This is a genomic window from Nocardia sp. NPDC004123, from assembly GCF_053603795.1.
This window is the reverse complement of record NZ_JBSGGG010000001.1, coordinates 111,810-167,088: the sequence shown is the minus strand read 5'-3', so window position 1 is coordinate 167,088 and position 55,279 is coordinate 111,810. Positions and strand designations below refer to the sequence as shown.

The 55,279-nt window shown below is 68.1% G+C and carries 52 protein-coding genes and 1 tRNA gene (2 of these 53 only partly in view); 27 read left to right on the top strand and 26 right to left on the bottom strand.

Going from position 1 to position 55,279, the window contains the following annotated elements; translation table 11 throughout:
- The 3 genes from ACWEQQ_RS00820 to ACWEQQ_RS00810 all read right to left on the bottom strand — a co-directional run.
- Positions 1-331: the 5' portion of an SRPBCC family protein gene (locus tag ACWEQQ_RS00820; protein ID WP_354838907.1), read on the bottom strand. Its footprint begins 260 nt before the window's first position; 331 of the gene's 591 nt are visible here — the first part of the coding sequence; the start codon lies at positions 329-331; the stop codon falls past the left edge of the window.
- 194 nt (positions 332-525) lie between these two features.
- Positions 526-708: a DUF1918 domain-containing protein gene (locus tag ACWEQQ_RS00815; protein ID WP_354838910.1), complete on the bottom strand. Its 183-nt coding sequence runs from the start codon at positions 706-708 to the stop codon at positions 526-528.
- Between the two features lie 31 nt (positions 709-739).
- Positions 740-1,318: a TetR/AcrR family transcriptional regulator gene (locus ACWEQQ_RS00810; protein WP_452346691.1), complete on the bottom strand. Its 579-nt coding sequence runs from the start codon at positions 1,316-1,318 to the stop codon at positions 740-742.
- Positions 1,319-1,390: 72 nt separating this feature from the next.
- Here ACWEQQ_RS00810 and ACWEQQ_RS00805 point away from each other — a divergent pair, with 72 nt between their 5' ends.
- A complete protein-coding gene (locus tag ACWEQQ_RS00805; RefSeq protein ID WP_379387647.1) occupies positions 1,391-1,966 on the top strand; it encodes a dihydrofolate reductase family protein in 576 nt (191 codons plus the stop codon).
- 13 nt (positions 1,967-1,979) lie between these two features.
- Here the strand turns inward: ACWEQQ_RS00805 and ACWEQQ_RS00800 are convergent, their stop codons facing one another.
- Positions 1,980-2,444 carry a MarR family winged helix-turn-helix transcriptional regulator gene (locus tag ACWEQQ_RS00800; RefSeq protein WP_452346690.1) on the bottom strand — a complete coding sequence of 155 codons (465 nt, stop codon included), beginning with the start codon at positions 2,442-2,444 and terminating at the stop codon, positions 1,980-1,982.
- 458 nt (positions 2,445-2,902) lie between these two features.
- On the opposite strand from ACWEQQ_RS00800, the gene ACWEQQ_RS00795 reads away from it, so the two are divergent.
- The 5 genes from ACWEQQ_RS00795 (at position 2,903) to ACWEQQ_RS00775 (ending at position 9,896) form a co-directional block, all read left to right on the top strand.
- The gene (locus ACWEQQ_RS00795) at positions 2,903-4,168 is read left to right on the top strand and encodes an aspartate kinase (RefSeq protein WP_452339753.1); all 1,266 of its coding nucleotides are present in this window, start codon (positions 2,903-2,905) and stop codon (positions 4,166-4,168) included.
- 4 nt (positions 4,169-4,172) lie between these two features.
- On the top strand, positions 4,173-5,204 hold the full coding sequence (locus ACWEQQ_RS00790; protein WP_354838928.1) for an aspartate-semialdehyde dehydrogenase: 1,032 nt from the start codon (positions 4,173-4,175) through the stop codon (positions 5,202-5,204).
- A gap of 750 nt (positions 5,205-5,954) precedes the next feature.
- Positions 5,955-7,205: a helix-turn-helix domain-containing protein gene (locus tag ACWEQQ_RS00785; protein WP_379393336.1), complete on the top strand. Its 1,251-nt coding sequence runs from the start codon at positions 5,955-5,957 to the stop codon at positions 7,203-7,205.
- Between the two features lie 419 nt (positions 7,206-7,624).
- Complete coding sequence (locus ACWEQQ_RS00780; RefSeq protein ID WP_452346689.1) at positions 7,625-9,079, top strand: catalase; 1,455 nt, start codon at positions 7,625-7,627, stop codon at positions 9,077-9,079.
- A 172-nt stretch (positions 9,080-9,251) separates the two neighbouring features.
- Complete coding sequence (locus tag ACWEQQ_RS00775) at positions 9,252-9,896, top strand: MerR family transcriptional regulator (RefSeq protein WP_452339750.1); 645 nt, start codon at positions 9,252-9,254, stop codon at positions 9,894-9,896.
- Here the strand turns inward: ACWEQQ_RS00775 and ACWEQQ_RS00770 are convergent.
- Positions 9,868-10,467 carry a TetR/AcrR family transcriptional regulator gene (locus ACWEQQ_RS00770; protein ID WP_452346688.1) on the bottom strand — a complete coding sequence of 200 codons (600 nt, stop codon included), beginning with the start codon at positions 10,465-10,467 and terminating at the stop codon, positions 9,868-9,870. The two genes, ACWEQQ_RS00775 and ACWEQQ_RS00770, sit on opposite strands and share 29 nt — an antisense overlap.
- A 119-nt stretch (positions 10,468-10,586) precedes the next feature.
- Between ACWEQQ_RS00770 and ACWEQQ_RS00765 the strand changes: the two genes are divergently transcribed.
- Positions 10,587-11,312 (top strand): SDR family oxidoreductase, encoded by a 726-nt coding sequence (locus tag ACWEQQ_RS00765; RefSeq protein WP_452346687.1) that lies wholly within the window; start codon positions 10,587-10,589, stop codon positions 11,310-11,312.
- A 21-nt stretch (positions 11,313-11,333) separates the two neighbouring features.
- A complete protein-coding gene (locus ACWEQQ_RS00760) occupies positions 11,334-12,494 on the top strand; it encodes a low temperature requirement protein A (RefSeq protein WP_452346686.1) in 1,161 nt (386 codons plus the stop codon).
- Between the two features lie 18 nt (positions 12,495-12,512).
- Here the strand turns inward: ACWEQQ_RS00760 and ACWEQQ_RS00755 are convergent, their stop codons facing one another.
- Positions 12,513-13,250: a TetR/AcrR family transcriptional regulator gene (locus ACWEQQ_RS00755; protein WP_452339746.1), complete on the bottom strand. Its 738-nt coding sequence runs from the start codon at positions 13,248-13,250 to the stop codon at positions 12,513-12,515.
- A 156-nt stretch (positions 13,251-13,406) separates the two neighbouring features.
- On the opposite strand from ACWEQQ_RS00755, the gene ACWEQQ_RS00750 reads away from it, so the two are divergent.
- Entirely contained in the window at positions 13,407-14,939 is a 1,533-nt protein-coding gene (locus ACWEQQ_RS00750; protein ID WP_452346685.1) for an MFS transporter, read from the top strand.
- Positions 14,940-15,040: 101 nt separating this feature from the next.
- Here ACWEQQ_RS00750 and ACWEQQ_RS00745 read toward each other — a convergent pair whose 3' ends face one another.
- Both ACWEQQ_RS00745 and ACWEQQ_RS00740 read right to left on the bottom strand, forming a co-directional pair.
- Positions 15,041-16,066: a phosphotransferase family protein gene (locus ACWEQQ_RS00745; RefSeq protein ID WP_452346684.1), complete on the bottom strand. Its 1,026-nt coding sequence runs from the start codon at positions 16,064-16,066 to the stop codon at positions 15,041-15,043.
- Between the two features lie 2 nt (positions 16,067-16,068).
- Positions 16,069-17,184 (bottom strand): hypothetical protein, encoded by a 1,116-nt coding sequence (locus ACWEQQ_RS00740; RefSeq protein WP_452346683.1) that lies wholly within the window; start codon positions 17,182-17,184, stop codon positions 16,069-16,071.
- A 103-nt stretch (positions 17,185-17,287) separates the two neighbouring features.
- On the opposite strand from ACWEQQ_RS00740, the gene ACWEQQ_RS00735 reads away from it, so the two are divergent.
- Positions 17,288-17,896: a TetR/AcrR family transcriptional regulator gene (locus tag ACWEQQ_RS00735; protein ID WP_354838960.1), complete on the top strand. Its 609-nt coding sequence runs from the start codon at positions 17,288-17,290 to the stop codon at positions 17,894-17,896.
- A 465-nt stretch (positions 17,897-18,361) separates the two neighbouring features.
- On the opposite strand, the gene ACWEQQ_RS00730 is transcribed toward ACWEQQ_RS00735, so the two are convergent.
- Both ACWEQQ_RS00730 and ACWEQQ_RS00725 read right to left on the bottom strand, forming a co-directional pair.
- On the bottom strand, positions 18,362-19,357 hold the full coding sequence (locus ACWEQQ_RS00730; RefSeq protein ID WP_452346864.1) for a TIGR03617 family F420-dependent LLM class oxidoreductase: 996 nt from the start codon (positions 19,355-19,357) through the stop codon (positions 18,362-18,364).
- A gap of 153 nt (positions 19,358-19,510) precedes the next feature.
- Complete coding sequence (locus ACWEQQ_RS00725; RefSeq protein ID WP_452339742.1) at positions 19,511-21,136, bottom strand: GMC family oxidoreductase; 1,626 nt, start codon at positions 21,134-21,136, stop codon at positions 19,511-19,513.
- Between the two features lie 307 nt (positions 21,137-21,443).
- On the opposite strand from ACWEQQ_RS00725, the gene ACWEQQ_RS00720 reads away from it, so the two are divergent.
- Positions 21,444-22,676 carry a cytochrome P450 gene (locus tag ACWEQQ_RS00720; protein ID WP_452339741.1) on the top strand — a complete coding sequence of 411 codons (1,233 nt, stop codon included), beginning with the start codon at positions 21,444-21,446 and terminating at the stop codon, positions 22,674-22,676.
- Positions 22,677-22,739: 63 nt separating this feature from the next.
- Positions 22,740-23,204 carry a glutathione peroxidase gene (locus ACWEQQ_RS00715; protein WP_452339811.1) on the top strand — a complete coding sequence of 155 codons (465 nt, stop codon included), beginning with the start codon at positions 22,740-22,742 and terminating at the stop codon, positions 23,202-23,204.
- Positions 23,205-23,317: 113 nt separating this feature from the next.
- On the opposite strand, the gene ACWEQQ_RS00710 is transcribed toward ACWEQQ_RS00715, so the two are convergent.
- Positions 23,318-23,881, bottom strand: coding sequence for a TetR/AcrR family transcriptional regulator (locus ACWEQQ_RS00710; RefSeq protein ID WP_452339810.1), 564 nt, complete (start codon positions 23,879-23,881; stop codon positions 23,318-23,320).
- A 119-nt stretch (positions 23,882-24,000) separates the two neighbouring features.
- Between ACWEQQ_RS00710 and ACWEQQ_RS00705 the strand changes: the two genes are divergently transcribed.
- Positions 24,001-24,444 (top strand): hypothetical protein, encoded by a 444-nt coding sequence (locus ACWEQQ_RS00705; protein WP_452346682.1) that lies wholly within the window; start codon positions 24,001-24,003, stop codon positions 24,442-24,444.
- Positions 24,347-26,002: a DUF222 domain-containing protein gene (locus tag ACWEQQ_RS00700; protein WP_452346681.1), complete on the top strand. Its 1,656-nt coding sequence runs from the start codon at positions 24,347-24,349 to the stop codon at positions 26,000-26,002. Before ACWEQQ_RS00705 ends, ACWEQQ_RS00700 begins: the two co-directional genes overlap by 98 nt.
- Before the next feature lie 354 nt (positions 26,003-26,356).
- On the opposite strand, the gene ACWEQQ_RS00695 is transcribed toward ACWEQQ_RS00700, so the two are convergent.
- From ACWEQQ_RS00695 to ACWEQQ_RS00670, 6 genes are read right to left on the bottom strand one after another with little or no spacing between them, the layout of a single operon-like run.
- Positions 26,357-27,223, bottom strand: coding sequence for an LLM class F420-dependent oxidoreductase (locus ACWEQQ_RS00695; protein WP_452346680.1), 867 nt, complete (start codon positions 27,221-27,223; stop codon positions 26,357-26,359).
- Between the two features lie 15 nt (positions 27,224-27,238).
- On the bottom strand, positions 27,239-28,711 hold the full coding sequence (locus ACWEQQ_RS00690) for an FAD-dependent oxidoreductase (protein WP_452339736.1): 1,473 nt from the start codon (positions 28,709-28,711) through the stop codon (positions 27,239-27,241).
- Positions 28,712-28,741: 30 nt separating this feature from the next.
- Complete coding sequence (locus tag ACWEQQ_RS00685; RefSeq protein WP_452339735.1) at positions 28,742-29,119, bottom strand: carboxymuconolactone decarboxylase family protein; 378 nt, start codon at positions 29,117-29,119, stop codon at positions 28,742-28,744.
- Positions 29,116-30,000, bottom strand: coding sequence for an NAD(P)-dependent oxidoreductase (locus tag ACWEQQ_RS00680; protein WP_452346679.1), 885 nt, complete (start codon positions 29,998-30,000; stop codon positions 29,116-29,118). The genes ACWEQQ_RS00685 and ACWEQQ_RS00680 overlap by 4 nt, the downstream gene beginning before the upstream one ends.
- Complete coding sequence (locus tag ACWEQQ_RS00675; protein WP_452339733.1) at positions 29,997-30,749, bottom strand: SDR family oxidoreductase; 753 nt, start codon at positions 30,747-30,749, stop codon at positions 29,997-29,999. Before ACWEQQ_RS00675 ends, ACWEQQ_RS00680 begins: the two co-directional genes overlap by 4 nt.
- Before the next feature lie 11 nt (positions 30,750-30,760).
- Entirely contained in the window at positions 30,761-32,233 is a 1,473-nt protein-coding gene (locus ACWEQQ_RS00670) for an aldehyde dehydrogenase (protein WP_452339732.1), read from the bottom strand.
- Between the two features lie 233 nt (positions 32,234-32,466).
- Here ACWEQQ_RS00670 and ACWEQQ_RS00665 point away from each other — a divergent pair, with 233 nt between their 5' ends.
- The 9 genes from ACWEQQ_RS00665 (at position 32,467) to ACWEQQ_RS00625 (ending at position 41,649) form a co-directional block, all read left to right on the top strand.
- Entirely contained in the window at positions 32,467-33,675 is a 1,209-nt protein-coding gene (locus ACWEQQ_RS00665; RefSeq protein ID WP_452346678.1) for a cytochrome P450, read from the top strand.
- Positions 33,672-34,463, top strand: coding sequence for an SDR family oxidoreductase (locus ACWEQQ_RS00660; protein WP_452346677.1), 792 nt, complete (start codon positions 33,672-33,674; stop codon positions 34,461-34,463). Before ACWEQQ_RS00665 ends, ACWEQQ_RS00660 begins: the two co-directional genes overlap by 4 nt.
- The gene (locus ACWEQQ_RS00655) at positions 34,463-34,666 is read left to right on the top strand and encodes a ferredoxin (RefSeq protein ID WP_379393382.1); all 204 of its coding nucleotides are present in this window, start codon (positions 34,463-34,465) and stop codon (positions 34,664-34,666) included. The genes ACWEQQ_RS00660 and ACWEQQ_RS00655 overlap by 1 nt, the downstream gene beginning before the upstream one ends.
- 56 nt (positions 34,667-34,722) lie before the next feature.
- Positions 34,723-35,241 (top strand): nuclear transport factor 2 family protein, encoded by a 519-nt coding sequence (locus tag ACWEQQ_RS00650; protein ID WP_452339809.1) that lies wholly within the window; start codon positions 34,723-34,725, stop codon positions 35,239-35,241.
- Entirely contained in the window at positions 35,238-36,491 is a 1,254-nt protein-coding gene (locus ACWEQQ_RS00645; protein WP_452346676.1) for a hypothetical protein, read from the top strand. Before ACWEQQ_RS00650 ends, ACWEQQ_RS00645 begins: the two co-directional genes overlap by 4 nt.
- A 25-nt stretch (positions 36,492-36,516) precedes the next feature.
- Positions 36,517-38,127 carry an acyl-CoA synthetase gene (locus tag ACWEQQ_RS00640; RefSeq protein ID WP_452346675.1) on the top strand — a complete coding sequence of 537 codons (1,611 nt, stop codon included), beginning with the start codon at positions 36,517-36,519 and terminating at the stop codon, positions 38,125-38,127.
- A 54-nt stretch (positions 38,128-38,181) separates the two neighbouring features.
- Positions 38,182-38,892, top strand: coding sequence for an acetoacetate decarboxylase family protein (locus ACWEQQ_RS00635; protein WP_452346674.1), 711 nt, complete (start codon positions 38,182-38,184; stop codon positions 38,890-38,892).
- Positions 38,889-39,659, top strand: a complete 771-nt coding sequence (locus tag ACWEQQ_RS00630) for an SDR family NAD(P)-dependent oxidoreductase (protein WP_452346673.1) — start codon at positions 38,889-38,891, stop codon at positions 39,657-39,659. The genes ACWEQQ_RS00635 and ACWEQQ_RS00630 overlap by 4 nt, the downstream gene beginning before the upstream one ends.
- A gap of 208 nt (positions 39,660-39,867) precedes the next feature.
- Positions 39,868-41,649 carry an ABC transporter ATP-binding protein gene (locus tag ACWEQQ_RS00625; protein ID WP_452346672.1) on the top strand — a complete coding sequence of 594 codons (1,782 nt, stop codon included), beginning with the start codon at positions 39,868-39,870 and terminating at the stop codon, positions 41,647-41,649.
- Positions 41,650-41,710: 61 nt separating this feature from the next.
- Here ACWEQQ_RS00625 and ACWEQQ_RS00620 read toward each other — a convergent pair whose 3' ends face one another.
- Positions 41,711-42,532, bottom strand: coding sequence for a crotonase/enoyl-CoA hydratase family protein (locus ACWEQQ_RS00620; protein WP_354839022.1), 822 nt, complete (start codon positions 42,530-42,532; stop codon positions 41,711-41,713).
- Between the two features lie 137 nt (positions 42,533-42,669).
- Between ACWEQQ_RS00620 and ACWEQQ_RS00615 the strand changes: the two genes are divergently transcribed.
- Entirely contained in the window at positions 42,670-44,259 is a 1,590-nt protein-coding gene (locus ACWEQQ_RS00615; protein ID WP_452346671.1) for a succinic semialdehyde dehydrogenase, read from the top strand.
- A gap of 59 nt (positions 44,260-44,318) precedes the next feature.
- On the opposite strand, the gene ACWEQQ_RS00610 is transcribed toward ACWEQQ_RS00615, so the two are convergent.
- Positions 44,319-44,939: a YbhB/YbcL family Raf kinase inhibitor-like protein gene (locus tag ACWEQQ_RS00610; RefSeq protein ID WP_452346670.1), complete on the bottom strand. Its 621-nt coding sequence runs from the start codon at positions 44,937-44,939 to the stop codon at positions 44,319-44,321.
- Between the two features lie 164 nt (positions 44,940-45,103).
- Here ACWEQQ_RS00610 and ACWEQQ_RS00605 point away from each other — a divergent pair, with 164 nt between their 5' ends.
- The gene (locus ACWEQQ_RS00605) at positions 45,104-45,964 is read left to right on the top strand and encodes a helix-turn-helix transcriptional regulator (protein ID WP_452339722.1); all 861 of its coding nucleotides are present in this window, start codon (positions 45,104-45,106) and stop codon (positions 45,962-45,964) included.
- Positions 45,965-46,103: 139 nt separating this feature from the next.
- Here the strand turns inward: ACWEQQ_RS00605 and ACWEQQ_RS00600 are convergent.
- From ACWEQQ_RS00600 to ACWEQQ_RS00585, 4 genes are all read right to left on the bottom strand, one after another.
- Positions 46,104-46,177 (bottom strand) — tRNA-Pro (locus tag ACWEQQ_RS00600).
- A 65-nt stretch (positions 46,178-46,242) separates the two neighbouring features.
- On the bottom strand, positions 46,243-47,319 hold the full coding sequence (locus ACWEQQ_RS00595; RefSeq protein ID WP_452346669.1) for a hypothetical protein: 1,077 nt from the start codon (positions 47,317-47,319) through the stop codon (positions 46,243-46,245).
- 30 nt (positions 47,320-47,349) lie between these two features.
- Positions 47,350-48,456, bottom strand: a complete 1,107-nt coding sequence (locus ACWEQQ_RS00590; RefSeq protein ID WP_452346668.1) for a hypothetical protein — start codon at positions 48,454-48,456, stop codon at positions 47,350-47,352.
- A gap of 52 nt (positions 48,457-48,508) precedes the next feature.
- A complete protein-coding gene (locus ACWEQQ_RS00585; protein WP_452339719.1) occupies positions 48,509-49,474 on the bottom strand; it encodes a metallophosphoesterase in 966 nt (321 codons plus the stop codon).
- 83 nt (positions 49,475-49,557) lie between these two features.
- Here ACWEQQ_RS00585 and ACWEQQ_RS00580 point away from each other — a divergent pair, with 83 nt between their 5' ends.
- Positions 49,558-50,022 (top strand): GatB/YqeY domain-containing protein, encoded by a 465-nt coding sequence (locus ACWEQQ_RS00580; protein WP_354839043.1) that lies wholly within the window; start codon positions 49,558-49,560, stop codon positions 50,020-50,022.
- Between the two features lie 75 nt (positions 50,023-50,097).
- On the opposite strand, the gene ACWEQQ_RS00575 is transcribed toward ACWEQQ_RS00580, so the two are convergent.
- Positions 50,098-52,461, bottom strand: coding sequence for a penicillin-binding protein (locus ACWEQQ_RS00575; RefSeq protein WP_452339718.1), 2,364 nt, complete (start codon positions 52,459-52,461; stop codon positions 50,098-50,100).
- A gap of 300 nt (positions 52,462-52,761) precedes the next feature.
- On the opposite strand from ACWEQQ_RS00575, the gene ACWEQQ_RS00570 reads away from it, so the two are divergent.
- Positions 52,762-53,085 (top strand): WhiB family transcriptional regulator, encoded by a 324-nt coding sequence (locus ACWEQQ_RS00570; RefSeq protein WP_033089817.1) that lies wholly within the window; start codon positions 52,762-52,764, stop codon positions 53,083-53,085.
- Between the two features lie 124 nt (positions 53,086-53,209).
- Here the strand turns inward: ACWEQQ_RS00570 and ACWEQQ_RS00565 are convergent, their stop codons facing one another.
- Both ACWEQQ_RS00565 and ACWEQQ_RS00560 read right to left on the bottom strand, forming a co-directional pair.
- A complete protein-coding gene (locus ACWEQQ_RS00565; RefSeq protein ID WP_452346667.1) occupies positions 53,210-54,388 on the bottom strand; it encodes an ArsA family ATPase in 1,179 nt (392 codons plus the stop codon).
- A 2-nt stretch (positions 54,389-54,390) separates the two neighbouring features.
- Positions 54,391-55,279: the 3' portion of an ArsA-related P-loop ATPase gene (locus ACWEQQ_RS00560; protein ID WP_364621551.1), read on the bottom strand. The gene runs 131 nt beyond the window's last position; only the last 889 of its 1,020 coding nucleotides appear in the window; its start codon lies off the right edge, out of view; its stop codon occupies positions 54,391-54,393.

The following is a 55,279-nucleotide window of genomic DNA, read 5'->3' as shown; positions in this document are numbered from 1 at the left end:
CCTCGGAGTGGTACCAGACCTCGGTGGCGCCGTCCTCGGTTTCGCCGAGGTCGAACCAGCCCTTGCCGCCGGCGCCGGCGCTGGATTCGGAAACCCGCCATTCGACGCGGTTCTCGGTGCAGGTGTACTCGACGACCTGCCGGTCGGGGCGGCCCATGAGATTGGCCGACACGTAGACGCGCTTGGGGCGGCCGCGCTTGTCGCGGGTGGCGACCCGGACGTCTTGATGGGAGGGGGACCAGTCGGGCATTTGCTCGACCATGAGCAACGCATCCATCACCTGTCCGGGATCGATGTCGATGACGAACCGGTGATCAGTCTTCGTTCTCATATCTACCCTTCCATTCGGGCACCGATTGTGACCAGGGTCGCTCGGAGAGTCAACTGTGCTGCCCCTCGCTTCTGACCGACTGGTCGGTCTGGTAAGTCCCGATTTCCCTGCTCGGCAGGGCTATCCGGTCACGCCGGGGCGTGATCGGAAAATCTTGGGCTAACACGGCCGAAACGGGTTGTGACCGGGTGTCGTCAGCCCGGCTCCACCACCGAATCCGGGCCCGGGAACACCAGGCTCGTACGGCCGTCGGCAAACCGCACCACGTAGGGCGGCTCACCTTCCGCGCCGCGCACTTCGACGATTTCCGCGGTGTGGTCGGGGAGTCCGACATTGCGCCCATGGATGACCAGATGATCACCGACACTTGCATGCATACTTGGGATTATTCGCCCCTGGTGATGCTCGTCACAAGGTCGGAATGGCACGTTCCACCGCCACGCGCACCAGCCGGGCCGCCTCCTCGTCGGTGAAGATGTCCGGCAGTGTGAGTCTTTCGACGATCAGCCAGTTCAGGGCCAGGTAGAGCAGCGTCACCGAATCGGCGTCGCCGGGCAGGCCGGAGTCCAGATGGTTGCGGACATTGAAATCGAGGTCCGCGCGCACGCGCTCGGCGAGGATCGCCTGCAGCTCCGGGCGGCGGGTGGCCTCGAGCCGCAGTTCCAGCAGCGCGAGGTAGCCGGTGCGGAACGCGGTGATGCGGTTGACGGTCTCCGTCATCAGTTCCGCGATGGTCTCGCGGGTGCGCGGGCCGGTGAAGAGATGGTCCATCGTCTCCTTGCTGGGTTGTAGCCGCTCGTAGAAACGGTGCCCGGCCTGGATCAGGAGTTCGTCGCGATTGGCGAAGTAGTTGGAGGCCGTGCCCGCGGGCACCCGGGCCTCCTTGTCGACCGCGCGGAAGGTGAGTCCGCGCGCGCCGTCGCGGGCCAGGACCTCGATCGCCGCGTCGATCAGGGCATTGCGTCGTTCCGGATTCGTCCGAACCATTGACACCACTCCATGTGTAGTACTACGTTCGTAATCACTACGGACATAGTACTACGAACAAGGCGGTAAACAATGCGAAAGCTCGTCTACTACGTGGCGGTCTCCCTCGACGGCTACATCGCCGGTCCGCAGGGGGAATACGACTTCTATCCGACCGGCGACGACATGATGGCCTGGTTCAACGAGGCCATGCCGGAGACGGTCCCGACTCACCTTCGCGAACTGGTCGGCCTGCCGGTCGATACGCCGAACCGGCAGATCGACACGGTCCTCATGGGGCGCGGCAGTTATGAACCCGGCCTGGCCGCCGGAACCGACAGCCCGTACAACCACCTGAAGCAGTACGTCTTCTCGACCACCCTTGCGCCGGTGGACAATCCGCAGGTGGAGATCGTCTCGGGCGATCCGGTAGAACTGGTCCGGCGCCTGAAAAAGGAAGAGGGCCTGGACATCTGGCTCTGCGGCGGCGCGAATCTGGCGGGACAGCTGATCGGCGAGATCGACCGGTTGATCCTCAAGAGCTACCCGGTCATCGCGGGTGCGGGCCTGCCCATGATCGTCGGCAACTTCAGCCCGTCCCGGTTCGAGGTCACTCAGCGCCGGGAATTCGGCAACGGCACGCAGGTCACCTGGCTCGACCGGGCCTGAGTCCCGTTCGTGCTCAATCGCTTCCGCGGATCCGGGCGGTGACGTCCATCGAGGTCTCGTGCAGCCGGTCGAAGATCTCGAGCAGTAGCGCCAACTGCTCGTCCGAATAGTCGCGGGCGATCTTGGCGAATTCCGTTGCCAGGAACTCGTAGTGCGGTGCGATCTCGTCGGTGCGGTCGTCCAGGGCGGTGACGATCACCCGGCGCCGATCCTTCGAATCGTGTTCGCGCCGTACGAATCCGCCCTTCAGCAGCCGGTCGATCATCCGGGTGATGGCCCCGGTGGTGAGGCCGGTGCGCTGGGCCAGTTCGCCCGCGGTGGCCGGGCCGCCGATGCGCAGCATATTGAGACAGCGCAGGTCGGTGACGTGCAGGCCGAGCTTGTCGGCCATGGCCCCGTGCAGCATCACGGCGTCGGTGGCGCTGCGCTGGGCGGCGAAGGTGAGGGCGGCGCCCAATTCGTCGTGTTTCTCGCTCATCCCTTGGCAGCTTAGTCTCACTCGGGCAATATCTGAATGAGTCAACTACTGCTCAATTCAGTTGAAGACTGGTTCAGATATCTTCGGGAGGGATGTCATAACTGTTCAGCAGATCACCGACGAAACCGCCGTTCGCGCCCTGTTCGAGCGCTCGAATCAGGCACGGGCGGACGGGGATGCAAGCGTCGCCGGAACCGCTTCGACACCAAGGTGAACGTGTACGTCGCGGTGCGGCGGGGACCGCGAGTGGGGCTTCGCCGCCTTCCACAAAACCAAGTACAGCCGGCTGTTCAACACCCTTGTCGCCAAGCATGATCCGGGCGTGCGGATGTCGGCGCCGGAATAGCTGCCGGGTGACTGGAATCCGCGGACGGGAGGTGGGACGAAAAGTCGTGGACCTGGGCCGGTAGTCTTGGGCGTCGGTAGCAGCAGTTTGTCGATCTTGGAGGATTTCCGCCGTGGCTCTAGTCGTCCAGAAGTACGGAGGATCCTCGGTCGCCACCGCCGAGCGCATCCGTCGGGTCGCTGAGCGGATCGTCGAGACCAAGAAGCAGGGCCACGATGTGGTCGTCGTGTGTTCCGCCATGGGCGACACCACCGACGAACTCCTCGATCTGGCCCAGCAGGTCGCGCCCGCCGCCCCGGCCCGCGAGATGGACATGCTCCTCACCTCCGGTGAGCGCATCTCCAATGCGTTGGTCGCCATGGCCATTCACTCGCTGGGCGCCGAGGCCCGTTCGTTCACCGGCTCGCAGGCCGGTGTCATCACGACCGGCACGCACGGCAATGCCAAGATCATCGACGTGGCCCCGGGCCGGGTGCAGCAGGCGCTCGGCGAGGGCACCATCGTGCTGGTCGCGGGCTTCCAGGGCGTGAGCCAGGACAGCAAGGACGTGACCACGCTGGGTCGCGGTGGTTCCGATACCACCGCCGTCGCGCTGGCCGCCGCGCTCAATGCCGATGTGTGCGAGATCTACACCGATGTGGACGGCGTGTTCAGCGCCGACCCGCGCATCGTCTCCGACGCCCAGAAGCTGGACACCGTCTCCTATGAGGAAATGCTGGAGATGGCCGCCTGCGGCTCGAAAGTTCTCATGCTGCGTTGCGTCGAGTACGCGCGCCGCTACAACGTGCCCGTTCACGTGCGGTCCTCGTACACCGACAAGACGGGCACCATGATTACCGGATCGATGGAGGACATCCCCTTGGAGCAAGCAATCCTCACGGGCGTCGCGCACGACCGCAGCGAGGCCAAGGTGACCGTGGTCGGCATTCCGGACAAGCCGGGCTACGCCGCCAAGGTGTTCCGCGCGGTCGCCGATGCCGAGATCAATATCGACATGGTGTTGCAGAACATCTCGAAGGTCGACACCGGTAAGACCGACATCACCTTCACCCTGCCCAAGCTGGAGGGCCCGCGGGCCGTCGAGCTGCTCACCAAGCAGCAGGGCGAGATCGGCTTCTCCCAGGTCGTGTACGACGACCACATCGGCAAGGTGTCGCTGGTCGGCGCGGGTATGAAGTCGCACCCGGGCGTGACCGCCACCTTCTGCGAGTCGCTGGCCGACGCGGGCATCAACATCGACCTGATCTCCACCTCGGAGATCCGGATCTCGGTGCTGGTCAAGGACAACGACCTGGACGAGGCCGTGAAGGTGCTGCACTCGGCGTTCGATCTGGGCGGCGACGAGGTCGCGGTCGTGCACGGCGGAACGGGACGGTAACGGCATGGGTGTGCGTGTAGGCGTCGTCGGCGCGACCGGTCAGGTCGGCGCGGTCATGCGAAAGCTGCTGGAGGAGCGCAACTTCCCGGCCGACGAGGTGCGGTTCTTCGCGTCCGCGCGCTCGGCGGGCAAGACGTTGCCGTTCCGCGGCCGCGACATCGTGGTCGAGGACACCGAGACCGCCGACCCGAGTGGACTGGACATCGCGCTGTTCTCGGCCGGCGCCACCATGTCCCGGGTGCAGGCCCCGCGCTTCGCGGCCGCCGGTGTCACCGTCATCGACAATTCCTCGGCCTGGCGCAAGGACCCCGAGGTGCCGCTGGTCGTCTCCGAGGTGAACCCGGAGGCCACCCGCAACCTGGTCAAGGGCATCATCGCCAACCCGAACTGCACCACCATGGCCGCCATGCCGGTGCTCAAGGTGCTGCACGACGAGGCCGGGCTGCAGCGGCTGATCGTGTCCAGCTACCAGGCGGTGTCGGGCTCCGGCCTGGCCGGTGTCGAGGAGCTGGCCTCGCAGGTGCGCGCCGTGATCGGCGATGCCGAGAAGCTGGTGCACGACGGTTCGGCCGTGGAGTTCCCGGCGCCGAACAAGTACGTGGCCCCGATCGCCTTCGACGTGATCCCGCTGGCGGGTTCGCTGGTGGACGACGGCAGCGGCGAGACCGACGAGGATCAGAAGCTGCGCAACGAGTCCCGCAAGATCCTGGGTCTGCCGGATCTGCTGGTGAGCGGCACCTGTGTGCGCGTCCCGGTCTTCACCGGCCACTCGCTGTCGATCAATGCCGAATTCGCGCAGCCGCTTTCGGTGGAGCGCGCCGAGGAGCTGCTGGCGAAGGCGCCGGGTGTGAAGCTCACCGACGTCCCCACCCCGCTGGCCGCCGCCGGTATCGACGAGTCGCTGGTGGGCCGCATCCGCCAGGATCCGGGTGTGCCGGACGGCCGCGGTCTGGCGCTGTTCATCTCCGGCGACAACCTGCGTAAGGGCGCTGCGCTCAACACGATTCAGATCGCGGAAGTTCTTTTGAACAACTGATCAGATCTATCCGTTACGGACCGTGCACAAGAAAGTGCACGGTCCGTTTTCGGATATTGTCCAGGCGTCAATGCGATAGGCTCTCCGGAGTCGGTCAATCCGCCCAAAGTTCGGCACAGGGGAGCGGCGGTAGTCGATCGGTCCGGAGCCCGTCGATCGTGACTTCTATGCGATGCGGGCGCAAATGCGCAGCGAGGCGTTCGGCAATTGCGCGTTCCGCGCGGTAATCCAAGATCATTCCTCCGGGAAACCGCAGGCGCACATGGACTTCGTCGGTTTTCGGCGCCGCGGTCATCTCGATGGTGCCCGATGCGAGGCTGGTTGACCTTTCATCGAGCGCGAGTTCCGGATACCCTCGCGTTCGAGGCGCGCGGTGATGCTTTGCACCGTCGCCCCGTCGGCAGTGGAGGAATACTTGGTGGCCGCAAGGGCGCACGCCGCGAACCACATTGCCGCGCCGCCGATTCCGGCTCCGAGTAGGAAGAAGAGAAGTTCGCCGGGCATGACCACCTCTTGTCGTCCGTTTGGTTCGACGGGTCCTCTTCAAACGTTAAACACAGAAAAATTGCGGTGCAATAAGAAAAATCCATGTTCCATACTGTGCGCCGTAAGCTCGGTCGGTCTGGAATCCTTGTCGGCAGATCCCCCTCTGGATGGAAAGGGCGGAAGGAGAAGGGCATGGTAGACATCGGCGAAACAAGCGGGCGGTGACGGCCGGGAAAGCCGATCAGGCAGAAGGAGTTTGACCCGGTGGCCGAAAGTACCCTTGGGGCACGGGTAGCGGAGTTGCGCCGGCGGCGGGGACTATCGCAGAAAGAGTTGGGAGCGGCGATTCGGCGCTCGGAAAGCTGGGTGTCGCAGGTCGAGCGAGACGTGCTGCCTGTTGAGCGACTGTCCGTTCTGCAAAGACTGGCGGACGTGCTCGGAGTGGCGGTACGCGATCTGCGTCCCGAAGCGGCCGAACCGATTGCCGCCGACCGCGGTGACGGGCATCGGCCCGGCTCGGCGGTGTTCGAGCAGCTGCGGCTGCTGCTCACCGGGCATCCCGCCCTGGAACAGCTCTTCGGAGACGAGGCCGATCGCAGTCTCGAGCTGAGCACTGCGGCCGCGAAACTGCCGGAGCTGCAACAGCGAGTGGACCTGGCCTGGCAGCTGGCGCACGAATCCCGGCTGGTCGAGGTGGGCAGCAGTCTGCTGGAACTGATTCCGGATCTCGAGCACGCCGCGCGGGCGGATGCCACGCGGCGGCCGGAGGTGCTGACCCTGCTCTCGCGCGCCTATCAGGTGGCCGCGACCGCGTTCACCCGCCAGGAAGAGGTCGACGCGGCGTGGGTCGCGGCCGATCGCGCACTGTCCGCGGCCGAGGAATCCGGTGACGCGCTGAGCGTGGTGGCCGGAACCTACCGCATGGCACAGGCTTTCCTGCGTCTGCAACGCCTGGAACAGGCCGAGCAGGCGGCGCGAGTGTCGGTGGCCGCGCTGGCCGCGCAGGTGGCGGCCGAGCAGCCACGGCCGGAAGTGCTGTCGCTCTACGGATCTCTGCAGCTCATGCTGGCGGTGATCGCGGCGACGGACGGGAATCGCACGGCCGCCCGCACCGGGCTGGCAGCGGCGCGCGCCGCCGCCGACCGGTTGGGCGAGGGCCGCAACGATTTCGACACCGAGTTCGGTCCGACCGGGGTCGCCGTGCACGCGGTGGCCGTGGCGGTCGAACTGGGCGACGCCGGCGAGGCGCTCGATACCGCGCGCACCGTCGACGCCTCGATCCTGTCTCCGGAGCGGCAGGCGCGCTTCCTGGTCGATGTGGCCCGCGCGCACGCGCAGCGGCGGCAGGCGAGCGAGGCATTGGAAGCGTTGCTCAATGCCGAGCGACTAACCCCCGAACTGGTGCACACCGATCATCGCGCCCGCGAAGTGGTGCGGGATCTGCTGCAGTTCGCCGGTCGCCGACCGGCCGACGAACTACGGGAGCTGGCGGGCCGCGCCGCGGTCACCCCCTGACCGAATCAGGGGTCGGCGGCCGGTCAGCGAATCCCGGTGTGCGCGAGCCGGGTCCGACGCATACCGCTCAGGCTGACCCGGAAAGTTGAAGCCGACGCCCAACAAGCGCCTCTCGGCGAGTGGTCGCTCGTAGCGACGAAGGGTGCGGCCCGGGGCTGTTCCGACGCCGGCAAGGGGGATCAACCCGGGGTCCGCCGGATCTATTCCGGGGCGGGCACTGTGATCTGGGCAACGGTCCGCGGAACGAGCAGGTGATGGCGCTGCTGCAGCGGTCTGCTGACTCCGCCCGCATTGTGGTCACATTCGCCGATGCTGGATATTTGCCATATCTGCGCGGCTGGACTGTATATACCTTTGTTTACTCACCGCCCGGCGGACTTTTCTTGACTAGTTCCAGAAAACTCGGCACGCTCGGAAACATGACCAAGGCGACCACCACCAATACCGGCGCCCCGGTGCCCAGCGACAACGAATCGCTCACCGCGGGCGCACAGGGCCCGATCCTGCTGCACGATCACTACCTGATCGAGAAGCTCGCCCACTTCAACCGGGAGCGGGTGCCCGAGCGCGTGGTGCACGCCAAGGGTTCGGGCGCGTTCGGCGAACTGGTGGTTACCGGTGATGTCAGCCGCTACACCAAGGCCGCACTGTTCCAGCCGGGCACCCGCACCGAGTCGCTGGTGCGTTTCTCCACCGTCGCCGGTGAGCAGGGCAGCCCCGACACCTGGCGCGACCCGCGCGGTTTCGCGGTGAAGTTCTACACCACCGAGGGCAACTACGACATCGTCGGCAACAACACCCCGGTGTTCTTCATCAAGGACCCGATCAAGTTCCCTGACTTCATCCACTCGCAGAAGCGCCTGCCCGGCTCCGGTCTGCGCGACGCGAACATGCAGTGGGACTTCTGGACCCTGCGTCCGGAGACCGCCCACCAGGTCACCTGGCTCATGGGCGACCGCGGCATCCCGGCCACCCTGCGCCACATGGACGGCTTCGGCTCGCACACCTACCAGTGGATCAACGAGGCCGGCGAGCGCTTCTGGGTGAAGTACCACTTCAAGACCGACCAGGGCATCAAGAACCTGACCCAGGCCGAGGCCGACGAGCTGGCCGGTAAGGACGCCGACTTCCACCGTCGCGACCTGTACCAGGCCATCGAGCGCGGCGACTTCCCGAGCTGGACCCTGAAGGTCCAGATCATGCCGGTCGCCGAGGCGGACAACTACCGCTTCAACCCGTTCGACCTGACCAAGGTCTGGTCGCAGCAGGACTACCCGCTCATCGAGGTCGGCCGCTGGACCCTGAACCGCAACCCCGCGAACTTCTTCGTGGACATCGAGCAGGCCGCCTTCGCGCCCTCGAATGTGGTTCCCGGCATTGCCTTCTCGCCCGACAAGATGCTGCTGGGCCGTGTCTTCGCCTACGCCGACGCGCACCGTTACCGCATCGGCGCGAACCACGAACAGCTGCCGCCGAACCGGGCCAAGGCAGCGCCGGTGAACTCCTACTCGCAGGACGGCGCCATGCGCTTCGCGCACAATGCCGCGAGCGTTCCGGTATACGCGCCCAACTCCTTCGGCGGCCCGCACGCCGATCCGGCGCGCGCCATCGACGACGGCGCCTGGGCGTTCGACCCGGCCATGGTCCGGGCCGGTTACCTCCAGCACCGCGAGGACAACGACTTCGCGCAGGCCGGCGCCCTGGTCCGCGAGGTCATGAACGACGCCGAGCGGGATCGCCTGGTGGGCAATGTCGTCGGCCATATCCTGGGCGGCGTGCGCGAGCCGATCCTGAGCCGGGTCTTCGACTACTGGAAGAGTGTCGACGCCGAGCTCGGCAAGCGCATCGAGATCGGGGTCCGCGAGCAGCTCTGACCCGACTCCAGGGACAGTCCGGGGCTTCCCCGGAACCCGCACGAGGCCCGCGCCGCGAATTGTGGCGCGGGCCTTCGTCATATCCGCGCAGCGGATAGCCGCGGTGTCCATAACGTGGCTATCTATGATGGTGGCTCGGTGGGCAAGCCCCGCGCGGCGACGAGGAGGTCCGATGCGAATCGGGGAGCTGAGCAAGGCCAGTGGCGTGTCCACCCCGACGATCAAGTACTACCTGCGGGAAGGTCTGCTGCCCAAGGGCGAGGCGACCGGCCACAATCAGGCGCAGTACGACGACGCGCATCTGCGCCGCCTGCGGCTGATCCGGGCGCTCATCGAGGTCGGCGGGCTCTCCATCGCCTCGGCGCGCGAGGTGATCGCGGCCCTGGACGATCCGGATCTCGGCACCCACAAGATCCTCGGCGTCGCCCAGCACACCGCCGCCCGCAGCATCGCCTTCTGCGACGAGGAATCGCGCACTGCCGCCCGCGCCGAGGTGACGGCCATGCTCGATCGCCTGGGCTGGCGCGTCGGCCGCGACAATCCGGCGGTGTCGGCCGCCGCCGAGGTGGTCGGCGCGCTGCGCCAGCTCGGCCACGGCGATATCGCGGACCGCCTCGACGACTACGCCCACGCCCTGGAGCCGATCGCCGAACTGGATATGGCCGTGCTGACCTCGCGCGGCGATATCGACAGCAGGGCCGAGACGGTCGTGGTCGGAAACGTGCTCGGTGACGAGCTCATCGCCGCGCTGCGGCATCTGGCGCAGACCGATCGCTCGGCCGAATTCTTCAGCGGCCGGCCAGCATCGAGTCGGTGAGCCGTTCGGCGAGCGCGTCGTCCAACGGCGCGTGGCCGAGGATGAAGCGGTACCAGAACACCCCGTAGAACTGGTCGACCAGCAGATCGAGATCGGCGCCGGCGGGCAGTTCGCCGCGTAGCCGCCCGCGTTCGAGCACGGCCCGCACCGCTGCCCGGCGCTGCGCGGTGAAGGTCCGCAACAGCTCCGCGAGATGCGGGTCGTGCGCCGCCTCGCGCACCAGCGTGCGCAGCGCGGGTGCGGTCGAACCGCGCTGTGCGCCACGGAAAGTCGCTTCCATGAGGGTGCGCAGGTCGGTGCGCAGCGAACCGCTGTCCGGCGGCGGCACCTCGAGCGCCGACCGTTCGGTGAGCGCGTCCAGCAGGACCGCGCCCTTGGACGGCCACCACCGGTACACGGTCTGCTTCCCGACGCCGGCCGCCCGCGCGATGGCGTCGATGGTGACCGGTGCGCCGTCGGATTCGCCGAGCAGCCGCAGCGAGGCATCGAGGATGGCCTGCCGGGTGGCCTCGTTGCGGCGTCGCCCGGTGTGCGGTCGCGCCGGATTGGGCTGTGCCGCCGTGCTTTCCATGATCGCCCTCCTGTGACGCACCTCACGGATTTGTCGAGACTAAAAGTCTCGCCAACAGTGTTGTCGAGACTGTCGGTTCCGTAAGAATAAGCGGACAGCGACAGAGAGGGTTTCCGACAATGACCACAACACCGCGCGTCGTCGTCATGGGTGGCAGCTCCGGCATCGGCGAGGCCACCGCCACCGCCTTCGCGGCCGACGGCGCCGAGGTCGTCATCACCGGCCGCGGCCGGGACAAACTCGACGCGGCCGTCGCGCGTATCGGCGGCAAGACCACCGGCTACGCCCTCGACGCCACCAGCCAGGCCGATATCGACGCCTTCTTCGCCCAGGCCGGGACCATCGACCACCTGGTCATCTCGGTGAGCGGCTCGGCCGGCAGCGGTCCCTTCGCCGACCTCGATCTGGACCAGTTGGCCGCCGGCTTCGACGGCAAGTTCTGGCCACAGGTGCGCATCCTGAAATCCGCACTCCCGCACCTGGATTCGCAGGGCTCGGTCACCCTGGTGACCGCGGGCTCGTCCCGCTCGGCCTTCGCCGGCACCGCGGGCCTGGCCGCCATCAACGGCGCGCTCGACGCCATGGTGCCGCCGCTCGCCGTCGAACTCGCCCCGCTGCGCATCAATGCCGTCTCCCCGGGCGTCATCGACACCCCGTGGTGGGACCGGGTTCCCGAGGCGCAGCGCACCGCTCTGTTCGACGGCCTGGTGGCGACCACCCCGGTCGGCCGCGTCGGCCGACCCGAGGACATCGCCCGCGCCATCCACATGCTGGCCACCAACGGATTCATCACCGGCGTCGTGCTCGACGCCAATGGCGGCACCAGTCTGGCGACGGGTCGCTGACCGGCCAGTAGTTTGGTCGGCATGCTCGAAAGCTCCGCCGCCGTACCGGAAACCACCACACCGCGCCGGGTCACCTGGTTCGAATGCTTCGGGGATCTGGTGTTCGCGGCGGCGGTCGGCCAGATCACGCATCGGGTGGGCGCGCACCCCGATGCCGGATCGGTGGCCGCGGCGGCCGGACTGTTCGTGCCGCTGTGGTGGGCCTGGGTCCTGTACGCGGTGCACGCCAATCGGGCCGATCGGGATACCGCGGCCCACCGCCTGCTCACCAGTTTCGGGCTGACCGGCATTGTGGGCATGGCGGTGTTCGCGGGCGCGGTCGGCCAGAGCCGGGGCGTGGACGCGGGATTCGTCCTCGCGTACCTGGTGGCCCGGGCCGGTGTCGCCCTGCTGTACGCCTGGGATTCCCGGCAGAATCCGGCACTGCGGGCCGTATTCCGTTCGTTCACACTGGGTTCGGCCGTGAGCGCGGTGGGCTGGCTCGGCGGCCTCGCGTGCGATGCCGGCCCGCTGCGCTACGGCGCCTGGACGCTGGCCATGCTCATGGAGCTGGCCCTGCCGCTGGTGGTGACCCGGTGGCTGGCCGGCGTCGAGCAGGAGACCGGCCATCTGCGAGAACGCTTCGGGCTCTTCACCATTGTGATCCTGGGCGAATCCGTGCTGGGCTTCACCAATGGCCTCGCGGCGGTACACACCGCCGGCTGGGCGGCGGTGACCGCGGCCGCCGCCTTCGCGCTCACCGTGGGCCTGTGGTGGTCCTACTTCAATGGCAGCGGGATGCGCCCGGGGTCGCACACCGAGCTGGCGCGCACCGGAAAACTGCTGCACCTCTACACCTTCGGGCACCTGCCGCTGCTGCTCGGTCTGGCCCTGGCCGGTGCGTCGATGGGCATCACGGTGACCGGCGGCAGCGCGCAGTCGAATGCCACCGCCGCGGACTGTGTCGTCGGCGGCGTGATCGTGTACCTGGTCTCGGTAGCGCTGACCCGGGCCGCCTTCACCGGAATTCGCGAGAGCGTCGTGGTGATCCGTGTGCTCACCGCCGTGCTGGTGGCGGGGCTGCTGCCGATCGCGACCCACATTCCGGTGGCGGGATTGCTCAGCGTGCTGGCCGGATTGGTGATCGGCTCGGTGGTGGTGGAGACTCCGGCCCAGCGCCGTCGGCTGGCGACGTTGGGCTGAATCACCGGCCGCCGCAGGTCACTTGGCGCGGTCGCGCCGAAACTCCAGTCCGTCCAGGATGAGTCCGAGCTCGGAGTCGAAGAAGTCGTTCCTGGCCTGCGTGGGGTCGAGTTCGCGGTAGACGCTGTACCGTTTGGCGACGTGGGGGTAACCGCGTACCGCCTGTTCGGACACGGCCATCATCTTGGCGAACCATTCCTGTTCACTGAGCCCGCTGCGGGAGACGCTGGTGAGCATGGCGGTTTCGGTGCCGGCGGAGCCGAGGACGAAGGCCCAGAAGGCATTCGAGGCCCGGTCCGCCTCCCCGTCGTCGAAGCCGGCCGCTTCGAGGGTCGCGAGCATGGCGTTCGACAGGCGCATGAGATTGGGGCCGAGGTAGGCGAGTCCGGCTCCGGTGATGGCGGTGCTCATCCAGGGGTGGCGCAGGACGGTGTCGCGCACATCGCGACCCAGCGCGAGTAGATCGGCGCGCCAGTTCTCCGATGCGATGGTGGCGGGCTCGTGGACCTCGCCGAACGCCTCGTCGATCACCAGTTCCAGGATCTCGTCCTTGTTCGTGACATGCGTGTAGAGCGAGGTGGCTCCGGCATTGAGGCGGGAACCGAGCTTGCGCATGCTGAGCGCGTCATAGCCCTCGGTATCGAGCAGCGCGAGGGCTTCGGACACGATCTGTTCCCGGCTCAGTGCGGGCTGATCTCGCCGCTGTCGCTGCGGGCGGGTCCACACCGACGAGAACTCCTGTGCCTTGGCCGCCATGGCTCTTCCTCCTTCGTCTGCGGAACAGCATAACCCCAGCTAGAACGCCGTTCGTTCGGCCGTACACCGTTCTGTATTGCGAACAGTGTACGTAGACCGTACAGTGTTCGACAACGCCGCACAGTGTGCGGAAGAGCTTCTCGAAGGGGAACCGAAATGACTGCGAACGAACTGACCGAGGCGCTGACATCGCCTGCGGCCCAGCGCAATCCGAAGCGCTGGCTGATCCTGGTCGTGCTCTGCCTGGCCACGCTCGTGCTGGTGATCGACAATATGGTCCTCACCGTGGCGCTGCCGGAGATCGCGATCGACCTGCATGCCGGGTCCCAGGCCCTGCAGTGGGTGATCGACTCCTACATCCTGGTCTTCGCGGGCCTGCTGCTCACCACCGGCAGCCTGTCGGACCGCTTCGGCCGCAGGCTGGTGATGGTGCTCGGGCTGGCACTCTTCGGCGCGGCCTCCCTCATCGCGGCCTACGCGACCAGCGCGGGGATGCTCATCTCCGGCCGCGTGATCATGGCGGTCGGCGGCGCGCTCATCATGCCGAGCACGTTGTCGATCCTGATCACCGTGTTCGACGAGGACGAGCGGCCCAGGGCGATCGCCGCCTGGACCGGTGTGTCCGTGCTCGGCATGGTCGGCGGCCCAGTGCTGGGCGGCGTGCTGCTGAACCACTTCTGGTGGGGTTCGGTCTTCCTGCTGAACGTGCCGATCGCGGCACTGGCCATCACGGCCGCCTTCGCCCTGATGCCGGAATCCAAGGGCCCCGCCCGTCCGATCGATCTGCCGGGCATGGTGCTCTCGATCGTCGGCATGGTGTCGCTGGTGTGGTCCATCATCGAGTTCCCGGCCAAGGGCCTGCACGGCACCTGGGCGACGCTCGTGCTGGCGGTTGCGGTGCTGGTGGCCTTCGTGATTCGTGAACTGACGGCTGAGCACCCGATGGTTCCGCTGCAGCTGTTCCGCAACCGGGTCTTCACCGGATCCAGCTTCTCGCTGGTGCTGGCCACCTTCGCCAATGCCGGCCTGACCCTGGTGCTGACCCAGTACCTGCAGTTCGTGCTCGGCTACTCGCCCATCAAGACGGCCCTCGCCTTCACGCCGTTCGCGCTGACCGCGCTGGTGTTCAACGGTCTGGGCGCCGCGCTGGTGCAGAAGCTGGGTGTGCGTCCCGTCGCCCTGGTCGGCATGCTGGTGCTGGCGGGCGGCTTCGGCGCCCTGGCCGCGCTGAGCTCCGACTCCGGCTTCTGGCTGCCGGCCCTGGCGATGTCGCTGGTCGGCGCCGGTGCGGGCCTGGCCATGCCGGCCGCCGTCGGTGCGCTGATGGGTGCGATTCCGCCGGAGCAGGCGGGTGTGGGTTCGGCGCTGAACGACACCATTCAGCAGACCGGTGGTGCGCTCGGTGTCGCGGTGCTCGGCGCGGTGCTGGCCGGTACCTACACCGACGCCATGCCCGCCGACGCGCCGGCGGCGGCCCGGGAGGGCATCGCCGGAGCCTTCGCCACCGGTGACGGCAGCCTGGTGTCCGCGGCCCGCGATGCCTTCACCGACGCCATGTCGAACACCTTCCTGGCCGGTGGGGCGGCGGTGCTGGCTGCCACCGTGATCGCATTCTTCCTCATGAAGGGCGCGAAGCCGGCTGCGCCGGAAGCGGTCCCGGCCGAGGCCGACCTGGTCGAAGCCCGCTAGTCCCGGCACCCGCGAACGACTCCGCCCCCGGCGGCACGCCGGGGGCGGAGTCGTTGCCGCGGCAGGGAGTCACTGCCGCGGCAGCGCGGCGCCGGCAGGTGTCAGTCGAGTAATTGCTCGATGCGGGCAGTGCAGAAGCCGGTGATGTTCATCTCCGGCGGGAGCTGTACGCGGTGGGTCATGCGCAGCAGGGGAATCGACAGCAGGGCGGCCGAGAAGACCTCGTGGAATTCGAGGTTGCGGACCTCATGACCGGTCCGCTTCTCGTAGTAGGCGATGGTCTCGGCGCGGGTCGGTGTGCCCGGCAGCGGGGGATGGCCCTCGTACTCGCTGCACGCCCAGTCCAGGAACAGCAGCCAGGCCAGATCCGACTCCGGCGCGCCGAGGTGGGCGATCTCCCAGTCGAGCACACCGCGGACCCGGAAGTCGTTGCCGTACAGGATGTTCGACATCCGGGCGTCACCCCAGCAGAGGCACGGCTGCTCGGGTTCGCAGAGGTTGTCGCGCAGATACGCCACCGCCCGCCGGTAGGTCTCCGGCGGCGTTCCCTCGCAAGCCCACTTCAGCGCGGCGTCCAGATAGTTCACCCCCTGCTCGACGACCCCGGCGCCATGCTCGGGAAACGCGAGGAAGTCCAATCGCAGTGCCCGCCAATCCAACTGGTTGACCTCGGCGATGGTGTCCACGCATCCCCACCACATGCGAGCCCGCTGCTCGGGCGTGGCCTCGAAGTAGTTCCCGGCCGCGTGGTACGACGGATAGTCGCTCGGCGCCCGGCCTTCCAGCCGGTTCATCACGAAATACGGGCTGCCGAGCGGATTGTCGCCCCGCTCCAGCCAGGCCACGGCCGGCACCGGCAGCCCGGTGTCCGCCAGCCGGCGCATCACCAGCACCTGCCGCAGCAGGTCGTAGTCCGGGAACAGCGACAGGTCCGGTGGTCGTCGCAGGACCAGGGGAGTGCGGCCGGAATCGTCCTCGACCTCGAAAAGATAGGTTTCGGTGGCGAATCCGCGTTCGGTGCGCGCGAGCTCGAGCACGCGCGCGTTCCCCGCGGGCGAAAGATGCTCGCGTACCGCCGGTTCCAGTGCCGTCGCCAGCTGCTCGGCCGGAATTCGGGTGGTGCTCACGGTCAGTACCCCTCGTACCCGTACCGCGCATTGCGGCCCATGAACACCATTTCGACCAGCCCGTATCCGACCTTGCCGGCGGTCTCGATGCGGCAGAAGGTCTCGCTGAGCATGCTGACCTGCCGCAGATCCGCGGTGTCGGTGAGGTCGGCGGTGAAGCCGTCGCTCCAGTCCGCACCCTTCCACAGTCCGGAGGCGTAGCCGTGGTAGTGGTCGTATCCCGCGAGGCCGGGCCAGAAGCCGGAGACCGGCGTGATGGTGAATTCACGGTCGCGGCCGTCGGCGCCGCGCGCGGTGAAGCTGCCGCCGCTGACGATGCGGAAGTCGTCGCGGAAGGTCAGCGCGTGGTCGGTGGTGACGATCGGGACCGGCTGCGCGGCGGAGCCGATCGGGGCCAGCACGGTGCCCTCGAAGTGCCAGCGCTGCCCGTCGGCGGTCTCGCGCTGCGCGAAATGCACCAGTTCGTCCTCGAATTGGAAGATGCCCATGTAGTAGAGGACGCCGTCGGGGATGTCGCCCGGCTGCAGGCCCTCGCCCTCGCCGAGGCTGCCGCCGCCCCCGCCGTGGCGGGTGCCCCAGGAGTGGTCGCGCCCGAACCACCAGGTCTCCGGATCGATCTCGAAGCGGCTGCCCGCCACCTCGATCCACCCGGAGATGCGCCCGTTCTGGTAGTAGCGCCGGGCGTCCTCGCGCACCCGGCCGCGGCTGCGGAAGAAGGCGGGTTCCTGTTCGTACGCCGGGAACTGCCCCTCGAAGTCGAGTTGCAGCCGCACCCCGTGCTCGTTGTCGCCGAGGGTGGCGCGCACCTTGCGCAGCGGTTCGACGATCTCGTACTTGTACGGGCCGACCTGCCAGTCGGCGAGGCCGTCGTAGCGGTCGCCGATCTCGCGCGAGAGCCGGACCACGTGGGCGGTCTTGTCGCCGATCGTGATCATGGCGTAGGCGTCGAGCACATTGCGGTTGGGGTAGCGCGCCATGCCGGTCATCACGCTGATCTCGCCGGTGGTGTCGAAGCCGTACAGGACGACACGTTCGGTCCAGCGCAGATCGCTCTGCTGGACGTGGTCGAAGGTGGTGGGGAGCTGGTGGGCGAGCAGTTCGTCCTGGGGCGTCAGCATGGGTGCCTCCTGAATTAGAATACGGGTCATACCGTATTTCAAATCGGACGACGATGTAACCTGTTTCAGAATTTGCCACCGACCCGAGCGAGAGGGGAGCCCCGTGACCGCAGCCACCGGGACCACCCGCCCCGGCCCCGGCCGACCCCGTGACCCGCAACTGGACGCCCTGGTGCTCACCGCGACCCAGGAACTCCTGGTCCGCGACGGCTACCAGGCCACCACCATCGCGGCCGTGGCCCGGCGTGCCGGAGTCGTCACGACCTCGATCTACCGCCGCTGGCCCGGCAAGCGTGCCCTGGTGGAGGATGCGATCTTCGCCCTGGACACCGAGAATCACCCGGTTCCCAGCGGCGACCTGCGTGCCGACCTACTGGCCTGGACGCGCCTGTTCCTCAATGCCGCCGCGCACCCGGCGGCCCGCTCGGCCATCCCCGGCCTGCTCTCGGAGTATCACGACGATCGGGAGAGCTACCGCCGCCTGCTCGACGGCGGCGAGCGGCCGACGATTCAGGCCCTGCGCGAGCTGCTCATGGCCGCTGCCGAATCGGGTCAGGCGGCCGGCGCCTGCGACGTCGAGGCGATCTTCGAATTCCTGCGGGGTGCGACCCTGATGCGCGCGCTCACGCACGGCACCGAGGATGCCGACCACTTCAGCCGCCGCATCGCGGACGCGCTGCATGCGGTCGCGCAAACTCCCACGTCAGAGTAGGCCCCACCAGTAGATCAGGCAGGCCAGTACGAAGACGACCACGGTTTCCATCGGCAATCCCAATCTTCTTGGCGCACTTACCTACATGATGCCGTGTGCCGGGTGGACTAGGCCACAAATCGGACGAACAAGATCGCTAACCGTTAGCCTGCCACACAAAGAACCCGCCCAGTCCGACACCCCTCGTGGTCGGACTCGGCGGGTTCTGCGCTGGCCTACCACCCCCTTCGCGGTAGGCCATGTCCCCAATTGAGTACCGGTTGGTTGGTTTGCTGTGGCCGACCCGCCACCCCTCGTAGACGGGTCGGCCCCAGCGTTCCCACCCCCGGATGGTGGCTCGTTGGGTCCGCCGGTGCGTTCCGGCGTTGACACAAACGATGCCCAGCCGCGCTTGGCACGGCCTTAACAAGATCTTGTAATTGCGAAAATGCCTGCTGATGGGCAGTTTTCGTGGAAAGTGGACCTTCAGGAGTGCAGCGCGGTCACCAGGTCGGCGATGGCGGCATCGGTGGCCCGATAGCCCGGGAAATAGCAGCAGACGCGAGCGGCGCTGTCGCCGAAGCGGGTACGGATCAGCTGCGCGCATTCGACCGGTGTGCCGCTGACGGTGAGCGCGTCCACCATCGGGTCCTCGATGAGCCCGGCCATCTCCCGCCACCGCCCCTGCTTCGAGAGCAGGTTCAGCTCGGGTTGCAGCTCCGCCCAGCCCTCCACCTCCAGGACCGGACGGTAGGCGGGCGTGGAACCGTAGAACGCCAGCAGGTTTCGCACCGCCCGGCGCGCCTCGAGCAGTTCTTGCTCCGAATCACCCATGGCCACAATGGCTTCCACGATGATCTCGAAGGGCCGGGTCGAGTCACCGCGCCCCTGCGCGACCGCGGCGAGGGTTCGCTCCCGGAAGTGCCGCTCGGTATTGAACGGCATCACCAGCAGTCCGTCGGCCACCTCGGCCGCCATGGTGGTCATGCGCGACCCCAGTGCGCCGACCAGAACCGGTGGCGCCCCATGGGGATTCGGCCCCGGATCGAACTGCGGGGTCATGAGCGTGTGCTGCCAGAACCGGCCGCGGTAGTCCAGCCGCTCCCCGTCCTGCCAGGCCCGCAGGATCGCCTGCACCGCCAGCACGGTGTCGCGCATTCGCTCCACCGGCTCCGACCAGGTGCTGCCGTAGCGCCGCTCGATATGGGTCCGGATCTGACTGCCGAGCCCGAGCCGGAACCGCCCGCCCGACAACGACTGCAGATCCCATGCGGTGTGCGCCAGATGCATCGGGCTGCGCGGGAACGCCATGGCCACATTGGTCATGATGTCGACCCCGGACGTGGCGGCCAGTGTCAAGGGTAGGAACACGTCGTGCGCGCCCTCGAAGGTGAACACCCCGTCCACGCCGAGCTCGCGCAATCGCGCTGCGCGGGAAGCCGATTCGGCCAGTGGCGCGTTCAGCCAGATATCGACGGGCAGGGACACCGTGACTCCTCCTGATACGAGAAAACAACAGCCCCGGGCCGAGAGGTAGTAGGCCCGGGGCTGTTTCGGGTCAGCGGTGGTCGTGATCCGCCGACCCGCGCGGGGGAGCCGCCAGGGAAGTAGCAGCACTCCTCCGCGGGCTCGTGGTCAGCCGATGAATTCGGCCGCCTTCTCGCCGATCATGTAGCTCGGCGCATTGGTGTTGCCGCCGGTGATGCTCGGCATGATCGAGGCGTCGGCCACGCGCAGGCCCTCGATGCCGTGCACCTTCAGCGTCGGGTCGACGACCGCGCGCTCGTCCACACCCATGCGGCAGGTGCCGACCGGGTGGTAGATGGAGTGCACGCGGTTGGGCAGCTCGCGGCGCAGCGCGGTCTCGTCCGCCCACTCCTGGCCCGGGAAGAAGTTCTCGGTGATGTCGCCCGCGATGCTCTTGTGCGACATGACCTCCCGGATCATCTTGATGCCCTCGATCAGGAACTCGGTGTCCCACGGGTCGGTCAGGTAGCCCGGGTCGATGAGCGGCGAGGCGAACGGGTCGGCGGAGGCCAGCTTCAGTTCGCCGCGGCTCTTCGGGTAGATGAGGCTGGGCATGACGGTGAGCGCCGGGCGGCGGTCCACCAGGTGCAGCTTGTCGGCGTCCTGGTTGGGCGTCGGGTAGCTCCACGGCAGGGTGTGGATCTGCATGTCCGGGTGGTCGCCCTCGGCGAACTTGGTCTTGACGAAGCCGGCGGCCTCGAAGACCGTGCGGCCCATGAAGGAGCTGCCCGGGTTGCGCATCTCCTTGAGGATGCCGCGCGCGAAGTAGGTGGGGATGCCGCGGTGGATGGCCTTCTTGGACACGAAGGTCATCGGCACGAACAGGTGGTCGTGCAGGTTCTGGCCGACGGGCAGATCGGCGACCACCTCGATGCCGAGGTCGCGCAGGTGCCCGGCCGGGCCGATGCCCGAGAGCATGAGCAGCTGCGGCGATCCGACGACACCGCCGGAGACGATGACCTCCTTGGCGGCGCGCACGATGCGGCGCGAGCCGTTCTTCTCGGCGATCTCGACGCCGGTGGCGCGGCCGTTCTCGATCACCACGCGGGTGGCCTGCGCGTGGGTGAGCACGGTCAGGTTCGAGTTCGGCATGTTGGTGATGAAGCCGCGCGAAGAACTGTAGCGCACACCGTCTTTCACGCTCTGCTGGAAGATCGAGAGGCCTTCCTGCGACGCCCCGTTGTAGTCCTTGATGATCGGCGCGCCGAGGGTCTCGGACGCGGCGGTCATGAACTCCTCGGAGATCGGGGTGATCTCGCGGGGGCGGGTGACCTCGATCGGGCCGCCGGTGGCGCGGTAGTCGTCCGCGCCGTCGACCCAGTTCTCGAGGCGCTTGTAGGCGGGCAGGACCTCGTCGTAGCTCCAGCCGGTGTTGCCCTCGGCGGCCCAGGAGTCGAAGTTGGCGCGGTTGCCGCGCACGTAGAGCATGCCGTTGATGGAGCTGGAGCCGCCCAGCACCTTGCCGCGGGTCATCGGGATCAGCCGGTCGTTGGCGTGCTTCTGCGGGACCGAGTACTGCTTCCACGCCACCAGCTTCTTCAGCTGCGGAACCGTGTGGACCATCGAGATCATGCCGGGGCGGGTGACCAGCTGGGTGTTGTCCTTGCGCCCGGCCTCCAACAGGATCACGCTCGCGCCACGCTGAGCGAGCCGTCCGGCCAATACTGCGCCGGCGCTGCCCGCGCCAACGACGACGTAATCGGCTTCGGACGTGGAGCCCGGGGAAGCGGTCATATCAGTTACCTCATCTTCGAGTGTGCCTGGCATCACTGTAGAACAAGTTCTAGTCTGCCGACACAGTGGACATGATGTCCAGTCACAAGATCGACTTCAAGGCCGGTTGAGCGATCTTGCAGGCGCGTCGGGTCCTCGTTGAACATGTTGCAGATTCACTGCTGCGGGGTAACGGCCCCGCAGGGCGTGCGGGAACCGGGGGATCGGAGGCCGGAAACGCTGCCCAGCCGCAGGTCGGCATGGTTCAATTTCTGTGAAACACGTTCCAATTTCGTGATCATAGCGGCACCTTGCCCGAGGAGGAACAGTGTCTGTTCCGTCATTACCGGCCGGCTTCGATTTCACCGATCCCGCGCTCTGGGCCGACCACAGCCCCGCCGAGGAGTTCGCACTGCTGCGCCGCACCGCGCCGGTCTGGTGGAATGCCCAGACTCCCGAGCAGGCCGCACCCATGGACGACGACGGTTACTGGGTGATCACCCGCCACGAGGATGTCAAGGAGATCTCCCGCAGACCGGAACTCTGGTCCTCGAATCGCAAGGGCTCCATCATCAAGATGCCCGCCGACTCCGAACCCGAACAGCTCGAACTCGGGCGCGAGGCGCTGCTGGTGAATATGGATCCGCCCAAGCACACCAAGATCCGGCGCATCGTCTCCAAGGGATTCACCCCGCGCGCCATCGAGGGATTGCGGGCCGCGCTCACCGAACGCGCGGCAAAGATCGTGCGGGAGGCGAAGGCGAGTGGCGGCGGCGATTTCGTCCAGCAGGTCGCGTGCGAGCTGCCGCTGCAGGCCATCGCGGAACTGCTCGGCGTGCCGCAGGACGACCGCCACAAGCTGTTCACCTGGTCCAATCAGCTGCTCAACTACGACGATCCGGAATTCGCGGGCAGCAATATGACCGCCAATGCCGAACTGCTCGGCTACGCCTACAACATGGCCGAACAGCGCCGGGCCCGCCCGGTCGGCGATATCGTCTCCCAGCTGGTGACCGCCGATGTGGACGGTGAGGCCCTGGGTTCGGACGAGTTCGGTTTCTTCGTCATCCTGCTGTCGGTGGCGGGCAACGAAACCACCCGCAATGCCATCGCGCACGGCATGAAAGCCTTTGTGGATCACCCCGATCAGTGGGCGCTGTACAAGGAGCGCCGGCCGCGCACCGCACCCGATGAAATCGTGCGCTGGGCGACGCCGGTCTCGGCCTTCCAGCGGACCGCCGTGCGCGACACCGAAATCGGCGGGCAGAAAGTTCTGGAGGGGCAGCGGGTGGGGCTGTTCTACAGCTCCGCCAACTTCGACGAGGAGGTCTTCGACCACCCCTTCGAATTCGATGTGGAGCGCGATCCCAATCCGCACGTCGGATTCGGCGGGACCGGAAACCACTTCTGCGTGGGCGCGAATCTGGCGCGGCTGGAGATCGACCTGATGTTCAATGCCATTGCCGACGCCATGCCGGAAATCACCGAGGTCGCGGCGCCGCAACGGCTGCGGTCGGGCTGGATCAACGGGATCAAACACTGGCAGGTGAGCTACTCCTGAACCGGTGACCTCATCGAACTCGTTCTACCATTCGTGTTTGTGACCAATCTTCGCGAAATTCCGCTGCGCACGCTGACCGACAAGCCCACCACACTGGCCGAACTGGCCGGCGACAAGGTCGTGCTGCTGGTCAATGTCGCCTCCAAGTGCGGGCTCACCCCGCAATACACGGGCCTGGTCGAACTGCAGCAGACCTACGGGCCGCAGGGCTTCACCGTGGTCGGTGTGCCGTGCAACCAGTTCATGGGCCAGGAGCCCGGCAGCGCCGAGGAGATCGCGGAATTCTGTTCCGCCACTTACGGGGTGGACTTCCCGCTGCTGGAGAAGAGCGAGGTCAACGGCGAGGGCCGGATTCCGCTGTACCAGGAGCTGACCCAGGTCGCGGACGCCGCCGGCGAGGCCGGGGACATCCAGTGGAACTTCGAGAAGTTCCTGATCGGGCGCGATGGCGCGGTGCTGGGGCGGTTCCGTCCGCGCACCGAGCCGAAGGATCCGGCCGTGGTCTCCGCCCTCGAGGGCGCGCTGTAACTCGGAGGGCTCCGATAGGTCAGCTCTACGACGGCCGTGCCCGGCGGCGGTACCGCACCGCGCACGGCTGTTGCAGCTGCACCACCATCGTGGAATGGTCGTTGCGGTAGGTTTCAGCTCCGCAGCACGCGCAGGGCGAATTTCTCCATGCGATCGGCGATCTCGGCGTAGGACACATAGCCCATGCCCGCGCGCACCAGTGCGCCCGCGTAGATCATTTCGAGTGTTTCCACGAGTTCGGGATCGGCGTCCGCGCCCAGTGCGTCGATCAATCGCCGCCGGATCTCGCCACCGATCCGCAGCCGCAGATGTGCCACATCCGGATCGGTCCCCAGCAGCGCGGCCGTCACCGCGCCCGCGAGGGTCGGCTCGTCGGCCAGTAGCAGCGCGATCTGCCGCAGTACCGCCAGCACCCGCGCGGTCGCATCGGCGCCCTCCGCGGCGGGCGGCTCGGTGGCGGCCAATCGGCGCCAGAACATCTCCGCGACCAGGTGTTCCTTCGACGAGAAATACGTGTACGCGGTGGCCGTGCCCACTCCGGCCTGTGCCGCCACCATGCGCACGGTGAGCCCGGCGAATCCCTCCCGCGACAGCACATCCATGGCTGCCCGGGTCAGGCGGTCCACGGTATCGGCCTGCTTCTCGGTGAGTCGCCGGCGAGTGGCCTCCATGCTCACCGCAGGGCGGGCGGAAAGGGGATCAGACACGTGTCCGGATGCTACTATGGCCGAGCCCGCCGAGCAACTCGCGGTATGCGCGAACCGTATGAATGAGGGCGCATCGGAAAGGCTTTCGAATGAACCGCATCGCGCTCCAGGTCACCGCGCGCGAGATGTCGGCGTTGATCGAGCGGATCAACGGATCGTGGCCGGTCGACGAGGCTCGCGCATTGTCCGAAGCTGCACACGCCTATGCGGGCAAGGGCGTCATCCTGGAAGTCGCCGCTCACGCTGACGAGGCTGCGCCGGGCAATCACGACGAGGCCGCGCCGGGTGACTACGACAGCGAGGTTCGTGGGTGGCGTACGCCGCTGCGTCTGCTCCTGATCGCCGAGCCGGGCTCCGATGCCGCCGCCGAGCTCGCCTACGACGACTGGGCTCATTGGATCGCCGGTGGCGGGCTGCTCGTGCTCCGCGACGCTGATGCCCTCTATCGCCGAGTCGCGGCCGGAGGGAAGTTCCGCGAGCTCGCTGCGGTCGGAGCGCTGCGAATCCTGCAACGGATCGCCGCCTGTAATTAGACCGCACGCGGCGCGAATCCTATTGTTAGCCAGAGATTTTCAGGGCGTGTCTCGGCTATCTTGCTTCCGTGTCCTCGGATTCGAAATTATGATCGAATCTATGAGTGAATCAACTGGTGAGGGCTTCGCCGCCGTGCAGGTGGTGGAGCGACTCCGTGTGGTGCACTCGATGATTGCTGCGGCTCAGGCCGAAGAGGTCGAGTTGATGACGCAGCTGTATCGGCTGCGGCGCGAGCAGCAGTTGGAGCTGGGGGTCGGTGCGTTGTATGCGGGCGAGGATGCGGCCACCGAGATCGGGATCGCGCTGAAGGTATCGCAGCGGTCGGCGGACGGGCTGATCGCGCTCGGTCTGGGCTTGGACAACCGATACAGCGGTACTCGCGAGGCTTTCGCCGATGGCCGGATCGACCTGCCACGGGTGCGGGCGATCAGTGAAACGCTGGCCAATGCTTCCGAGGATCTGGTCGCGGAGTTGGAGTCGCGGATCGTCGCGTATGCGGAAAATGCTGAGCCGCAGCGGGTTCGGCAGACGCTGCGGCGGTGGCTGCTGGAGGCGGATCCGGCGGGTCAGGCCGCGCGGCGTAAGTCCGCAGAGGCGGACCGGTATGTGAAGGTCACCGCGGCCGATGACGGCACCGCGCTGCTCGATGGGGTGCTGGCCGCCGCCGGTGGGCAGGCGCTCTATGAACGGTTGCGGGAAATGGCGACCACTCAGTGCTGCGGGAACGATCCGCGCACCACCAATCAGCGCCGGGCTGACGCACTGGTCGCACTGGCAGACGGCCGCGGCCGCCTCGCCTGCGAATGTGGGTGCGCCGACTGCCCCCGCACCGATACGGGCGAGCCGACTCCTGCGGCGCGCAAAGCCCTTGTGCAGGTCGGGGTTTCGGCGGAGACACTGGCCGGTCTGCAGGACAACCCGGCACTGCTCGCGGGTCTCGGTGCGATCGATGCCGACCTGGCCCGCCAGATCGCACGACATGCCCGCTTCGACATCATCACCGACCCGGCCGCACCGGCACCCGTACCCGCGGCGCGGGCCACTGATTCCGAGTTGCGATACCGCCCTGCGGCCCGAACGGCCAGGCGAGTTCGCGCTCTCGACGGTGGTTGCCGCGCACCGGGTTGCGGAGTTCCCCCTGCCGGAACCGATCTCGACCATCAGGATCGATTCGATCACACGGACCCCGAGAATGGCGGCCGCACAGTCGAGTCGAATCTCGGATGCCGGTGTCGTCGCCACCATCGATTGAAGACACTCGCGGACAATGGAGCCAATGGCTGGCAGGTCGTTCACCATCCGGACCGGAAGGTCGAATGGCGCACGCCCTCAGGTGGTTCGGTGATCACTTCCCCGGAGGGTGCGAAGTTCCTGTTTCCGGCGCTGGCGGTGCCGCCGGTCACCGCTCCCGGAGTTCCGGATGCCGAACCGATTCGGCCTCTGATCGATCCGGGCCCGGTGGTCAACGCCATGACCGAGATCGTCCATGTCTATTGCACGCCGGGCCAGCGGCGGGCGGTACGTTCACACGCCGGGACCTCCCGCGTCACTATGTGATTCAGATGCATGAGGCCAGGTAACTCGAGGGAAGACAACCAGGGTGGATGACTGGCAACGGGATTCCTCGCGCGGTGATGTACCTGGAAGTGTGGTTGCGTCGCCTGCCCTACCGGACTTTCGCTGACGCGGCTCGGGTGCCGTGACCTCGGTCCCGGCCGGCGGACTGCACGGATCACCTTTTAGGACAAAAGAAAACAAACAAAACAAAAGCAAGAACCGAAAGCTCGGATGTTCGGCGGTGGCGCAGTTTTCGACAACCTTCGCGTCCCTGTCCTGCGTAGACCGACCTCCGCGCCTGCGGTTGTTGCGGGCGGGGAGGTCGGTGTTGCGCCGGGCTGCGAGTGGGACGGGTCAGGCGGTGGGGGTGGTCAGGGCCAGTGGGGCGAGTTTGCCTGCCAGGCGGTCGAGGTAGGCGAGGACGTCGGGTTCGGGTTTGTCGGGGAGGCCGTAGAGGACGTCGGTGACACCGGCTTCGGACCAGGCCGAGAGTTTTTCGGGGTCGGGTTTGTGGGCGAGGGCCACCACGCGGGGGGTGCCTTGGCGGCCTGCTTCCTGCCAGTGCTTCATCAGCAGGGTGGTGGAGGCGGAGACGTCGGATTCGTAGGGGGTGGTGATCCAGCCGTCGCCGGAGCGGGCGATCCATTTGAAGGTCTTCTCGGTGCCGCCGGCGCCGATGAGGACGGGGATGTGGGATTGGATCGGTTTGGGCCAGGCCCAGCTGGGGCCGAAGGAGACGAAATCGCCGGAGTAGGAGGCTTCTTCCTCGGTCCAGAGGGCGTGCATGGCTTCGATGTATTCGCGCAGCACGGTGCGGCGCTTGTTGCCGGGTACGCCGTGGTCGGTGAGTTCGTCGGTGTTCCAGCCGAATCCGGCGCCGAGGGTGACGCGGCCGCCGGAGAGGTGGTCCAGGGTGGCGATGGTCTTGGCGAGGGTGATGGGGTCGCTCTCGGTGGGCAGCGCTACCGCGGTGGACAATTCGATGCGGGAGGTGACCGCGGCGGCCGTGCCGAGGGCCACCCACGGGTCGAGGGTGCGCATGTAGCGGTCGTCGGGGAGTTCGGCGGTGCCCGTCTGAGGGTGGGCCGCGTCGCGTTTGACGGGGATGTGGGTGTGCTCGGGGACGAAGAAGGAGTCGAAGCCTCGATCTTCGGCGGCCTTGGCGGCGGCCGCGGGTGTGATGCCGCGGTCGCTGGTGAACAGGACGATGCCGAATCGCATGGGGGACGGCTCCTTTCAGAGCTGCTTGGCGGCGGAGACGCCGGCGCGGCGGCCGTAGAAACTGCCGTCGCCGAGGGAGCAACCGGAGGCGTAGCCGCCGGCGCAGATGCCGGAGGTGACGCGGCCCGCGGCGTACAGGCCGGGGATGGGTTCGCCGGAGACGTGGAGGACTCGGGAGTCCAGGTCGGTGCGCAGGCCGCCCAGGGTGAAACCGCCGGTGTAGCCGCGCAGGTCGTAGGCGCCGAGCGGGGTGCGGATGGGTTTGACCCACTCGGTCTTCTTGTGCAGCAGCGGATCCTCGCCCTGCTCCGCGTGATGGTTGTAGAGGTCGACGGTGGCCTGCAGGGTGTGCTCCGGCAGGCCCATCTCGCTCTCCAGTTCGGCGACCGTCTCGGCCACCCAGGTCGGCGCGGTGCGCAGGAACGACAGTGAGGACTTGCTCTCCATCGCCTCCTCCAGCGCGAGTTCGTCGATCACCAGGTACGCCTGATTGCCCTGCTCCTGCAGCACGGCCTGACCCATGCGCCCGGCGTAGGTGTCCTCGGTGATGAAGCGCTGCCCGCGCCCGTTCACCAGGATCCCGCGCGCTACCACCTGCGGGTCCACCACCAGCGCGACCTCGGTGGCGTCCATGTGCGCGAGATCCGCGCCCAGCGCCTGGGCGACCCGGATGCCGATGCCGTCGTGCTCCTCGACGGTGGCGGTGGGCCGGCCGGAGATCTTGGGCGCGTAGCGCTGCACCATTTCATGGTTGTAGGCGAAGCTGCCGGTGGCCAGCACCACGCCGCGTTCGGCGCGCACGTGTACCGGCTTGCCGTAGCGGGTGGCGGCCACGCCCACCACGCGCCCGGTCTCGTCGACGATGAGCCGGCGCAGGCGCGCGTCGTATTCGTGTCGCACGCCGAGTTCGTCGGCCTTGTGGGCGAGGGGCTCCATCAGCATGTAGCCGCCGCCCTTCTCGCCCAGCTTCTTGTCCTTGGTCCAGGCCAGGTGACCGCGCGGCGCGGGCGGGATCGAGTCCTTGAACGGTGCGGCGTTCTCGCCGCCGGAGTACATCAGGCCCTGGTCGCCGGGCGGCTCGTAGCCGGGCTCGCCCCAGAATTCCTCCTTGAACGGAACGCCCTGGGCGACCAGCCAATCGAAGTGCTCGATACTGCCCTGGCAGTAGTCGTGGATCTTGGCCTTGTCGACGCCCGGGCCCAGGGCCGCGGTGAGGAATGCCTCCATGTTCTCGGCGGTGTCCTCGAAGCCCAGTTTCCGCTGCAGCGCGGTACCGCCGCCGAGATAGATGAAGCCGCCGGACATGGCGGCCGCACCGCCCCAGCCGCCGGTGCGTTCCAGCACCAGGACGTCGGCCCCCGAGCGGGCGGCCTCGATGGCCGCGCACACCCCGGCGATGCCGAAGCCGACGACCACGACGTCGGCCTGGTCGTCCCAGGTCTCGACCTCGCTGGCCAGAAGCGGTCGGACGCTTGCGGTTTCCGCCATTGTCTCTGTATTCCTCACTGCGGGTTGGGATTACTTCTTCTTGTCCTTGGCGAGCGTCTTGCGAATGACGCCGTCCAGCTTGGTGGCCGCGGGCCAGCCCACGTAGTGGGCCAGGAACACCGCGATCTCACGCAGTTGATCGGCGTCGAGCTCGCCATTGCGCAGGGCCGCGCCGACCTGGATCTCGGCGATCTCCGAATGTCCCTGCGCCGTAATGGCGCCGAGCAGCAGCAGCCGCCGGTCGCGCAGCGACAGGCCGGGCCGATTCCAGATATCGGCGAACAGGTGATCGACGGTGACCTCGAAGAACGGATCACCCGTCAGGTTCGGCAGATCGAACCCGTACACCTCCGACATCTTCTTCAGGCCCTGCTGCCGTTGCTCCGAGGGACTCTGATCCGCTGTCATGACTGCTCCTTCGCGATCGTTCCGGGCCCCACACCGAGCCCGTCACCCAGGTCGTGCAATGCGCGCCGCGCCAGCGGCAGGTCGACATCCAGCCGCCCGGCCAGGTCCAGCGCCAGCGCCAGATCCTTCTCGCCGAGGTCGCGGACGTGGCCGAGGATCGGGAACCAGAAGTCGTCCGCGGCGACCGGCGCGGTGGTCTTGCGCAGCATGATCGCGCCGGGCCCGCCGGTGTGCGAGTCGGAATGCCGGACCACCTTGCCGAGCGCGGCGATGTCCAGCCCGCCCGCCGCCGCCAGTCGCTGCGCCTCCGACGCGGCGGTGAAGGCGACGAAGTGCAGCAGGTTGCGCGCCAGCTTCATTCGCGTGCCCGCACCGACCTCGCCGGCATGGATGACCAGGGACCCGAAGCGCCCGAACGGTTCCCGCACCGTCTCGAAGGCGGCGGCGGTGCCGCCCACCATGACCGCGAGCTCCCCGCGCTGCGCGGCCGGCGCCCCGCCGCTGATCGGCGCGTCCACGAATTCCACACCGTGCGCGGCGCATTCGGCGCCGAGCTCGACGGCGGTGCGATCGGAGATGGTGGAGTGCACGGCGATGACGGTGCCCGGTTTCGCGGTCTGCAACAGCCCGTCGGGGCCGGTCACGACCGAGCGCACCTGGTCGTCGTCGAGGACCACGACCGAGACGACGCCGCAGCGCTGTGCCACCTCGGCGGCGGTGGCGGCGGCCGTCGCGCCCGCGTCGGTGAACGGCTGCACCGCGTCCGGCCGCATATCGCACACCACCAGCCCGCCCGGCCAGCCGACCAGACGCTGCGCCATCGGCGCGCCCATATTGCCGAGTCCGATGAACCCGACCGAGATTTCCTGGTTCGCACTCATGGCCGGAAGACCTGCCCCCCATCGACATTGAGCACCTGCCCGGTCACCCAGGCGGCATCGTCGGACAGCAGGTACAGGCACGCCCCGACCATGTCCTCGGTGGTGCCGAGCCGCTTGAGCGCCATCTGCTTCACCAGCTGATCCACGAACTGGTCCGGCACGATGCTGCGGGTGGCCTCGGTGTCGGTGGGCCCGGGCGCGATGGCGTTGACCCGAATCTTGGAGTGCCCCAGCTCGTGTGCCAGCTGCTGGGTCAGGCTGTTGATGCCCGCCTTGGCCAGCCCGTAGAACCCGGAGTAGGTCCAGGCCGCGGTGGACGACTGATTGACGATCGAACCGCCGCCCTTGGCCGCGATGTGCCGGTACACCGCGCGCGTCATGTTCAGCGCCCCATCGAGATTCACGGCCATGAACTTCTTGTAGTAGTCCCACGGCACGGTCAGCAGGATGTCGAGCTTCATGTCGCCGTAGATGGCGGCATTGTTGACGAGGTGATCGATGCCGCCGAACTCGGCGACGGTGAAGTCGGCGACCGCCTTGGCGGAGGCCGGGTCGGCCACGTCGACCTGCGCGAAGACCGCGACGCCGCCGGCGGCGGTGATCTCCTTGGCGACGGTCTCGCCCAGTTCGCTGTTGAGGTCGGCGACAACCACTTTCGCGCCCTCGGCGGCCAGCGCCCGTGCGTAGGCGGCGCCGATGCCGCGCGCGGCGCCGGTGACGATGATCGACCTGTCGGTGAATCGGTTCATGTCAGTTCTCCTCAGACGCCGGTCGCGATGAGTTTGGTTTCGGTGTATTCCTCGAAGCCGAGGACGCCCATTTCCCGGCCGATGCCGGACTGCTTGTAGCCGCCGAAGGGCGCGTCGGCCGAATACCAGATGCCGCCGTTGACGCTGAGCGTCCCGGTGCGCACGCCCTCCACGACCGCGCGCAGCCGCTCGGGATCGCGTCCCCAGACCGAGCCGGACAGGCCGTAGGGGGAGTCATTGGCGATGCGGACGGCATCCGCGTCACCGTCGTGCGGGATGACGGTGAGGACGGGCCCGAAGATCTCCTCCTGGGCCACGGTGGAGCTGTTGGGCAGCCCCGTGATCAGGGTCGGCTCGATGAACCAGCCGCCGGCGCGCTCGGGGCGTCCGCCGCCGGTGACGATGGTGCCGCCCTCGGCGCGCGCGATCTCGAGATAGCGTTCGACGCGCGCCAGCTGCCGCTCGGAAATGACGGGGCCGCAGACGGTTCCGGGCTTCGACGGATCCCCGGGCTTGATCCCGGCCAGGGTGCGCGCGGCCGCTTCGACCGCCTGATCGTGCAGTGCACGCGGCACCAGCAGCCGGGTGCTGATCGCACAGCCCTGCCCGGCGTGCACGCACACCCCGAACGCCGCGTAGCCGACCGCCGCCGCGATGTCCGCGTCGTCCAGCACGATGAACGCCGATTTCCCGCCCAGCTCCAGGAACACCTTCTTCAAAGACGTTGCCGCAGCGGCCATGACGGCCCGGCCGGTCTGCGTCGACCCGGTGAACGAGATCATGTCCACCCGCGGATCGGTGACCAGCTGGGCGCCCAGTCCGTGATCGTCGGAGGTGACGATATTGACCACTCCGGCCGGAATATCGGTCTCCTCGGCGATGATCCGGCCCACGGCCGCCGCGCACCACGGCGTATCGGGCGCGGGCTTGAGCACCACGGTGGTTCCCGCCGCGAGCGCCGGGCCCAGCTTGGCGAAGTTGATCTGGTGCGGGAAATTCCAGGGCGTGATCGCCCCGACCACGCCGATGGGTTCGCGGCGCACCCGCCGCGCACTCTTGATCCCCATGGGTGAGGCGATGCCGAGATCGGTTTCCCACGCGTAGTTCTCGGCGAGGTCGGCGAAGTACCCGAGATCGCCGACCGGGCCCTCCAGCTGCGGCCCGCTGGTCAGCATGCGGGGTGCGCCGGCCTCGGCGATGGTGATCTCGCGTAGTTCCTCGAGGTGCCCGCGCAGCGCGTCCCGCAGCTGCCGCAGGCAGGTCGCGCGAAATCCCGGATCGCGCGACCAGTCGGTGGTGTCGAAGGCGGTACGGGCGGCGGCGATGGCCGCGTCCATATCGGCGGCGTCGGCATTGGCGGCGTAGCCGAGGGTTTCCCCGGTGGCGGGGTTGGCGGTGGTGAACACACCGCCGCCGCCGGGCGTCAGCTTGCCGCCGATCAGCAGGTGCGAACCGCCGTCGGGGACGAGATCGCTCGGGCTCATAGGTAGCTCCCATGCTGTCCGGACACGTGTACGGACTATAGGTTCGCGGCTCGGATACGCGCAAGAACCTGTTTCAGTTTGCGCGGACTTTGCCGATTTGGTTCGCGGGATTCCGTTGTCAGGCGATCCCGTCGCTAGTACCGTACAGACACATGTCCAGCTACGTGTCTCCGTTGCTGGAAAACGTTCATCGGCTCCGATGAACGCGTTATCGAAGACGAGGTGCAGACACCATGACCGCAGCCTCCCTAGAGCCGCTGCTGTTCGACCCCTACGACTACCGCATCCACGAGGACCCCTACCCCGTGTACCAGCGGTTGCGCACCGACGCGCCGGTGTACCACCACCCCGACCTGGACTTCTGGGCACTGTCCCGGCACGCCGACGTGACCGCCGGGTTCCGCGACAACATCCGGCTCTCCAGCGCCAACGGCGTCTCCCTGGACCCCGCCGCCTGGGGTCCGCACGCCTGGCGGACCATGTCCTTCCTGGCCATGGACGATCCGCGGCACCTGCGCCTGCGCAAGCTGGTCTACCAGGGCTTCACGCCGCGCCGGGTCACCGAGATGAGCGATCGCATCCGCGACATCACCCGGCGCTACCTCGAACCCGCGCTGGCCGGAGGCGATTTCGACTGGATCGACGCGGTGGCGGGACAGGTCCCGATGGACGTCATCTCCGAACTGCTGGGCGTCCCCGAATCCGACCGCACCGAACTGCGCAGGCTCGCGGACCTGCTGGTGCATCGCGAGGAGGGCGTGCTGGATGTGCCGATCGCGGCCATGGAGGCCGCCCTGCAGCTGGCGGGCTACTACAACGAGATGCTGGTGGCCCGGAAGCGGCAGCGCACCGACGATCTGACCTCGGCCCTGCTCGACGCCGAAGCCGACGGGGACCGGCTCACCGACGAGGAGATCCTCGGATTCATGTTCCTCATGGTGGTCGCCGGGAACGAGACCACCACGAAACTCCTGGGCAATGCGCTGTATTGGGCGGGCCACAATCCCGGCGAGTACGCCAAGGTCGCCGCCCATCCGGAACTCGTGGCGGACTGGGTGGACGAGACACTGCGCTACGACGCGTCGAGCCAGATTCTGGCCCGCACCGCCGCCGAGGACCTGGAGTACTACGGGCAGACGATTCCGCGGGGCTCGAAGGTGCTGCTGCTCGTCGGTTCCGCCAATCGCGACGCCGCCGTCTTCCACGACCCGGACCGCTACGACATCGAACGCACCGACAAGGGCGGGCTGATCAGCTTCGGCCGCGGCGTGCACTTCTGCCTGGGCGCGCACCTGGCCCGGCTCGAGGCCTCGATCGTGCTGGGGGAGTTCGCGGCTCGCGTGCCCGCCTTCGGTATCGGTGAATCCGGTTGCCGGCGCGTGCATTCGGTGAATGTGCGCGGTTTCGCCCACCTGCCCGTCTCCGTGGAGGTCCGCCGATGACCCGTTTCCCCGCACATCCCGGCCGCCGTCCCGCCATTGTCGCGGGCGCGTCCTCCGGCATCGGCGCCGCCACGGCGGAAGCCCTTGCCGCCCTAGGGCATCCGGTCGCGCTCGGCGCACGCCGGATGGAGATCTGCGAGACCCTCGCCGAGAAGATCCGCGCGGCCGGCGGTGAGGCGTTCGCCGGACGGCTCGACGTCTCCGACACCGATTCGGTGCACGAATTCGTCACCGCCGCCGAAGCAGCGCTGGGCCCCACCGAGATCCTGGTCTCCGGCGCGGGCGACCTCGAATTCGGGCAGGCCTGGGAAATGGATCCCGACGTCTTCGAATCCCAGGTCCGCGTGCATCTGGTCGGCGCGCAGCGCCTCGCGCACCGGGTGCTGCCCGGCATGATCGAACGGCAGCGCGGCGACTTCGTCGTCATCGGCTCCGACTGCGCGGTCCGGGTGCGCCCCGGCGCGGGCGCGTACAACGCGGCCAAGACCGGGGTGGAGGCCTTCGCCACCCAGCTGCGCATGGAGCTGGAGGGCACCGGGGTGCGCTCGTCCATCGTCCGCCCGGGGCAGACCCTCACCGGCATGGGCATGCAGGCCACCCCGGAAGTCGTCGGCCCGCTGCTGGAGAACTGGGTGAAATGGGGCTTCGCCCGGCACCCGCAGTTCCTGCGGCCCGCCGATCTCGCGGCGGCCGTGACCGCGGTCGTCTCCACCCCGCGCGGCGCGCACCTGGTGCTGGTGGAGGTGCAGCCGGAAGCGCCGATCCAGGACAGGAAGGACGTCTCCTGATGCGACTGATCGTCGATCTCGATCTCTGCCAGGGCCACGCCGTCTGCCAGGACGAGGCCCCCGAACTCTTCCAGGTGCCCAAACAGGGACAGGTCCGGATCCTGCGCCCCGATCCCGGCGCCGACCTGGAGGCGGCCCGCGCCGCCGTCCGCTACTGCCCGACCCAGGCGCTGTCGCTGGTCGACGACAGCGCCACCGAATAGCGCAACCCGAACAGAAGGAGGCCGCGGTGAGCTGGTCCCGCGACGAACTCGACGAGATGATCCGCCGCTGGGTGGACGAGAACAAACAGTGTGAGGCCCACGGCGATTGGAAGCCGCTCGAGCACTTCTACACCGAGGACGCCACCTACGGCTGGAACTACGGTCCGCAGCAGGAGTTCATGGCCGTCGGCCGCGACGAGATCCGTGACATCGCGCTCGGCCAGGAGATGTTCGGCCTGGAGGGCTGGACCTATCCGTATCAGGAATTCGTGGTCGACGAGCGCAGCGGCAGCGTCATCGGCTTCTGGAAGCAGGTCAACGAGGGCCGGCGGGCGGATGGCCGGCCCTACAGTCCGGAGGGCATCGGCGGCAGCTGGTTCCGCTACGCGGGTGACTACCAGTGGTCCTGGCAGCGCGACTTCTTCGACTTCGGCAATGTGACCGCGCTTTTCGTCGAGATGATCTCGAACGACGCGCTATCGTCCGGAATGCGCAAGCGCATGGAACGGGCCATGACGGGCGAACCGCTGCCCGGCTGGTACCCCGTCGGAAAGGGGCCGGTGCCCCTGTGGTGAACAGCAGATTCGAAGCCCTGACCAGATCCGAACTGGCCCTGCTGGTTCCGGAGTTGCTGCTGTGCGGCCACCTCATCGACCGCTCCGGCATGGCGCACGTGCTGGGCGCGCTCGGCCGGGAGGGCATGACGGCGGTGGCCATCGAGGAATGGCAGCTGGCCAGCCCGGTCTACACCCGGCGCATGCGGCGGGCGCTCGACATCACCGGCGACGGCGTGGACGCCATCTTCAAGGGCTTCCAGCTGGATATCGGCGCGCCGCCGCAATTCATGGACTTCCGCTTCCGGGTGATCGACCACGACCACGGCGAATTCCACCTGGACCACTGCGGCGCGCTCGCCGACGTGGAACCGATGGGCACCGAGTTCGTGGTCGCCATGTGCCACGACATCGAGGACCCCACCTTCGACGCGACCGCGCTGGCCACCAACCCCTACGCGCAGGTCCGCCCGGTGCACCGGCCACCTCGCGAGCCCGCCGACCGGAAGCCGGTGTGCGCGTGGACGGTCACCATCGATCCCGCGCACGAGCCACCGGTCCCGCCCGACGACGCGCAGGTGGTGGCCGGATCCGAGGCCGCCGCCACGGTATTGGCGCCCATCGACCCGGAAGATCCGGGGCAGCACGACTATTCGGGTCCGCTGCTGAGCGATCTGCGCTTCGCGGACTTCTCCCGCTCCGCGCTCATCCGGATCGCCGACGAGGTGTGCCTGCAGCACCATCTGCTCAACCTCGGCTACAAAACAGCCGTCGAAGCGCGGACGAAACCCGAAGTGGCGCTGGATATCCTGCGCAAGCAGTGGACGGGAATCGCCGGCCTCACCGCCGAACGCATCCGCACGGCGCTCGGGCTCGGCGACGACGCGGCGGCGCTGGCCAAGGTGCTGCGGTTGCATCCGGCCTTCAATCCGGCCGCCTACGTCGACATCGAGGTCGCCACCGAGACCACCGGTGGCGAACAACTGGTGGAACTGCGGGTCGGCCGCGGCTGCGGCGCGATCGACGACGGCGCGTGGCCCGCCCTGCTCGACCCCGAGCACCTGGCCCCGCTCGACGCACTGGTGCGCGGGGTCAACCCGCGTTTCCACACTCACGTCCGCTCCGTCGACGAGTGCGGCCTCACCCTCGAAATCGGTTGTGCGGACCTGCCGTACCGCGAGGCCGACGAGGTCGCCATCACCCGGTTCAGCTCCGGGGCCGCCTTCACCTTCACCGACCGGGGCACCCCGCTGCCGCTCACCGTCCTGTAGCCGGACCACACCAGGAGATACGGCCATGGCGTGCACTTTCGCCGACCTCTACGAACACTCCGCCGACGCCGTGCCGGACCGGACCGCAGTCATCGAGGGCCCGCGCCGGCGCACCTTCGCCGAACTCGACGCCCGCGCCAACCGGCTGGCCCACCACCTCACCGCCGCCGGCGCGGGACCGGGGACCCACATCGGCTTCCACATGCACAACAGCATCGAGAGTCTCGAAACACTGCTGGGCTGCTACAAGATTCGCGCGGTGCCGGTCAATATCAACTACCGGTACCGCGCGGAGGAACTGCGCTACGTCTACGACAACGCCGACCTCGAGATGGCGGTGCACCACCGCTGCTACGCGCCGCTGATCGAGGAGATCCGGCCGCGATTGCCGAAGCTGCGGCACACCCTGGTGGTGGAGGACGATCAGGGCGGCGCGGGGCTGCCGACCGCCTCCATCCCGTACGAGCAGGCGCTCGAATCCGGTTCGCCCGATCGGGATTTCGGGCCGCGCAGCGCCGACGACCACTTCATCATGTACACCGGCGGCACCACCGGCCTGCCCAAAGGGGTCATCTGGCGGCAGGAGGACATGTGGCGGGTGCTGGGCGGCGGCATCGACTTCTACACCGGTGAACCCGTCGCCGACGAGTACCAGCAATCCCGCGCGGGGGCCGAGAACCCCTCGCCGATGACCTGGTTCGTGCTGCCGCCGCTCATTCACGCCGCCGCCATGATGCCCACCTTCACCGCGCTGTGGTCCGGCAACGCGGTGCTGTTCCAGCCGCGCTTCGACGCCGACGAGGTGTGGCAGGTGGTGGCGCGGGAGCGGCCCCAGGTCCTGGTGGTCACCGGCGACGCCATCGCCCGGCCGCTGGTGGACTCCTACCGGGCCGCGCCGGTGGACGCGTCCTCGCTGATCTCCATCGGCTCCGGCGCGGCCCAGCTCACCCAGCCGGTGAAGAACGCACTGCTGGAGCTGTTCCCGAACACGCTGGTCACCGAATCCATCGGCTCCTCCGAAACCGGTTTCGGCGGTATCGGATTCGCGCAGAAGGACGACGACCCGGCCCGCGCGCCGCGGGTGCACACCGGGCGCGGGGCGCTGGTGGTGGACGACGCCGGGCGGCCCGTCGCGCCGGGCGGCGAGGGCTGGGTGGCCAAGACCGGCAATGTGCCGATCGGCTACTACAAGGATCCGGTCAAGACCGACAAGCTCTTCCGCACCGTGGACGGGGTGCGCATGGTCATCACCGACGATCGCGCACGCGTGGAGTCCGACGGGTCGGTCACCCTGATCGGCCGCGGCAACATGGTCATCAATACCGGCGGGGAGAAGGTCTTCCCGGAAGAGGTCGAGGCCACCGTCAAGGCCCATCCCGCCGTCTACGACGCGGTCGTCATCGGGGTGCCGCACGAGCGCTGGGGTCAGCTGGTGGCGGTCGTGGTGTCGCCGGCCGCGGGCGCGATCGACTTCGCCGCGCTGGCGGAGCACGTGCGCGCGCGTCTCGCGGGATACAAACTGCCGCGGCGGATCTGGGTGGCCGAGACCGTCGCGCGCACGCCGAGCGGCAAGCCCGACTACCGCTGGGCCAAGGGTTATGTGGCCGAGCGGGAACCCGACTACGAGGCGAGGTGAAGAAACTCGGCGAAACGACCGGCGTCCATCACTGAAACCTGTTCTAATTCTGGCATGGAGGCGCATACCGTACTCGGTGAACAGGTCCGCATGCCGGTGCAGATCCGGCACGCGGACGCCTGCTCGGCGCTGTTCCTCGTCGACGCGGCCGCGGCCCGCGACCTGCTCACCGGCACCGGGCTGGAGCCGATCACGACGCTGCCCGGAAAGGCCGTGCTCTCCCTGGCCTTCGTCCGCTACCTCGACGGAGACCTCGGGCCGTACCACGAATTCGCCTTCTCGCTCATGGCCAGACAGCCGGGACGCAAGAACAGCACCGGCGCGTACATCCACTGGCTGCCGGTCAACCAGAGCTTCACCTGTGAAGCGGGACAATCCATTTGGGGCTTCCCGAAGCTCATGGCCGATATCGACATCACGCCGGACGGCCGCGGGCACCGCTGCGAGGTCCACGTCGACGGGCAGTTCGTGCTCGCGCTGCGGGTCGCCGACGGCTTCCGCATGCCCGGCGGCGCGGGCGGGGCATCCATCGACGCATACACCGCCCGCAATGGAATCCTGCGGCGCACACCGTGGGTCATGAATCCGGCCCAGGTCCGGGGACGGCCGGGCGGTGCGCGGATCGAACTCGGAAACCATCCGGTCTCCGAGCAATTGCGGGCGCTGGGACTCCCCGCGCGCGCACTGTTCTCCAGCCGGATCGGCGCACTCCGCATGACCTTCGAGGACGCCGCGACGGTATTGCAGACCCGGGAGGTCCGATGAGCCGGACAGCACTCGTCACCGGAGCGGCCAGCGGCATGGGCCGCATCGTCGCGCAGCGACTCGCCGCCGCGGGCTGGCAGGTGGCCGCGGTCGACCTGAACGCCGACGGCCTGGCCACCATGGCCGCGCGCTCGCCCAACACCCACACCTACGAATGTGACGTGTCGGATTCCGCGCAGGTCCGCGCCGTCGTCGACAAGGTGCGCGCGGAACTGGGCACCATCGACCGACTGGTGCACGCGGCCGGCATGGCCCACGTGCACGCCTCCGTGCTGGACCACGACGTGGCCCAGATCCGGAAGATGATGGACATCAACTACATCGGCACCGTCAATCTCTGCCAGGCCGTCATCCCCGCCATGAAGCAGGCGGGCGCGGGCACCGTGGTGTTGTTCGCCTCGCTCGCGGGCTGGCTGCCCTCACCCGGCATGGCCGGGTACACGGCCTCCAAGCACGCGGTGGTCGGCTTCGCCGACAGCCTCTCCTACGAACTGCACGACACCGGCGTGCGGCTGCTCGTGCTCTGCCCGCCCATGGTGGAGACCCCGTTCCTGGACGCGGTCCGCAAGGAGAACGCCAGCGTGCTCGGCAACGCCGGCGGCGCCACGCCCGAGAGCATTGTCGACGCGCTGGAAAAGGCACTGGCCAAACCGAAGTCGCCGCTGTTCGTCTTCCCCGGACAGGCGCGACCGGCGTATCTCATGCGGAGGCTGCTGCCCGGCCTGGCGCGTGCCATCGTCCGGCGCACGGTGCACCCCACCGAGTAATCCCCCCGAACGTGGATGCCGGCACGTGCTCCGATCGGCATCCGCTCCCGGCGCTGGGTAGCCGGCCCTGCGGCTGCCCAGCGCCGAAAACCCTTCGACCGGAGCCGAAACCAGCTACCGCGCAGCAATAATTCGGTGGCGCGCCCTCTCCCCACCAGGCACTCTGGGCTGTCTGCACTGCTCGAAGCACCTATTCGAGAGGGGATGGATGAGTTCGCGCACATCCGCTGTCAGGCTGGTTCTGCGCTACTACGGCCGGGAAATGGCCCGGCGCAAGGCAATCACGATTCCGGCCATGCTGGGGCCCGCCCTCGGCAATATCTGCCAGCTCTACATCGCGCCGCTGCTGGTCGCGGTCGTCGTGGGCAAGGTGGCCGCCACCGGTGACTCCTCGTTCGGCACGCTCGCGCCGTACGTGATCGGGTTCGGCACGCTGCTGTTCATCGCGGAAGTCTTCTGGCGGTTGGGGATCCACTGTCTCAACCGTCTCGACGCCTACGGCATCGAGAGCCTCTACAACACCGCCATGGACGAACTGCTGGCCAAGGACTCGGCGTTCTTCCACAACAACTTCGCGGGCTCGCTGACCAAGCGCGCTCTGAGCTTCGCGACCCGGTTCGAGGAGTTCGCCGACACCTTCGCCTTCGAGATCGTCGCCGCCCTGGTGCCGCTGAGCTTCGCCTCGGTGGTGCTGTGGCGCTACGACCCGATGCTGGTCGTCGTGCTGCTCGGCCTGATCGCGGTGAGCGGCGTCGTGGTCGCCCCGCTGATCCGGCGGCGCCAGCACCTGGTCGACGACCGCGAGGCCGCCATCGCGCGGGTATCGGGCCACGTCTCCGACACCCTGTCGAACATGCAGGCGGTGCGGGCCTTCGCGGCCGAACCGCAGGAGATCGAGGAGCATCGGCGGCGGGTGGCGGTGCAGCGGCGAAAGTCGTTGCGGTCCTGGGACTACAACAACCTCTACATCGACACCGCGGTCACGCCGCTGATGGTGATCGTGAACGTCTCCGGATTGCTGATCGCGCTGGGCATCGGCGGCGGGCACGCCTCGGTCGAGGTGATCATGGTGGCCTTCACCTACTACTGGAACGCCACCGGCATCATGTTCCGGTTCAACCAGATCTACCGGCGGCTGGAGAGCTCCACCACCGAGGCCGCGCAGTTCACCGAACTACTGCTGGAATCACCGACGGTGCTCGACACCAGCGAGCCGGAACCGCTGTGCCCCAAGGGCTCCGGCATCCGGTTCGAGCGGGTGGACTTCGCCCACGCGGGTGCGCCGCCCCTGTTCCGCGGGCTGGATCTGGATGTGGCCAGTGGCGCGCGCATCGGCCTGGTCGGCCGGTCGGGCGGCGGCAAGAGCACGCTCACCCAGCTGCTGCTGCGCATGATGGACGTCGACGGCGGAGTAATCCGTATCGGCGGACAGGATATCTCGCGCCTGCGGCAGCGTGATCTGCGCAGCCTGCTGTCCTACGTGCCGCAGGACCCGGCCATGTTCCACCGGTCGCTGAGCGACAACATTCGCTTCGCCCGGCCCGAGGCCACCGACGAGGAGGTGCGGCGCGCCGCCAAGGCCGCGCACGTCACCGAATTCGCGGACGGGCTACCCGAGGGCATGGAGACGCTCATCGGCGAGCGCGGCGTGAAACTCTCCGGCGGGCAACGCCAGCGGGTCGCGCTCGCACGGGCAATCCTGCGCGACGCCCCGATCCTGCTGCTGGACGAGGCCACCAGCGCCCTCGACTCCGAGAGCGAAATCCTTGTGCAGCAAGCGCTCTGGGAGTTGATGGAAGGGCGTACGGCGCTGGTGGTCGCGCACCGGTTGAGCACGGTGGCCGGGATGGACCGGCTGATCGTGCTCGATCGCGGGCGGATCGTCGAACAGGGCAGCCACGAGGAGCTGCTGCGCGGCGAGGGTACGTACGCGCAGCTGTGGCGGCACCAGTCCGGCGGCTTCCTCGGCGAGGAGCTGGCCGCTCGCTGACGGTGAGGTGGCGATGTGAGAGGTCCGTCGCCACCTCGGCTCCGGGGAGTCCCCGGAATTCCTAGTTGCCCTGGAAATTGGGCTTGCGCTTCTCGGCGAAGGCGCGCGGGCCCTCCTTCGCGTCGTTGCTGCGGAAGACCGGCAGGCCGACCTTGGCGTCGATCTTGAACGCCTCTTCCTCGTGCATGCCCTCGGTGTCGCGGATGACCTTCAGGATCGCCTGCACGGCCAGCGGGCCGTTGTTGTTGATCAGCTCGGCGATCTCGAGGGCCTTGTCCAGCGCGGTCCCGTCCGGCACCACGTGGCCGATGAGGCCGAAGTTCAGCGCCTCGGCCGCGGTGATGTGGCGACCGGTCAGCAGCAGTTCCGCGGCGACGGTGTAGGGGATCTGGCGCGGCAGCCGCACCGCCGAGCCGCCCATCGGGAACAGGCTCCACTTCGCCTCGGAGACACCGAACTTGGCGCTCTCACCGGCGATGCGGATATCGGTGCCCTGCAGGATCTCGGTGCCGCCCGCGATGGCCGCGCCCTCCACCGCCGCGATCAGCGGCTTGGTCAGGCGACGGCCCTTGAGCAGACCCGGCATGCGGGACGGGTCGAACGCACTGCCCTCCTTCATGCCGTCGTCCGGGCTGCGCTTGTTCATGGCCTTCAGGTCCGCGCCCGCGCAGAACGCGCCGCCGGCACCGGTGAGGATGCAGGAGCGGATCTCCGGATCGTTGTCGACGGTGTCCCACGCCTCGGTCATGATCGCCAGCATCTCGCCGGTGAGGGCGTTCTTGGACTTGGGGCGGTTCATGGTGACGATCAGCGTCGCGCCGCGCTTCTCGACCAGAGCGTGCGGTTCGGTGTTGCTAGGTGTTTCAGCAGTCGCTGCGGTCATCGCCGACCCTTCTTTCCACATGGGCGAACCAAGATTCCGGCACGAAACTACCCCGCGCCGTTGTCCTGAACAATAACGTGTTCTAGTTTGGAGCATGGTGACCGCCGTCACGGGCGGCAAGTAGTGGAGAGAGTCCCATGAGCACAACGAGCAAGGCGAAGCTTCCGCCGCGCGTCACGGAATCCCTCATCAACCGGCTGACCGCGATGGTGACGGCGGGCCGGGCCGGCGAGGCCCGCGAGCCCTTCGAGATGGTCGAGGTCTACACCGGCGACGTCGTCGGCTACCTGCCGCAGTCCTCGCCCGAGGACGTCGAGGCCGCCGTCGAGATTTCCCGCGCCGCCCAGAAGGAATGGGCCGCCCGGCCGCTCAAGGACCGCCTCGCCGTATTCGAGCGCGCGCACGAGCTGATTCTCTCCGAGATCGAGACCATCGCGGACCTGATCCAGATCGGCTGCGGCAAGGCGCGGCGGATGGCCATCGAGGAGGCGTGCGATACGCCGATGGTCATCGCCCACTACCTGAAGACCGCCGAGAAGACCCTCAAGCCCAAGAAGCGCAGCGGCCCGATGCCGGTCATCACCTCCTCCACCGAGGAGCACCGGCCCAAGGGCGTGGTCGCGGTCATCGCGCCGTGGAACTTCCCGTTCGCCATCTCCATGTCCGACTCCACCCCGGCGCTCATGGCCGGCAATGGCGTGATCATGAAGCCGGACAACAAGACCGCGCTGTGCACCCTCTACGGCATCGAACTGCTGCAGAAGGCGGGCCTGCCGCGCGGGCTCATCCAGGTGGTCTGCGGCGGCGGCCCCGACGTCGGCCCCACCCTCATCGACAATGTCGAGTTCGTCATGTTCACCGGCTCCACCGCCACCGGCCGCACCATCGGTGAGCAGGCCGGGCGCAACCTCATCGGCTGCAGCCTGGAACTCGGCGGCAAGAACCCGATGATCGTGCTCGACGACGTCAACCTCGACGAGGCCATCCCCTCGGCCGTGTTCGCCGTCTTCGGCAACACCGGCCAGGCGTGCATGCACATCGAGCGCATCTACGTCCACGAGCGCATCTACGACGAGTACCTGCGCCGCTTCGTGGCCGCCGCCGAGGACCTCGCCGGCAAGATGGGCGCCAGCTACGACTTCGATCCCGAGATGGGCTCGCTGGTCTCGGTGGACCACATGAAGCGCGTCGCCGCCCACGTCGACGAGGCCCGGGAGAAGGGCGCGGCCGTCGTCACCGGCGGCAACCCCCGCCCCGACATCGGGCCCGCCTTCTTCGAGCCGACCGTCCTCACCGGCGTCACCAAGGACATGGCCCACGCCACCATGGAGACCTTCGGCCCCGTGGTCAGCATCTACAAGTACGGCACCGAGGACGAGGCCGTCGCGCTCGCGAACGACACCGCGTACGGCCTCAACGCCAGCATCTGGACCGGAAACATCGACCGCGCAACGAAACTCGCCGAGCGCGTCGAAGCCGGCGCCATCAATATCAACGACGGCTTCGTCACCAGCTACGCCGCCAAGGGCACCCCGTCGGGCGGCGTGAAGCAGTCCGGCGTCGGCACCCGCCACGGCGCGGCCGGCATTCTCAAGTACACCGACACCATCAATGTCGGCGTGCAGAAGAAGCAGATCATGGCGGCCCGCGCCAACATGCCCTACGAGAAGCAGCTCAAGTCCACCCTGGTCACGCTGCGCCTCATGCGGCGCCTGCACCTGGGCTGAAAGCCGTTCCACCGCATCGGGTCCCGGCCGGGTTGGCCGGGACCCGATGTGCGTTCGGGTCAGGGTCGCTGCGCGGTCAGCGACAGTCGTGCCACCCCGATGATGTGCGAACCCATCGAGAACGACGCGACCGTCGGGGTGGTCGCCGCGGGCAGGTCCAGCGTCGGGGTGTCCAGGGCCAGCACGGAGATCTGGTAGGTGTGCGGCCGGTCGCCGGCGGGCGGGCACGGACCCAGGTAGCCGGGGACGCCGGCGTCGTTGGCGCCCGCCACACTCGCGGCGCCCGCGGTGAAATCGGTTGCGGCGGCCGGGATGTCCCAGTTCATCCAGTGCCAGAAGCCCGCGCCGGTCGGCGCGTCCGGGTCGAACATGGTGACCGCGAAGCTCTTCGCTCCGGCCGGAGCGCCGGACCAGTGCAGGCGCGGGGCATGATTGGCGGCCGTGCAGCCGAAGGCGCCCGCGTAGAAGTCGGCCGGGAAGGCACGGTCGGCCGTGGCGTCACCGGTGGTGACGGTGAACGGGGCGGCCGACGCGGGAACCACGGCCCGAACCTGAACGGACGGAGCCGGATTCGGGCTCGGGGTCGCGGCGGGCGAATCCCGTTCGCTGCCGCAGGCGGCGGCGGACAGCAGGGCCGCCACGGCGAAGGTCGCGGAAACGATGCGTGCGGTGCGATTCATGGCGGTTCTCCTCGTCGTTCGACTGACGAGAAGAGACTCTCGGAATCCGGTACCGCCAGGGAGATCGTCCGCACCCTGGTATCCCGCGTGCCACCCGCCCGCACCCTAGGCTGAGGGCCGGGAGCCGGGGCGGTGCCGGGGCTCCGGCGAGAAGGAGTGCGAGCGTGGACACTACGACATCGGGAAGGGAGCTGGGCGCCTTCCTGCGGGCCATGCGGGAACGGCTGGCCCCCGAACAGGCGGGGCTGCCGAACGTCGGGCAGCGGCGTACTCCGGGCCTGCGACGGCAGGAGGTGGCGCAGCTCGCGGCGGTCAGCGTCGACTGGTACATCCGCCTCGAACAGGGCCGCGTCGGCACCCCCGGCGCCGCCATCCTCGACGCCCTCGCCGACGCCCTGCGGCTCACCGACGCCGAGCGCGCGCACCTGCACCTCATCGCCCGCGGCGCCCAGCCGCCCACCCGCCGCCGACCGGCCGACCCGCCGGAATCACTGCGCGCCATCCTCGACGGCCTGCCCGCCCTCCCGGCCTACCTGTCCGACTTCCGCCTCGACGTGCTGGCCCGCAACACCGCCGCGTCGGCCCTGTTCGGCCCGGGCTTCGAACCCGGCATCAATGTCGCCCGCCTGACCCTGCTCGACCCCGCCACCCGCGCCACCCAGCTGGACTGGGACCGGGTGGCCCGCGAGACCGTCGGCAACCTGCGCCGCAACCTGGCCCGCCACCCCGACGACCCGCGCCTGCGCGAGGTGATCGGCGAATTGCGCACGGACAGCCCCGAATTCGCCACCTGGTGGGACGACCATGCGGTTCAGGACCGCAGCCACGGCACCAAACGCATCCGGCATCCCGACGCGGGCGACCTGACGGTCTGCTACGACAACCTCACCAGCCCCGACGGGGCCGACTACAGCCTCACCGTCCTCACGCCCGTGGACGCGACGTCCGCCGCCGCCCTGCGCACCATCCTCACCGACCACGCGGACCGCCTGGGCGGCACCCGCCTTCGTCCGGTCGCGGGCTGACGACTGGAAACCAACCCCGAAACCAAGCGGGATCCCTGAAACCACGCGGGGTCCCCGGAAAACAAGCGGGGTCCCTGAAAAACACAAAACCCCCGGCTCTCGAAAGAGCCGGGGGCCGAGTTGTGTCTCAACCACACAGTCGGGGTGACAGGATTTGAACCTGCGACCTCTTCGTCCCGAACGAAGCGCGCTACCAAGCTGCGCCACACCCCGTGAAGCGAACCTGCAGTAGCTTAGCGCACCCGTCGTCCAGACGTTAAATCGGCTGGTCAGGTGCTCTAAAGCAGGCGAAAAGTGGCGAACAGCTTACGCGCGAAATCGGCCGTGACCGAGCGATCCACGCCCGTGTCGGCGAGGATCACCAGCACCAGCGAACCCTTGCCGGCGCCCACGCTGAGAGCGAAGGTGTAGACCGAATAGCCGGTGGCGCATCCCGCGGGAGCGGTGAAGCCGCCGCTGGTCTCCAGGAAGGTGCCGTGCAGCTGGCCGTCGCTGGTGTCGAGGGGTTGCGCGGTGCCCGCGGTGAGCGAGGTCTTGGTGGTGTAGCCGATGCGGGCGGCGTGCGCACCCACATCGGTGGCCGCCGCGGCCGCGTCGGAGATATCCGAGGTGGACAGGAACATGGTGGTCCGCACATTGCTCGGGCAGTAGTCCGAACCCTCCTCCGCGAAGCCCGCAGCGGGAATGCTGTCGGTGCCGTTCCCGTAGGTGGTGGCGGTCAGATCGGTCTTCCAGTCGCTGGGGATGTCCCACGCGGCCTTCAGGTCCTTGGGCACGTCGACCTGATAGCCGGGAATCTGGGGAGCCAGGGTGGACGCCGGGGTCGTGGTGGTGCGCGGCGTGGTGGCGGGCGCGCTGGTGATCGAGGTGGGCTTCGCGGCGGTCGGGGTGGGGCCGTTGCCGGAATCGCGCATCACGATCACGATCGCCACGACGGCCACGATCGCCACCACGAGCGCGCCCACGCCTGCCAGCAGCCACACCCGCCTGCGATTGCCGCCCGGCGGGGGCCCGAAGCCGCCCGGTTGCCCGGCGGCGAAGGGCGACGCGCCCGTGCTGTACGAATTCGCGCTCGGCGGAACGGGATTCGGCCCGGACCGATAGGGCGAGGACTGGTAGGGGTTGGGCCCCGACTGGTACGGGCTCGGGCTCGGGCCCGGCCACGGTCCTGGACCCGAGGCCGGACCCGGTCCCGGGATCGGATTCGGCCCGGAGGCTTGGGGATTCGGGTTCGGCTGGGGATATGGGCGCGGTGGGCTGGGCTGCGGCCGTTCGTGCACCGGCCCCTGCCACCAGTCCCCGCTGGACGTCGTCTTCTCCGGATCGATGTCCTGGCCGTCGGTTTCACCGCTCATCGTCGGACCCCCTGTGACGAGTCGTGCCGGCTACTGGATCGGGCGGATACTGGCGAGAATCTTCTTCGCCAGGGTCGCGTCCACGGACTGGTCCACCCCGGTGTCCGCGGCGATGGTGAACACGAAAGCGCCGCTGTCGCCGGGGAAGGCGAAGGTGTAGACCGAATACGTCGAGGCACAGCCCGCCGCCGGAGCCGGGGCAGCGCCCTTGGTCTCCATGTAGATGCCCTGCAGCTGCCCGTCCGAGGACTGGAAGGACTCCGCCGCGCCGGGCGTCGCACCCGTCGACGTGGACCAGCCGATGCGGCCCATCCGGGTGCCGATGTCGGCCGCCGCCCGCGTCGGATCCGTCTCGTCGGACTGGGTCAGAAAGATGTTGGTGCGCACATACTTCGGGCAGTACTCGATGCCGTCCTGCGCCAGCCCGGCCACCGGAATGCTGTCCGCGCCGCTGCCGAAGGTGCTCTGCCCGGTGCCGTCCACCTTCCAGCTCTGCGGAATGTCGTATGCCGCACCGTTGTCCGTGATCGTGACCACCTGGTAGCCGGGGATCACCGCGGCGGGCGTGCTGGTCGCCTTCGGGGCGGTGGTCCTGGCGGTCGTCGGCCGGCCCGACTGGGTGGGCTTGGCCGCGGTCGAGGTGAGCGCGCTGATCAGCGACGGCGCGGTGTTCGACCTCGCCGAGGCGTCGTTCGAGTTCCGGTGCACCAGCGCCACGACCACCACCGTGGCGATGATCGCCAGCACCAGCACGCCGACACCGGCGAACAGCCATACCCGGCGATTGCCGCCACCGGGCGGCGGGGGATAGGGCGGCTGCTGGCCGTAGCCCTGTGGCGCGCCGAACGCTTGGGTCGGCGGGTACTGGGCCGGGTACTGGGCGGGACCGGGCGGATAGGGCTGGCCGTACGGGCCGCCGGTGAGCGGGGTCGTCGGCTGCGGCTGCCCGTAGCCGGGCTGCTGCCAGCCCGGATCGGGTTGCGGCGCACCATAACCCGGCTGCGGCGCACCATAACCCGGCTGCGGCGACGGTTGCGGCTGCTGCCAGGTCTGATCCTGTCCGGGCACACCCTGCCACCAGTCCGGATCGGGTTCCGGACGGCCGGGCTCGTTGCTGTGGTCGTTTCCACTGGTCACGGTTGCCCCCTGACTGACGACTACATACCGCGCTGTATATCGCGGCGGGCGCTCACCGCGCGACAGCCTCCGACGACGCGGTGCGACCCCGCCCCGACTCGGCGACCGGCTTCTTCGGCGGCGCGCCGACCAGCGTCAGCAGCGTCGCCTCCGGGCGGCAGCAGAACCGGTACGGAGCCCAGGGCGAGGTCCCCAGACCCGCCGACACGTGCAGCCGGGTGTGCGCGCCCCAGCGCGAGGCGCCCTTCACCCGGGCGCGGTCGATCCCGCAGTTGGTCACCAGGGCGCCGAAGCCCGGCAGGCACAGCTGCCCACCGTGGGTGTGGCCCGCCATCACCAGGTCGTAGCCGTCGGCCGCGAATCGGTCCAGTACCCGCGGCTCCGGCGAGTGGGTGAGTCCGATGCTCAAGTCCGCCAGCGGATTCGGCGCACCCGCCACGGTGTCGTAGCGGTCCCGCTGCAGATGCGGATCGTCCACGCCCGCGGTCGAGATCCGCACCCCGGCGACCTCGATATCGCGGCGCACATGCGTCAGGTCCAGCCAGCCCCGCTCGGTGAACGCGGCCCGCAGATCCTGCCAGGGCAGCGGATCACCGTAGACCCGCTTGTGGTCCTTGTTGAAGTACTTGAACGGGTTCTTCGGCACCGGCGCGAAGTAATCGTTCGAGCCGAACACGAAAATGCCGGGACGCGCGAGCAATCCGCCCAGTGACTGCACCACGGCGGGCACCGACTTCTGGTGCGAAAGGTTGTCCCCGGTGTTCACCACCAGATCCGGCTCCAGCCGGTCCAGCTCCCGCAGCCATGCCTGCTTCAACTGCTGCCCGGGCATCATGTGCAGGTCGCTGATGTGCAGCACCCGTAGGGAGGGCTTGCCCGGTTCCAGCACCGGTAGCGTCGCCTCACGCAGCGTGAAGGCATTGCGCTCGATGAGCGTCGCGTATCCGATTCCGGCGACCGCGGCCCCGGCGGCTCCGAGTGCGGCACGGCTGAGGACGGAAGTCGAGAAGACGGGCATTTGCCCAGAATAGGCGACCCGGCGGAGAAACATCGAGTCAAATGAGCTGGACCACGATAGAAGTCCCTCGTACCGTGTCGCTCATGTCGGAACTCAAATCCAAGCTGCGGTCGGACATGACCACCGCGATGAAGAGCAAGGACACGCTGCGGCTGGCCACCCTGCGGATGCTGCTGTCCGCCGTTCAGAACGCGGAAGTCGCCGGACCCGAGGCCCGTGAGCTTTCCGACGCGGAGATCATCGCCGTCCTGCAGAAGGAGGCGAAGAAGCGCAATGAGGCCGCCGTCGTCTACGAGCAGGCCGGGCGTGGCGAGCTGGCCGCCAACGAGCGCGCCGAGGAATCGATCATCGACGAGTACCTGCCCACCCAGCTCACCGATGCCGAGGTGGGCGACATCGCCGACACCGCCATCGCCGACGTCGCCGAGCAGCTGGGGGAGCGGCCCGGGATGAAGCAGATGGGTCAGGTCATGAAGGCCGCGACGGCGCTCGCCGCGGGGCGCGCGGACGGGTCGCGGATCTCCGCGGCCGTGAAGGCGCGACTCTGACACTGTCTTGTTGATACGAAAGGCCCGGAGTGAGTGAATCACTCCGGGCCTTTCCTTTGCCTGCCGCGAGATTGCCTACCGCGGGATCGGGATGGGAATCGGGATCGGCGGCAGCTGCGGGAGGGGGATGCTCGGCAAGCCCGGCACCGTGGGCGGCGCGTTCGGCGCGGGCGCCGGAATCTGACTGCCGTCGCTCACGTAGAGCGTGATCACCGAGCCCGGGATGGCCGACCCGTTCGGCGAGACGTTCATGACCGTCCCCTTGTTCGCGCCGGGCTGCGTCGTCACCGACACCTGGAAGCCCGCCCCGACCAGGGTGGAGGTGGCCTCCGCCTGGGACATGCCGATCACATCCGGGATCTGCGAATTGTTCGATCCGCGAACGTACTTGTCGTCCAGCGGCGGCAGCGCGGCCGGCGGGAAGTGGTCGAGCACGTTCTTCATCGCGCCCAGATAGGTTTTGGCGGGCTCATTACCGCCGTACAGGTTTCCGCTGCCACAGCTGCGGAGCGGGAACGAGCAGATCTCGCCCGGCGTCGGGCTGTCGCCGTAGATGTAGCTGGCCCCGGCGAAGGAGTTGGTGAAGGCCAGGAAGGCCGAGGACCGGTGGGTCTCGGTGGTGCCCGTCTTGGCCGAGGTCGGGACGTTCCAGCCCACCGAGTGTGCCGAACCGGCACCGGTACCGCTCACCACGTCCTGGCTCAGGGCATTGGCGAGGGTGTTGGCCAGGCCCGGATCCACCACCTGCTCACATGCCTGCTGGGTCAGCGGCACCTGCTTGCCGTTGCGGTCCACCACCTCCTTGATCGGGGTGGGCGGGCACCACTTGCCGCTGGAAGCCAGCGTGGCGGCCACATTCGACAGTTCGAGGGGGTTGATCGCCACCGGGCCCAGGGTGAACGAGCCCAGGTTCTGGTCCTTGATCATGTCGGCCAGGCTCTGGTTGCCGTGGCCGGAGGTGCCGGGCTGGGTATAGGAACGCATGCCCAGGCGCACCGCCATATCGACGGTCGGCTGTACCCCGACGGCCTGGATCAGCTTGACGAACGCCGTGTTCGGCGAGGTCGCCAGCGCCTGCGTCACCGACATCGAGCCCGCGTAGTTGCCCGCGTTCTTCACGCAGTAGGTCTCCGGCGGGCAGCCCGGCGTCCCGGAATTACCCATGCCCTTGGCCGAGAAGAACGCCGGGACGTCCAGCGTGGCATTGATGCCCAGGCCCTTCTCCATGGCCGCGGCCGTGGTGAAGATCTTGAAGATCGAGCCCGCGCCGTCACCGACCATCGAGTACGGCTGCGGCTGCACGGTCTGATGCGCGTTGGCGTCCAGGCCGTAGACGCGGCTAGAGCCCATGGCCAGCACCGGATGCGAATCCTGGCCGGGCGCCACGATATTCATGACCTCGGCGATGTCGTCCAGATTCGGGTTGGTGTTGGCGGCCAGCGAGTCGCGCACCTGGTCCTGGACCGCCGGGTCCAGCGTGGTGCGGATCAGGTAGCCGCCCTTCTCGAGCTGATCGCGACTGATGCCGGCGTTGTTCAGGTACTGCATCGCGTAGTCGCAGAAGAAGCCGCGGTCATTGGCCGCGATGCAGCCGCGCGGCAGGCCCTTGGGTTCGGGCAGCACGCCGAGGGGCAATTCCTTGGCCTTGCGATACTCGTCGGCGCGATTGGGCACATTCTGGATCAGCGTGTCCAGCACGGTGTTCCGGCGCTCCAGCACGCCCGTGGGGTTGGTGTACGGGTTCAGCTTGGAGCTGGACTGCACCATGCCGGCGAGCATGGCCGACTGCACGACGTTCAGATCCTTGGCGTCCACACCGAAGTAGGTCTGCGCGGCGTCCTGGATGCCGTAGGAGCCGTTGCCGAACGGCACCAGGTTGAGATACCGGGTGAGGATCTCGTCCTTGGTGAGCCGCTTGTCCAGGGTCAGCGCCATCCGGATCTCGCGGATCTTGCGGGCGGGGGTGGTCTCCGTGGCGGCCCGGCGTTCGGCGTCGGTCTTGGCCACGACGAGCAGCAGGTAGTTCTTCACATACTGCTGGTCGATGGTGGAGCCACCCTGGGAGACCTGGCCGCCCGACGTGTTGGTCAGGAAGGCGCGGAAGGTGCCCTGCCAGTCCACACCGTGGTGGTCGGCGAAGCGCTTGTCCTCCACCGAGACCAAGGACAGTTTCATGTCATTGGAGATCTTCTCGCTGGGGACCTCGAAGCGGCGCTGCTCGTACAGCCAGGCGAACGGTGTTCCATTCGCATCCACCATGGTCGAGACGGCGGGCACGCTGCCCTCGACGAGTTCGGCGGAGACATTGTCGACGGCGTCCGCGGCTCGGTTGGAGATGAACCCGAAGCCACCGGCGAGCGGGAACAGCAGCCCGGCGAGCAACACGGCGGCCAAGACGCACGCGCCTGCCAGTCTCCAGAGCGTTCGTGTGATCGGCACGGGCCCTAGCCTAATTGGCCTCGCGGACACTCGGCGTTCGCCCGGCGGGGTGTTCATTCGTCCTAAAAGAGACGGACTGCCCGGTTCCGTGCAACGAATGCGTGGACGGACGTACCAGAAAATCTCGGGACGGTCTTGCGCAGGCCGCACACCTTTACCTAGATTGAGAACCCAGTGTGATAGAGCTAACACTCAAAGTGGAATGTGGTGCAGAACGCAGTGGGGTTGGGTAACTGCGCGCTGCACTCGCGATTCTGGAGCGCCGTGACCCGGTGTTCGGACTGCAAAGGGGCACACCAAATGCACATGACTACCCCGATCGCTCGATTGGACGTGGAGCAGGCCGAAGCGAGAATCGCCTGGGTTTCCCAGGCCCGATGCAAGGAAGTGGATCCCGACCAGCTGTTCGTGCGTGGCGCAGCGCAGCGCAAAGCGGCAACCATCTGCCGGCACTGCCCGGTGCTGATGGAGTGCGGGGCGGATGCCCTGGACAACCGTGTCGAGTTCGGAGTGTGGGGCGGCATGACCGAGCGGCAGCGCCGCGCGCTGCTCAAGCAGCATCCGGAGGTGACGAGTTGGGCGGACTTCTTCCGCGTCCAGCGATCACAGAAGGTAGCGATGTAACCGAGTATCCCTTACCCAGATCCCCCCTATAAGCAGAACGGATCGAGCCCGCGAAAGCGGGCTCGATCCGTGTCCAGGGTCGGATCGGGCATTTCAAACCAAAGGGTCGAACTGCCTGACTCGGTCAGGCGGACTTCACGCCCGCCTCGACCAGCTGATCACCCACCGCACGCAGCGCTTCCAGGTCGGCGACCTCGAACGGCAGCGCGGTGACGGCCACGATCGGGACGCTCGGGTGCGCGCCCGTGAAGCGGTGCAGCAGATGCTGTTCCCGCTTGGCGGTGGCGGCCCGGTGGGCGTGGATGCGCAGTACCGCGGCGGCCAGGGCCTCCGGGGTGTCCGCCTCGGGTTCCGGCGTCGCGCCGTTGGTCGCGGTCTCCGGCGCGAGCCGATCCGCGGCGACCTGCGCCTCCTCCGCGGACAGGCCGCTCAGCACCGGGTGGGTCCGGTTCAGTACCAGGCCGGCCAGCGGCATCCGGTCGGTCGAGAGCCGATCGACGAAGAAGCTCGCCTCGCGCAGCGCGTCCGGCTCGGCCGCGGCCACCACCAGGAAGTGGGTGCCCGGCCGCGACAGCATGGCGTAGGTGCGGTCCGCGCGATCCTGGAAGCCGCCGAACATGGACTCCAGTGACTGCAAGAAGACGCTGGCGTCTTTGAGCAATTGACCGCCGACGATGGTCGAGACGCCGCGCAGCGCCAGGCTCATGGCGCCCGCCACGAATCGCCCGACCCCGCGGCCCGGGGCCATGATGACCCGGATCATCTTGCCGTTGAGGAAGTTGCCCAGCCGCTTCGGCGCGTCCAGGAAGTCCAGGGCATTGCGGGAGGGCGGGGTGTCGACCACGATCAGGTCCCACTCGCGCTTGGACGCCAGCTGGCCGAGCTTCTCCATCGCCATGTACTCCTGGGTGCCACCGAAGGAGGACGCGACGGTCTGATAGATCGGGTTGGCGAAGATCTGCTCGGCCTTGTCCGGACTGGTGTGCTCGAGCACCATGTCGTCGAAGGTGCGGCGCATGTTCAGCATCATGGCGAACAGCTCGCCCTTGGCCTCGGGCCCGAGTTCGACCTTCTGCGGGGCGTTTCCGAGATCGTTCACGCCCAGCGACTGGGCCAGCCGGCGCGCCGGGTCGATGGTGAGCACCACGACCTTGCGGCCCGACTCGGCGGCGCGCAGCGCGATGGCCGCGGCCGTGGTGGTCTTGCCGACGCCGCCGGAGCCGCAGCACACCACGATGCGGGCCGACGGATCCGCGAGGATCTTCGAAATGTCCAGGGGCACAGTGCCTGCCGGAACGACCATGACTAGCGAACCCCCTGCGCGCTCAAGACTTCGGCCAGCTCGTAGAGCCCGCCCAGATCCATGCCGTCGGTCAGCGACGGCAGGTACAGCCGCGAGATGTCGAGCTGGGCCAGTTCGGCGGCGCTCTCGTCCTGGGCGGCCAGCCGCGCGGAATGCTCCACGGTCTCGGCGACCAGGCCCTCGAAATCGGTCTCGGACAGGCTGATCCCGGCCTCGGTCAGTCCGGCCCGCAGGGCGTCGATGTCGACCGTGCCCTGCGCGGCCTGTTCGCGCACCGAGCGCGGCAGGTAGCCCTCGCTCGCCCGATTCACGATGACCGTCCCGATATTCAGGTCGTTGGCGGTGAGTTCGGCGACGGCGTCGGCGGTTTCCTGCACCGGCAGCGCCTCCAGCAGCGTGACCAGGTGGATCATGGTCTGCTCGGAGTGCAGCAGCTTGGACACGCCCTCGGCCTGCGCGGCGATGGGACCGCCGCCGGCGATCTCGGCCATTGCCTGGGTGACGTCCAGGAAGCTGGCGATGCGGCCGGTCGGGGGCGCGTCGATGACGATCTCGTCGTAGGCGGGCTTGCCGGACTTGTCCGCGCGGACCGCGCATTCCTTGATCTTGCCGGTGAGGATCACGTCGCGCAGGCCCGGCGCGATGGTGGTGACGAATTCGATGGCGCCCACCCGGCGCATGGCGCGCCCGGCGAAGCCCAGGTTGTAGAACATGTCGAGGTACTCGAGGAAGGCGTGCTCGACATCGAGGGCCAGCGCCATCACCTCGCCGCCGCCGTCCGCGGTGGCGATGCGAGTCTCGGTGGGCGGCAAGGGCGGGAGATCGAACAGCTGGGCAATGGACTGTCTGCCCTCGACCTCGACCAGCAGCACCCGGCGCCCCCCGGCGGCC

What these genes read in the sequence shown, in the direction of transcription:
- ACWEQQ_RS00815 (WP_354838910.1), bottom strand. Translation starts at nt 708, where the DNA reads ATGCATGCAAGTGTCGGTGATCATCTGGTCATCCATGGGCGCAATGTC.
- ACWEQQ_RS00810 (WP_452346691.1), bottom strand. Translation starts at nt 1,318, where the DNA reads ATGGTTCGGACGAATCCGGAACGACGCAATGCCCTGATCGACGCGGCG.
- ACWEQQ_RS00805 (WP_379387647.1), top strand. Translation starts at nt 1,391, where the DNA reads ATGCGAAAGCTCGTCTACTACGTGGCGGTCTCCCTCGACGGCTACATC.
- ACWEQQ_RS00800 (WP_452346690.1), bottom strand. Translation starts at nt 2,444, where the DNA reads ATGAGCGAGAAACACGACGAATTGGGCGCCGCCCTCACCTTCGCCGCC.
- ACWEQQ_RS00790 (WP_354838928.1), top strand. Translation starts at nt 4,173, where the DNA reads ATGGGTGTGCGTGTAGGCGTCGTCGGCGCGACCGGTCAGGTCGGCGCG.
- ACWEQQ_RS00780 (WP_452346689.1), top strand. Translation starts at nt 7,625, where the DNA reads ATGACCAAGGCGACCACCACCAATACCGGCGCCCCGGTGCCCAGCGAC.
- ACWEQQ_RS00775 (WP_452339750.1), top strand. Translation starts at nt 9,252, where the DNA reads ATGCGAATCGGGGAGCTGAGCAAGGCCAGTGGCGTGTCCACCCCGACG.
- ACWEQQ_RS00770 (WP_452346688.1), bottom strand. Translation starts at nt 10,467, where the DNA reads ATGGAAAGCACGGCGGCACAGCCCAATCCGGCGCGACCGCACACCGGG.
- ACWEQQ_RS00765 (WP_452346687.1), top strand. Translation starts at nt 10,587, where the DNA reads ATGACCACAACACCGCGCGTCGTCGTCATGGGTGGCAGCTCCGGCATC.
- ACWEQQ_RS00760 (WP_452346686.1), top strand. Translation starts at nt 11,334, where the DNA reads ATGCTCGAAAGCTCCGCCGCCGTACCGGAAACCACCACACCGCGCCGG.
- ACWEQQ_RS00755 (WP_452339746.1), bottom strand. Translation starts at nt 13,250, where the DNA reads ATGGCGGCCAAGGCACAGGAGTTCTCGTCGGTGTGGACCCGCCCGCAG.
- ACWEQQ_RS00750 (WP_452346685.1), top strand. Translation starts at nt 13,407, where the DNA reads ATGACTGCGAACGAACTGACCGAGGCGCTGACATCGCCTGCGGCCCAG.
- ACWEQQ_RS00740 (WP_452346683.1), bottom strand. Translation starts at nt 17,184, where the DNA reads ATGCTGACGCCCCAGGACGAACTGCTCGCCCACCAGCTCCCCACCACC.
- ACWEQQ_RS00725 (WP_452339742.1), bottom strand. Translation starts at nt 21,136, where the DNA reads ATGACCGCTTCCCCGGGCTCCACGTCCGAAGCCGATTACGTCGTCGTT.
- ACWEQQ_RS00705 (WP_452346682.1), top strand. Translation starts at nt 24,001, where the DNA reads ATGAACCGCATCGCGCTCCAGGTCACCGCGCGCGAGATGTCGGCGTTG.
- ACWEQQ_RS00700 (WP_452346681.1), top strand. Translation starts at nt 24,347, where the DNA reads ATGCCCTCTATCGCCGAGTCGCGGCCGGAGGGAAGTTCCGCGAGCTCG.
- ACWEQQ_RS00695 (WP_452346680.1), bottom strand. Translation starts at nt 27,223, where the DNA reads ATGCGATTCGGCATCGTCCTGTTCACCAGCGACCGCGGCATCACACCC.
- ACWEQQ_RS00690 (WP_452339736.1), bottom strand. Translation starts at nt 28,711, where the DNA reads ATGGCGGAAACCGCAAGCGTCCGACCGCTTCTGGCCAGCGAGGTCGAG.
- ACWEQQ_RS00685 (WP_452339735.1), bottom strand. Translation starts at nt 29,119, where the DNA reads ATGACAGCGGATCAGAGTCCCTCGGAGCAACGGCAGCAGGGCCTGAAG.
- ACWEQQ_RS00680 (WP_452346679.1), bottom strand. Translation starts at nt 30,000, where the DNA reads ATGAGTGCGAACCAGGAAATCTCGGTCGGGTTCATCGGACTCGGCAAT.
- ACWEQQ_RS00675 (WP_452339733.1), bottom strand. Translation starts at nt 30,749, where the DNA reads ATGAACCGATTCACCGACAGGTCGATCATCGTCACCGGCGCCGCGCGC.
- ACWEQQ_RS00670 (WP_452339732.1), bottom strand. Translation starts at nt 32,233, where the DNA reads ATGAGCCCGAGCGATCTCGTCCCCGACGGCGGTTCGCACCTGCTGATC.
- ACWEQQ_RS00665 (WP_452346678.1), top strand. Translation starts at nt 32,467, where the DNA reads ATGACCGCAGCCTCCCTAGAGCCGCTGCTGTTCGACCCCTACGACTAC.
- ACWEQQ_RS00660 (WP_452346677.1), top strand. Translation starts at nt 33,672, where the DNA reads ATGACCCGTTTCCCCGCACATCCCGGCCGCCGTCCCGCCATTGTCGCG.
- ACWEQQ_RS00655 (WP_379393382.1), top strand. Translation starts at nt 34,463, where the DNA reads ATGCGACTGATCGTCGATCTCGATCTCTGCCAGGGCCACGCCGTCTGC.
- ACWEQQ_RS00650 (WP_452339809.1), top strand. Translation starts at nt 34,723, where the DNA reads ATGATCCGCCGCTGGGTGGACGAGAACAAACAGTGTGAGGCCCACGGC.
- ACWEQQ_RS00640 (WP_452346675.1), top strand. Translation starts at nt 36,517, where the DNA reads ATGGCGTGCACTTTCGCCGACCTCTACGAACACTCCGCCGACGCCGTG.
- ACWEQQ_RS00635 (WP_452346674.1), top strand. Translation starts at nt 38,182, where the DNA reads ATGGAGGCGCATACCGTACTCGGTGAACAGGTCCGCATGCCGGTGCAG.
- ACWEQQ_RS00630 (WP_452346673.1), top strand. Translation starts at nt 38,889, where the DNA reads ATGAGCCGGACAGCACTCGTCACCGGAGCGGCCAGCGGCATGGGCCGC.
- ACWEQQ_RS00625 (WP_452346672.1), top strand. Translation starts at nt 39,868, where the DNA reads ATGAGTTCGCGCACATCCGCTGTCAGGCTGGTTCTGCGCTACTACGGC.
- ACWEQQ_RS00620 (WP_354839022.1), bottom strand. Translation starts at nt 42,532, where the DNA reads ATGACCGCAGCGACTGCTGAAACACCTAGCAACACCGAACCGCACGCT.
- ACWEQQ_RS00615 (WP_452346671.1), top strand. Translation starts at nt 42,670, where the DNA reads ATGAGCACAACGAGCAAGGCGAAGCTTCCGCCGCGCGTCACGGAATCC.
- ACWEQQ_RS00610 (WP_452346670.1), bottom strand. Translation starts at nt 44,939, where the DNA reads ATGAATCGCACCGCACGCATCGTTTCCGCGACCTTCGCCGTGGCGGCC.
- ACWEQQ_RS00595 (WP_452346669.1), bottom strand. Translation starts at nt 47,319, where the DNA reads ATGAGCGGTGAAACCGACGGCCAGGACATCGATCCGGAGAAGACGACG.
- ACWEQQ_RS00585 (WP_452339719.1), bottom strand. Translation starts at nt 49,474, where the DNA reads ATGCCCGTCTTCTCGACTTCCGTCCTCAGCCGTGCCGCACTCGGAGCC.
- ACWEQQ_RS00580 (WP_354839043.1), top strand. Translation starts at nt 49,558, where the DNA reads ATGTCGGAACTCAAATCCAAGCTGCGGTCGGACATGACCACCGCGATG.
- ACWEQQ_RS00570 (WP_033089817.1), top strand. Translation starts at nt 52,762, where the DNA reads ATGCACATGACTACCCCGATCGCTCGATTGGACGTGGAGCAGGCCGAA.
- ACWEQQ_RS00565 (WP_452346667.1), bottom strand. Translation starts at nt 54,388, where the DNA reads ATGGTCGTTCCGGCAGGCACTGTGCCCCTGGACATTTCGAAGATCCTC.